Source organism: Pseudomonas sp. LjRoot277, assembly GCF_964253845.1.
GTDB lineage: Bacteria > Pseudomonadota > Gammaproteobacteria > Pseudomonadales > Pseudomonadaceae > Aquipseudomonas.
In genome coordinates this window covers 3,858,437-3,915,031 of the sequence record NZ_CAXURI020000001.1, presented here as the reverse complement: position 1 = coordinate 3,915,031, position 56,595 = coordinate 3,858,437, and the positions used below count along the sequence as shown (strand labels likewise).

The following is a 56,595-nucleotide window of genomic DNA, read 5'->3' as shown; positions in this document are numbered from 1 at the left end:
GCTCTGGTTGAGGAAACGCCCGGTGCTGTTGCTGTCAGTGATCGCCAGTTCGGCGCCACGCAACCCGGCATCGACCGGCTCGGGAATGACGTTCGACAGCAACGGGCCCGGATCAGGGCGATAGCCCAGGTAACCGATCTGCACCTGCAACGGCGCGTCCGCAGCCTGGCTCTGGGTCGCCAGCCCGGCGGCGCAGGCAATCGCCAACAGGTAGATCAGGGCGTAAGGGGCAAGCTGGCGCATAAGGCACTCCATTACAGGTAGCGCCAGCATAGGAACGCTGTGAGGCAGAAGGAAATATGCAGAAAGTACCAGTGAGCCAGTACCAAGGTAGTAAATCGCCCCGCGCCGTTGCTGGTTTTGCCCGCGACACCGGGGCGATGATCGTTCCCACGCACTTCCCTTACGGCACCTGATTCAGGTGTGCGCCACAAGCCCTACTACCAAGGAACTAGGCGGCGGCCACCAAAGCAGCATGGGGCTTGTGCGAAGCCCTTCCTAAGATGGGTGCCATAGCCTCTTCAAAGAGGTTTTGCGTGCAATCAAGAGGGCATAACAATGACAACAAAACGCAACGCCTTACTCGTTGCTGGTCTGCTGGCCGGCTTTATCAGCGCAGGTTCCGTCTGGGCTCACGGCAACGTGGTCCCCCAGGCTGTCGCCACCCCGGGCCTGACTCCGATCAAGGACGCTGGCGTACCGGTCGATGCCGATGGTTGGGCATCGGTGAACCCTTACCGCACTTCGCCGGAACATGATAAGGCCCTGGAAATCGGCTCCTCGGCGTACAACCAGAACTGTGCGGCCTGCCATGGCCTGGAAGCCAAATCCGGCGGTATCGCCCCCGATTTGCGCATGCTCGATGTCGCTGATGCCGGTGATGAGTGGTTCGTCGAACGCGTGCGCCACGGCGCCGTGCGTGACGGCCGGGTCTACATGCCGAAGATGGCCGACTACCTGAGCCAGGAAGCTTTGTGGGCGGTACGCACTTACCTGGACAGTGTTCACGTCGAGGAATAACCCATGCGCCTGCTCGCTGTGTTGATCAGTGCTGTGTTGCTGTGCTGCCAGGCAGTGCAGGCGCAGGTCCGTACCTATGACGAAATGATCGCCGCCAGGGAACTGAAAGTGGCGGTCTACAAGGACTTCGCCCCCTACAGTTTTGAAGACGCCGGCCAGGCCCGTGGCGTTGATGTCGAACTCGCCGAAGCGTTGGCCAAGGCTCTCGGCGTGCGCCTGACGTTGATTTGGGCACCCGCCGGCGAGAAGCTCGATGACGACCTGCGCGATTACATCTGGCGCGCCAGTCAGTTGCACGATCTGCAACTGGCCGACCTGATGATGCGCGTGCCGTACGACCGCGATTACGCGCAAAAACGCAATGAACTGGGTGAGCTGGAAAACGGCCATGTGGTGATGTTCGGGCCGTACCAGAACGAACAATGGCAGGTCGCCTATGATCGCCGTCGCCTGGACAAGGTCGGTAGCGTCGCGGTGTTCGAGCACCACCCGATCGGCGTCGAAGTCGACAGCGTGCCGTCGTTCTACCTGACCTCGGTGTTCAGCGGCATGCTCGCCGCCAAAACCCATCACTACCCCGGGGTGCCCCAGGCATTTGCCGCCATGAAGGCCGGTGAAGTCGACGCGGTCATGGCCATGCGCGGCGAGATCGATTGGCAAGTGCATGAAGCGGCGGACCCCCAAGTGGCGCTGGCGGAAAACGCCTACCCGAACATGGGCAAGCAGCTGTGGGAGATCGGCATGGCGGTGCATGAAAGCAACCGTCAACTGGCCTATGCCGTGGAAGAGGCGCTGGAAGCCTTGATCCGTGAGGGCGCTGTCAAAACCATTTATGGCCATTACGGCCTGCGCTATGACGTGCCCGAGATGTATCAATAGTGAACTGGCGAGCGAGTTGTCTGTTGGCCTGTTGGTTACCCATCGCCGCGCACGCCGTGGACATCGATCCGGGCAAAGACCCGGTGCCCTCGGTAATGTGGGCCTTCTATCACAAGCAGATGCTCGGCGATGCGCCGTTCGTGTTCGACGATCGGGTCAAGCTGCTGGCGCCGCCGTTCGCCGAAGACGCCCGGCAAGTGCCGCTGGAAATCGACGCGCGAGCGTTCAAGGGCGAGGTGGTGAAAATCCTCGCCTGGGCTGAACTCAACCCTTTGCCGAAAATTGTCGATTTCCAGCCGCTGGACCGCGTGCTGCCCTGGCTGTCGATCCGCATCCGTATCGAACAGGCCACGCCGTTGCGCGCGGCAGTGCTGACCCGTGATGGGCTGTGGCATGTCGGCTCGACGTTGATCGATGCAGCGGGCGGCGGTTGCACGGCGCCGAGTGTGGTGCGCACTCAGCCGGGCTGGGAAGACCACATCGGCGAAGTGCTGGGCGGTCGTTATCCCCGTGGCGAATTCAGTCGCGTGCGCTTGCAGGTGGCGCACCCGATGGACAACGGCATGGTCAGCGGCATTCCGGAATTCTTCATCAACCATGCCGAACTGCGGGATCAGAACGATCAGCTGTTGGCCCGTCTTGAGTTGTTTCCCGCCGTTAGCGAAAACCCCAACCTGGCCTTTGATATAGAAGGGGCAGGGCAGACGCGCCTGATGCTGCGCGACAACAGCGGCAATCAATTCGATGCGGCCATACCCTGACCCAAAGGAGCGCGTGATGCGCTGGATGCTGCTGTTGTTCATGAGTTTGAGCCTGCCAGTTCTGGCCGAGCTCGACTACTCACTCAAGCCCCGGCAGATCGCCGAAGACACCTGGCTGCTGGAAGGCAGCACCGACAATTTTGCCAAGACCAATGGCGGCAACATCGTCAACACCGCGTTCATCGTCACCGAACAGGGTGTGGTGGTGATCGACACCGGGCCGTCGAAACGCTACGGCGAAGCGATGCGCAAGGCGATTGCCTCGATCACCGATAAACCGGTGATCGAGGTGCTGCTGACTCATCATCATCCTGATCATGTACTCGGCAACCAGGCCTTCAGTGATGTGCCGATCGGTGCGCTGGCCGGCACTACTGAGCTGCTGCATCAGCAGGGCGATGCCATGGCCGAGAATATGTATCGCCTGGTGGGCGACTGGATGCGCGGCACCGAAGTGGTGTTGCCGACCCGCACGCTGACGCCTGGCGTGCAAAGTTTTGGGAATCACGATCTACGTCTGCTGGGCCTGGGTGGGCACACGGGTGCGGATCTGGTTATTCTCGACCAGAAAACCGGTGTGCTGTTTGCCGGGGATCTGGTGTTTTACCAACGGGCGCTGACCACGCCCAACAGTCCGGGGTTGGCGGTGTGGCTGGCGGACATCGCCACCCTTCAAGGCCTGCCGTGGACGCTGATCGTCCCCGGCCATGGACCGGTGGCCAGCGATCAGCAGCCGTTCGAGCAAATGCGCGACTACCTCGGCTGGCTCGACCAGTTGATGCGCGATGGCGCCGCCAACGGTAGTGATATGGCCGAAATGATCCGCAGCCCCATTCCCGAACGGTTTGCCGGGATCACTCTGAGCCGCTACGAGTTGATCCGCAGCGTCAGCCATTTGTACCCGCATTACGAGCGCGCACAAATGCCCCGTGTCGATTCCGCCGCGAGCAAATGATCAACACAAATCCCCTGTGGGAGCGGGCTTGCTCGCGAAGGCGGTGTATCAGCCGACATCATTGTTGAATGTGAAGGCCCCTTCGCGAGCAATCCCGCTCCCACATTAGATCACTGTCGATCACGAATTTCGGTGTCCATCTCCTCCGACCCGGTACTAAGGAACTAGCAATCTCAGCACTGCGGGCAATTGTTCCAAGGGCGGCGGCGCCCAAGAATCTGCACCAGACCGGGAAAATTTCCCGGGTATAACAAAAACTGCAGAGGTAGCCGTCATGACCCAACCCGCACGTCGCCAACCCTTCGTCTTGAGCGTGCTGCTCAGTGCCATGCTGTTGTCTGGCTCGGCATTGGCCGGCGTCACTGATAAAGACATCCTCCAGGACCCCAAGAACCCGGAGCAGATCGTCACCAACGGTCTGGGCGTCCAGGGTCAACGCTACAGTCCGCTGGATACGCTCAACGTCAACAACGTGAAGGACTTGCGGCCGGTCTGGGCGTTCTCCTTCGGCGGTGAAAAACAACGCGGTCAGCAAGCACAGCCGATGATCAAGGACGGCGTGATGTACATGACCGGTTCCTACTCGCGGGTGTTTGCGGTGGACGCACGCACCGGCAAGAAGCTCTGGCAATACGATGCGCGCCTGCCCGATGACATCCGCCCTTGCTGTGACGTGATCAACCGTGGTGTCGCGCTGTACGGCGACCTGGTGATCTTCGGCACCCTCGACGCCAAGCTCGTGGCCCTGAACAAAGACACCGGCAAAGTCGTCTGGAGCAAGAAAGTTGCCGACCACAAGGAAGGCTATTCGATCAGTGCCGCGCCGTTGGTAATCAACGGCAAACTGATCACCGGTGTCGCCGGCGGCGAGTTCGGGGTGGTTGGCAAAATCGAAGCCTACGACCCGAAAAACGGCGACCTGCTGTGGACCCGGCCAACCGTCGAAGGCCACATGGGCTACACCTACAAGGACGGCAAAGCGGTAGAGAACGGCATCTCCGGCGGCGAAGCCGGCAAGACCTGGCCCGGCGATCTCTGGAAAACCGGCGGCGCCGCCCCTTGGCTTGGCGGTTACTACGACCCGGAAACCAATCTGCTGCTGTTCGGCACCGGCAACCCGGCGCCGTGGAACTCGCATTTGCGTCCTGGCGATAACCTCTACTCGTCGTCGCGTCTGGCGCTCAACCCGGACGACGGCACTATCAAGTGGCACTTCCAGAGCACGCCTCATGACGGCTGGGACTATGACGGCGTAAACGAGCTGGTCTCGTTCAACTACACCGAAGGCGGCAAAGAGATCAAAGCCGCCGCGACCGCTGACCGTAACGGCTTCTTCTACGTGCTGGACCGCACCAATGGCAAATTCATTCGCGGCTTCCCGTTCGTGGACAAAATCACCTGGGCTACCGGCCTGGATAAAGAGGGCCGGCCGATCTACAACGAAGCCAGCCGCCCAGGCGCGCCCGGCACCGAAGCCAAAGGCAGTTCGGTATTCGTAGCACCGGCATTCCTCGGCGCGAAAAACTGGATGCCGATGGCCTACAACAAGGACACCGGGCTGTTCTACGTGCCGTCCAACGAATGGGGCATGGACATCTGGAACGAAGGCATCGCCTACAAGAAAGGCGCGGCGTTCCTCGGTGCCGGTTTCACCATCAAGCCATTGAATGAAGACTACATCGGCGTGCTGCGCGCCATTGACCCGAAAACCGGCAAGGAAGTCTGGCGCCACAAGAACTTCGCGCCGCTGTGGGGCGGAGTGCTGACCACCAAGGGCAATCTGGTGTTCACCGGCACGCCGGAAGGTTTCCTCCAAGCGTTCAATGCCAAGACTGGCGAGAAAGTCTGGGAATTCCAGACCGGCTCCGGCGTACTCGGCTCGCCTGTGACCTGGGAAATGGACGGCGAACAATACGTCTCGGTGCTGTCCGGTTGGGGCGGTGCTGTTCCTTTGTGGGGCGGCGAAGTGGCCAAGCGCATCAAGGACTTCAACCAGGGCGGCATGCTCTGGACGTTCAAGCTGCCGAAAGACCTGGTCGCCAAGCACTAACCCCAGTCCACCACATAACCCTGTGGGAGCGAGCCTTTGTGGCGAGGGGGCTTGCCCCCGTTGGACTGCGCAGCAGTCCCATTTTTTGGGGCCGCTCCGCGACCCGACGGGGGCAAGCCCCCTCGCCACACAAGCTCGCTCCTTCAAGGGGATTTGCCACATAGATGTGGGCAAATCTACTACCAAATAACGAGAGTCCTCCTGCCAACGGCGCATTCGTCTGACGCGCAGGGCTCTCTACTATCGGTTCATCGCCTGTTTGCCCGACAGGCATCGACCCAGACAGAGGCCCACCATGATCTACGCACAACCCGGCACACCTGGCGCCGTCGTTACCTTCAAACCGCGCTACGGCAATTTCATCGGCGGCGAGTTCGTCGCCCCGGTCAATGGTGAGTACTTCACCAATTCTTCGCCGGTCACCGGTGAAGTGATCGCCGAATTCCCTCGCTCCAGCGCCGCCGACATCGAAAAAGCCCTCGACGCAGCGCATGCCGCCGCCGATGCATGGGGCAAAACCTCGGCGCAGGACCGCTCCCTGGTGCTGCTGAAAATCGCCGACCGCATCGAACAGAATCTGGAAATCCTCGCCGTCACCGAAACCTGGGACAACGGCAAAGCCGTGCGCGAAACCCTCAACGCTGACGTGCCGCTGGCCGCCGATCACTTCCGTTACTTTGCCGGTTGCATCCGCGCTCAAGAGGGCGGTGCCGCCGAGATCAACGAGCTGACCACCGCCTATCACTTCCACGAGCCCTTGGGCGTGGTTGGGCAGATCATTCCGTGGAACTTCCCGCTGCTGATGGCTGCCTGGAAACTCGCCCCGGCCCTGGCCGCCGGTAACTGCGTGGTACTCAAACCCGCCGAGCAGACGCCGCTGTCGATCATGGTTTTCGCTGAGCTGATCGCCGACTTGCTGCCGGCCGGTGTGCTGAACATCGTTCAGGGTTTTGGTCGCGAAGCGGGTGAGGCGTTGGCCACCAGCAAGCGCATCGCCAAGATCGCCTTCACCGGTTCCACCCCGATTGGCGCGCACATCATGAAATGCGCGGCCGAGAACATCATTCCGAGCACTGTCGAATTGGGCGGCAAGTCGCCGAACATTTTCTTCGAAGACATCATGCAAGCCGAGCCGCAGTTCATCGAGAAGGCCGCCGAAGGTTTGGTGCTGGCGTTCTTCAACCAGGGCGAAGTCTGCACCTGTCCATCGCGAGCGCTGGTGCAGGAGTCGATCTACGACGACTTCATGAAAGTGGTGATGAAGAAGATCGTCAACATCAAGCGCGGCAACCCGCTGGACACCGACACCATGGTCGGCGCCCAGGCGTCCGAGCAGCAATACGACAAGATCCTTTCGTACCTGAAAATAGCCCAGGAAGAGGGCGCCGAGCTGCTCACCGGCGGCGCGGCCGAGCGTCTTGAGGGCGACTTGTCGACGGGTTATTACATCCAGCCGACCCTGCTCAAGGGCCACAACAAAATGCGCGTGTTCCAGGAAGAAATCTTCGGCCCGGTGGTGGGTATCACCACCTTCAAGGACGAAGCCGAAGCCCTGGCGATTGCCAACGACAGCGAGTTCGGCCTCGGCGCCGGTCTGTGGACCCGCGACATCAACCGTGCCTACCGCATGGGCCGGGCGATCAAGGCCGGGCGTGTCTGGACCAACTGCTACCACCTGTACCCGGCCCACGCCGCGTTTGGTGGCTACAAGAAGTCCGGCGTCGGCCGTGAAAACCACAAGATGATGCTCGACCATTATCAGCAGACCAAAAACCTGCTGGTGAGCTACGACATCAATCCGATGGGGTTCTTCTAACCTCGCAAGCACACTGAAGAACCTGTGGGAGCGAGCTTTTGTGGCGAGGGGGCTTGCCCCCGTTGGACTGCGCAGCAGTCCCATTTTTTGGGGCCGCTTCGCGACCCAACGGGGGCAAGCCCCCTCGCCACACAAGCCCGCTCCCACATTGGTTTTGTGTGTACCGGAAAACCCCGCGCACCCCCTACCAATGCACGCCGCCACCTCGTTCGAAAGTAGCATTCGGGTGCATGGCGCCCCGTGCATTAATGGCTTTACCGGAATCGTCCGGCATAAGAAGAGGATTGACCCATGTGGACTAAACCCGCGTTTACCGATCTGCGCATTGGCTTCGAAGTGACGATGTATTTCGCCAACCGCTGATTGTTCACCCGGCCAGCTGTTGCGTTGGCCGGGCCTGCCTTTTGGAGCATTGCCCATGCACATTCGCGTTCTCGGATCCGCCGCTGGCGGTGGTTTTCCGCAATGGAATTGCAACTGCCGCCAGTGCGCCGCGATGCGCAATGGCAGCCTGCGGGCCCAACGCCGGACCCAGTCCTCGATTGCCCTGAGCGACAACGGTGTGGATTGGGTGCTTTGCAATGCTTCACCGGACATTCGCGCGCAACTCGAGAGTTTCGCGCCGCTGCAACCGGCGCGCCGGGTTCGTGACACGGCGATTGCCGGCGTCGTCCTGCTGGACAGCCAGATCGACCATTGCACCGGCCTGTTGAGTCTGCGCGAAGGCTGCCCGCATTCGGTCTGGTGCACCGAACGCGTCCATGAAGACCTGAGCAGCGGCTTCCCGTTGTTCACCATGCTCAAGCATTGGAACGGCGGGTTGCAGTGGCAACCGGTCGGGCTCGACCGCGAGCCGTTCAGCATCACCGCTTGCGCACACCTGCGATTTCGCGCGATCCCCTTGGTCAGCAACGCACCGCCGTACTCCCCCAATCGCGGCAATCCGCAGCCGGGCGACACCATCGGCTTGTTTATCGAAGACCGACGCAGCGGTGCTTCGCTGTTCTATGCGCCGGGCCTGGGACAGGTCGACGACGAGGTGCTGAGCTGGATGCAACGCGCCGATTGTCTGTTGCTGGACGGCACCTTGTGGCGCGACGACGAGATGCGAGTCTGCGAAGTCGGCCAGAACCTGGGCAGTGAAATGGGTCACCTGTCGCAAAGCGGCCCTGGCGGCATGCTCGAAATCCTTGAAGGCTTCACCCGCCAGCGCAAGGTGCTGATCCACATCAACAACACCAACCCGATCCTTGATGAAGACTCGGCCGAGCGGGCGCTGCTGGAGCGGCGCGGGATCGAAGTGGCGTTTGACGGCATGAGTATTGAGCTGTAGCGGATGGCCCCTTCGCGAGCAAGCCCGCTCCCACAAGGGTGCCGCGTTCCACTGTGGGAGCGGGCTTGGTCCGGGCGGCGTTCCGACGAAGGCGCCAGAGCAAACACCGCAGAGCTACCAGGAGAACCGCAATGACTGACAAAGCAATGACCCCCACCGAATTCGAAGCGGCCCTGCGCGCCAAAGGCGCCTTCTACCACATCCATCATCCGTTCCACCAAGCCATGTACGCCGGGCGCTCCAGTCGCGAGCAGATTCAAGGCTGGGTTGCCAATCGCTTCTACTACCAGGTGAACATCCCCCTGAAGGACGCCGCGATTCTTGCCAACTGCCCGGACCGCGACGTACGCCGGGAATGGCTGCAACGAATCCTCGATCACGACGGCGTGCCCGGCAGCGAAGGCGGCATCGAAGCCTGGCTGCGGCTGGGCGAAGCGGTGGGGCTGGATCGCGAGCAAATCCTTTCACAGGAATTGGTGCTGCCCGGTGTCCGTTTCGCCGTGGATGCCTACGTCAATTTCGCCCGTCGCGCCTGTTGGCAGGAAGCCGCCAGCAGTTCGCTGACCGAGCTGTTTGCGCCACAGATCCACCAATCCCGGCTCGATGCCTGGCCGGCCCATTACCCGTGGATCGACGTCGGCGGGTACGACTATTTCCGTAATCGCCTGAGTCAGGCGCGACGGGATGTCGAGCATGGTTTGCGCATCACCCTGGCGCACTACGTCACAGTCGAAGGCCAGCAACGCATGCTGGAAATCCTGCAATTCAAGCTCGATGTGCTGTGGAGCATGCTCGACGCCATGAGCATGGCCTACGAGCTGGAGCGCCCGCCGTATCACACCGTCACCACGGACCAAGTCTGGCACCGGGGGATTGCCCTGTGAGCCTGATTAACCGCGAGCAATCACCGTCGCTGCGCCAGGGTTTTCGCCTGCAATGGGAACCTCGTCAGGACTGTCACGTGCTGCTGTACCCCGAAGGCATGATCAAACTCAACACCAGTGCCGGGCAGATCCTCGATCTGGTGGACGGCCAGCGCAGCGTTGCGGCGATCATTGATCGACTGTCTGAGAGTTTCCCCGGCGTACCGGGGATCGACGAAGATGTGCTGGCGTTTCTGGAGGTGGCCCATGCTCAATTCTGGATCGAGTGACTCGCGTCCGGGTCCGCCGCTGTGGCTGTTGGCGGAGTTGACCTATCGTTGCCCGCTGCAATGCCCGTATTGCTCCAACCCGCTGGACTTTGCCCAATCAGGCGAAGAGTTGAGCACCGAAGAATGGATCCGGGTGTTCCGCGAAGCCCGGGAGATGGGCGCCGCGCAACTGGGTTTTTCCGGCGGCGAGCCGTTGGTTCGTCAAGACCTGGCCGAACTGATCAAGGCTGCCCGGGACATGGGTTACTACACCAACCTGATCACCTCGGGCATCGGCCTGACCGAGCAGAAAGTGCGCGATTTCAAGGTCGCGGGGCTGGACCACATCCAGATCAGCTTCCAGGCCGCCGACGAAGCGGTGAACAACATGCTCGCCGGCTCGCGCAAGGCCTTCGCGCAGAAACTGGCGATGGCCCGGGCGGTAAAGGCCCAGGGCTACCCGATGGTGCTGAACTTCGTCACCCATCGGCACAACATCGACCAGATCGCACAGATCATCGATTTGTGCCTGGAACTGGAAGCGGATTTCGTCGAATTGGCGACCTGCCAGTTCTACGGCTGGGCCGAGCTCAACCGGGTTGGCCTGTTGCCCACGCGCGAACAATTGCAGCGTGCCGAGCGCATCACCCACTCATATCGCGAGCGTCTTGAGGCGCAGGGCCACCCGTGCAAGCTGATCTTCGTCACCCCGGATTACTACGAAGAACGCCCCAAGACCTGCATGAACGGCTGGGCCAATCTGTTTCTCGACATCACCCCCGACGGCACAGCGTTGCCTTGCCACAGCGCCCGACAGTTGCCGGTGCAGTTTCCCAACGTGCGCGAGTACAGCATCGAGCACATCTGGACTGATTCTTTCGGTTTCAATCGCTTTCGTGGCGACGACTGGATGAAGGAACCGTGCCGCTCCTGCGATGAAAAGCACAAGGATCTGGGTGGTTGCCGCTGCCAGGCATTCATGTTGACCGGTGACGCGGCCAATGCGGACCCGGTGTGCAGCAAGTCATCGCATCACGGTGTGATTCTCAAGGCCCGCGAGGAAGCCGACGCACCGGGGCTGGGCATGGAACACCTGACGTTGCGTAACGAGAAGGCTTCGCGACTGATCTACCGAGGATGAATCCAGACGTTGCGTCCAACGCGAATCCCTGTGGGAGCGGGCTTGCTCGCGAAGGCTGCATTACATGCAACATTGATGTCGACTGACCCACCGCTTTCGCGAGCAAGCCCGCTCCCACAGGGGATCTGCGGTGGGTACAAGATTTGAGTACACCCCAGCCTGCTACCCATTGGTCTGATTGCATTCACAGCCGGATGCTTTAGTGTGGACGTTACCTTCCAAAACAATAAAAACAGGCTTTCCAATGAGCCAGAGTCTTAGTCAGCTGCGTAAATTCGTTTCGCCTGAAATCATCTTTGGTGCCGGCTGCCGGCACAACGTCGGCAATTGCGCCAAAACCTTTGGTGCCCGCAAGGTCCTGCTGGTCAGCGACCCCGGTGTGATTGCCGCCGGTTGGGTCGCCGATGTCGAGGCCAGCCTGCAAGCCCAGGGCATCGAGTACGTCCTGTACAGCGCGGTTTCGCCCAACCCAAGGGTCGAAGAAGTGATGCTCGGCGCCGATCTGTACCGGGAAAACCATTGCGATGTGATCGTGGCCGTCGGTGGCGGCAGCCCGATGGATTGCGGCAAAGGCATCGGCATTGTCGTCGCCCATGGGCGCAGCATCCTTGAATTCGAAGGCGTGGACACCATCCGCGTCCCGAGCCCACCGCTGATCCTGATCCCGACCACCGCTGGCACCTCGGCCGATGTCTCGCAATTCGTGATCATCTCCAACCAGCAAGAACGCATGAAGTTCTCCATCGTCAGTAAGGCGGTGGTCCCGGACGTGTCGCTGATCGACCCGGAAACCACCCTGAGCATGGACCCGTTCCTGTCGGCCTGTACCGGCATCGATGCGTTGGTGCATGCCATCGAAGCGTTTGTTTCCACCGGTCACGGGCCATTGACCGACCCCCATGCGCTGGAGGCGATGCGCCTGATCAACGGCAACCTGGTGCAGATGATCGCCAACCCCAACGATATCGCCCTGCGCGAGAAAATCATGCTCGGCAGCATGCAGGCCGGGCTGGCGTTCTCCAACGCGATCCTCGGTGCGGTGCATGCCATGTCCCACAGCCTCGGTGGCTTTCTCGACTTGCCTCATGGCTTGTGCAACGCGGTGCTGGTGGAACACGTGGTGGCGTTCAACTACAGCTCCGCACCGGAGCGCTTCAAGGTGATCGCCGAGACCTTTGGCATCGATTGCCGTGGCCTCAATCACCGGCAGATTTGCGGGCGTCTGGTCGAACACCTGATCGCTCTGAAGCACGCCATCGGCTTCCACGAAACCCTCGGACTGCACGGGGTCAGCACCGCGGACATTCCGTTCCTGTCGCAACACGCCATGCACGATCCGTGCATCCTCACCAACCCGCGCGAGTCCAGTCAGCGTGATGTCGAGGTCGTCTATGGCGAAGCCCTCTGACGAACAGCAACGGGCGCTGGCGGGGTTACTGGGATTAGGCAGCCACTCGGCGCGCAAAAGTCATTACCCGGAATTGGCTGCGCGCCTCGACGAGCTGGAGGCCGAACGCAATCGCTACAAATGGCTGTTCGAGAACGCGGTCCACGGGATCTTTCAGGCCAGCCTCCTGGAAGGCATGCGTGCCGCCAACCCGGCCCTGGCGCGGATGCTCGGCTACGACAATCCCCAGGAAGTGCTGTTTTCCCTGGCGGATCTGGCAAGTAACCTGTTTGTCGGTGGTGCACAGGAACTGGAAAATATCGGCGAAATCCTCAGGCACCAGGGCAGCCTGCATGGCTATGAAACCCAATTGCGGCGCAAGGATGGCAGCAGCCTCGACGTGCTGATGAACCTGTTGCTCAAGCCCGATCAGGAAGGGCTGGTGGAAGGGTTTGTCGCCGACATCACCGAGCGCAAACTCGCCCAGCAGCGCCTGCAGCAACTCAACGACGAACTGGAGCAGCGCGTCACCGCGCGCACCGACGAGTTGCTGGAAGCCAACCGTAACCTGCAACAGCAGATCACCCAGCGTAAACAGATCGCCGAAGCCTTGCGCGATGCCCGGGACGCCGCCGAGGCCGCCAATCGCAGCAAGGACAAATACCTCGCCGCCGCCAGTCATGACCTGCTGCAACCGCTCAATGCCGCGCGTTTGCTGATCTCGACCCTGCGCGAACGCAAGCTACCCGATGTCGAGCAGGTGCTGGTGGAGCGTACGCATCAGGCGCTGGAAGGGGCGGAAGATTTGCTCACCGATTTGCTGGATATTTCCCGGCTCGATCAGGCGGCGGTCAAGCCGGACATTGCGCTGTACCGCCTCGATGAATTGCTCGCGCCGCTGGTGTCGGAGTTCCAGTCAGTGGCGCAAGCCGCAGGATTGAACCTGCGGGTGCACATGGGCGATTACGCCATCAGCACTGACTTGCGCCTGATGACGCGGATTCTGCGCAATTTCCTCAGCAACGCCTGCCGCTACACCGACGAGGGCAGCATCCTGCTGGGTGCCAGACGCCGCGGTGAAATGCTGCGCCTGGAAGTCTGGGACACCGGGCGCGGGATCGCGGCGGACCGACTGGATTCGATCTTCCTCGAGTTCAACCAACTGGACGTCGGCCGTGCCGCCGACCGCAAGGGAGTGGGCCTGGGGCTGGCCATCGTTGAACGCATCGCCAAGATCCTCGGCTATAAAGTCGGGGTTCATTCGTTGCCGGGGCGCGGTTCGATGTTCAGCATCGACGTGCCGATTTCCCATGAAATTCCGCTGCCGATCAGCCTGGTGGCACCACAGCCAGGAACGGGGAATCCGTTGCCGGGCCGGCGTTTGCTGGTGCTGGACAACGAAGTGAGCATCCTCGAAAGCATGAGCGCGCTGCTCGGGCAGTGGGGCTGCGAGGTGGTGACGGCCACCGATGAATTCTCTGCACTGGCCGCCTTGCAGGGGCGACCGCCGGAACTGATTCTGGCGGACTACCACCTCGATCACGGGGTGGTGGGCTGTGATGTGGTCAGGCATTTGCGTGAGCATTACCACCAGGCGATTCCAGCGGTCATCATCACTGCCGACCGCACGGATCAGTGTCGGCGCTCATTGCAGCGACTCGACGCACCGCTGCTGAACAAACCGGTGAAACCCGGCAAGTTGCGTGCGGTGCTGAGTCAGTTGCTGGGGTAGCGATAGTGCAGGCTGAAACCGAGCTCGGCTGACTCGCCTTGCTCCAGCAATCGCAACCCCGGTCGACCGGGCAGGTGATGCGCGTTGACCGGGTGGCTTACCGGTTCGATACAGAAAAAATCCAGGCCCACTGGGCAGTAGAGCAGGAAGTAATCGCTGCCGGTGGCGTGGCATTCCAGTTCATAACCCAACGCTGGCTGGCGAATCAGACAGCGGCCGTCCCATTCGCAGAAGCCGTTGTCGACCAATGTCTCGGGCAACCCCTTGAGTGACTGGAAATCCCATTCGGCTGGCAATGCACTGAGGTGTGTCGGCAGTTTGGTCCCGTCACACAACCAGACGTGCCGGGCTTGCGCCTGCAACTGGGTGCCCGTGGTACGCGGAAAGTAAGGATGCAAACCGAGCCCATGCCAGGCCGGGCTTTCGGCCAGATGGGTGACCTTAAGCTCAATGCTCAGCTTGCCATCGCTCAGATGGAATCGTTGCCGGGCGCGATAGGCGAAGGGCGTGGTGCTGTCGAGTTGCAGGACGACTTCATCGCGCGTCTGCGAAACCACCTGCCACGGCTGTTGCCAGGCGCTGCCGTGAATCGGCATGGGATCGGTGAGGCTGTTGGGTGTCAGTGCCAGCCAGCCCTCGGGGCATTCAAAGCCGCCTTCTGAAATTCGGTTCGACCACGGCGCCAAGGGAAAACAGCCGAGTTTGCCGGGCAGACCGGTGTTCAGCGCGTGGGCATCGCTGTGGCGCAACAGCGGCAGACCCGTGCCGCGCACGCTCCAGTTGACGATGCTGCCACCGAGTTCCGGGGCGAGGGTGAGGTGGGTGAATTCGTCTTTGAGTTCCAGAATTATTGGTGTCATGTTGATTTTTACTGGCTCATTGAAAGGCTTTTGTGGCGAGGGGGCTTGCCCCCGTTGGGTTGCGAAGCGACCCCCTACATTTTCAGTACTACCGAGTTGGCTGAATTACGACTGCTGCGCAGCCGAACGGGGGCAAGCCCCCTCGCCACAAGTGATCAGCAATCCTTGAACAACGGCTCCGGCAAGCCTTTTACCCCGGGATTGAGGGCGAACACACCGCCGGCCAGTGACTGTTCGTCATGGTCGTCGCCGGGACGGATCGAGGTCACGAACAATGTGTCCAGGCGACTGCCGCCGAAGGCGCACATGCTCGGTTTTTTCACCGGTACGGCGAGGGAACGGTCCAGTCGGCCATCGGGCGTGAAACGGTGAATCAGCCCGGCGTCATTGGCGCAAATCCAGTAGCCGCCTTCGGCATCGACCGCCGCCCCGTCGGGACGACCGGGGAATTGATGCATGTCGACAAACAGCCGGCGGTTGGACGGAGTGCCGCTGTCGATGTCGTAATCAAAGGCCCAGATTTGCTGGACCAAGGGATGAGAGTCAGACAGGTACATCGTTCGCCCGTCCGGGCTGAAACCCAGGCCGTTGGGCACGATAAACCCGCTGAGTTGCGCCTCGAGTGGCCCGCGTTGCCCGGCGCTGTAGCGATAAAGCGTGCCGTCGGCAGCGTTGGCGCCCATGTTCAGCACCATGCTGCCGGCCCAGAAGCGCCCCTGACGATCGCAGCGACCATCGTTCAGGCGCATATCTGTGCGGGCGTGTTCGACCGGAGCCAGGAGGTTGCTGTCGAGGCTGCCATCGTTATGCGGGTGCAGATGAAAGAACCCGCTTTCCATCCCGGCAACCCAGCCGCCGTCGCGGTGACGTGCAATGCAGGCGAGCATTTCTGGTGCTGTCCATGCGTGAACATGGCCGGTTTCGGCGCTCCAGCGTTGCAGGCCTCCGACGGGAATATCAACCCAATACAGGGCGTTTTCCTCGGGCACCCAGACCGGGCATTCACCGACCGCGTTGCGGGCATCGACAATCAATTCGGCTTGCATGACAGCTCATCCCCTCAGGTTTTTGTTGTCGGGATCAAGTGATGTGCGCGGGTTCAGTCGCCGAACGGGCCGGACGCGACAAACGCTCCACCCTGGTAAACCCGTGCCGGGTCATCAGCGGCCGGCATCGGTTGGGCTTCGACTTTTTCGCGGAACACTTCGGAGCTGTCCTGAGGTTCATAACCCAGGCAGGTGGCGAATCGGTTGTCCCACCAGACGTTCTTGTTATCGGACATGCCGTAGACCACGGTGTGACCGACATTGGGGGCGTACAGCGCGCATTCGAGCAATTGAGTCAGGTCGCCGAAGCTCAACCAGGTGCTCATCATTCTGCGGTTCTGCGGTTCCGCGAACGAGGAGCCAATGCGCACGCTGACAGTCTCGATGCCGTAGCGATCGAAGTAGAAACTGGCCATGTCTTCGCCGTAGGACTTGGACAAGCCGTAGTAGCTGTCCGGGCGGCGAGGGGAGTGGGCGTCGATGACTTCATCCTGCTTATAGAAGCCGATCACGTGGTTGGAACTGGCGAAAATCACCCGCTTCACACCATGGCGGCGAGCGGCTTCATAGATGTGGAACACGCCGCAGATGTTGGCGCCGAGGATCTCTTCGAACGAGTGCTCCGTTGATACGCCACCAAAGTGCAGGATCGCGTCCACGCCTTCAACCAGCTGATGGACTGCTTGCTTGTCTGCCAGGTCGCAGGGCACGACTTCTTCACGGTCATCGATGGCCGGGGCAATGTCGGCGATGTCCGACAGGCGAATCACATTGGCATAGGGCCGCAGGCGTTCGCGCAGGACTTTGCCGAGGCCACCGGCGGCACCGGTCAGGAGGAGACGATTGAAAGGAACGCGGGCGTTAGGTGTGATGGTCATGGAAGTCCCTGAACAAGCAGTCATTGTTGTTGAAATTGTTGTAGGTTGTCGTACGACTAGTTCGAAGTATCGTTAGCCTTTCTGGTGGTTGTCAACGACACATCAATTGAAATTGACGAAGGGTCTGGCCGCCCCGCGCTCGATGTAGCAGCTGGCGAAGCCTGCGTTCGGCTGCGCAGCAGTCGTAAACCCTACACAGGTGATTTTCCTGATGCACCGCGTCGGCTGATTTTACGACTGCTGCGCAGCCGAACGCAGGCTTCGCCAGCTGCTACAAAGATCCGGCTTACAGCAACGAGATCGGGTAGTTGATGATAATGCGGTTTTCGTCGAATTCGTTGGTGCTGAAGTCCTTGCGGATCGACGCGTTACGCCATTTGACGTTGAGGTTCTTCAGCGCGCCGCTCTGTACGGTGTAAGCCAGTTCTGACTCGCGGCCCCATTCCTTGCCGTCGGTGATGGTGCCTGTGTGCACGTTATCGCCGCTGATGTAGCGGTTCATCATCGTCAGGCCGGGAATGCCGAGCGCCACAAAATTGTAGTCGTGGCGCAGTTGCCAGGATCTTTCCTTGGCGTTGTCGTAGCTGGAGTTGTAGCTGTCGTTGGCCAGGGTGCCGCCGCTGGTGCCGTTGACCCGCATCCAGACATCGTCGCCGGTGAGTTTTTGCAGGCCGACGAAGAAGGTGTTGCCGCCGTATTTGGCCGAGAGCATGGCGAACGCGGTTTTGTTGTCGAGGTCGCCAGCCAGGGCGCTGCCGTCTTCCTTGCCGATGAAGTAGCCAAGGTTGGCGCCGAGGGTCCAGTCGCCGATGGGCTGGCTGTGGCTCAGGTTGAAATACTGCTGCTGATAAATGTCGCTGAGTTGCGCGTACCAGACACCGACCTGGGTGCGCTTCTCGTTGAACGCATATTCGCCGCCGCCAAAGTTGAAACGGTCCGAGGTGAAGGCCGCGGATTTGCCGTTCATGAACATGTCTTCCATGCTCGCATCGTTGCGCGGGCTGTTGGCGCGGAACTGGCCGCCGTAGAGCGTCAGGCCACTGATCTCGGTGGACGTCACTTGACCACCGCGGAAGGTTTGCGGCAGCGAGCGACCGTCGTCGGAGCGCAGGATCGGCAACACCGGCATCCATTCGCCGACCTTCAATTCGGTTTTCGAGATTTTCCCTTTCAGCGCCACACCCAGGCGCCCGAAGTTGTCGGCCGGGCGGCCGTCGTCATGAATCGGCAGCAACGAGGTGCCGCCCGTGCCTTTGCCGCCGTCGAGTTTTTCCGAGTACAGGCCCAGCACATCCATGCCGAAACCAACGGGGCCTTGGGTGAATCCGGATTTGGCGTCGAGGATGAAGCTTTGCGTCCACTCTTCAGCCTTGCCCTGCGGGTAGGCCGGGTTCGTGAAGTTGCGGTTGATGTAGAAGTTGCGCAGGTTCAGCGTGGCTTTGGCGTCATCGACGAAACCTTCGGCATGACTGGTCATGGGCAAGGCGAGGGCCAGGCTGCTGCAACCGATCAGGCTCAGGGTGTGACGGCGTGCGAAGGTTGGGCGAGGGGTGCAGACGGAGGAATTGCGGACGAGCTTGCTCACAGTGACGCTCCCGTGTTTCTTGTTGTTTTTATTTTTTGTTATACGTCGTCGTACAACATTGGGGCGGATTATTTGCAAGTGTTACGGGGAATGTCAATCAGAAGTTGTACGATGACTTGGCTCGGTTTTATGGTTTGTCGCAGAAACCCTGTGGGAGCGGGCTTGCTCGCGAAGGCGGTCTGCCAGTCAGCCAATGTGTTGAATGTGACGCCGCTTTCGCGAGCAAGCCCGCTCCCACAGGGATTGGCGTTTTAGCCAGTGATCATCGGCGGCATCGTGCCGAGTAAAGAAACGGCAGCCACCGCTCCCATTCCCAGCAACCATTCAAGAATTACACTACTTGTCAGAGCTGTCGGACGCTGCTCGCAGTCGTTGATCCGCAGCCGATTGAACAACGCCAGCCCCAGCATCGCGGCGACCAACACAACCTTGATCAACAGAATCAGCGCAAACCCGGACAGCAACGGCGTCGGCCAGAACTGCCCGGTGAGGACCCGAACATTGATCAGCCCGGTCATCACCAACCCCGCCACCAAGACGTAACCAACGCCGCTGAAGCGTTGCAAGGTCGCTTTGATTGAATGCTCTGTCGGCTGCCGCAGGATCATCACCAACAGCATCAAGCCGCCGAGCCAGGCGCCGACGCAGGTCAGGTGAATGATTTGATTGAGGATCAGCAATTGGCCGTTGAGGCCGTCGAGCATGGCTCCGTGGCCGACCGGGGCGAGGGTGGCCAGCAGCAGGCTGGCGAGGCCGATTCGCAGGGGCAGGTTTGAACGCAGGGGCGTCATCAGCAGCGCGACCAACAACGCATTGAGCAGCAGGTGCCAGCGCCAGACCTGGCCGAAAAATGTATTGCCCAGCACCAATCGCAGGGTCGATGGATCGAATGCCGCGTCCCACGAACCGGCCATGCTGGCGGTGATCAGCAGCAACCAGCTAACGCCAGTGACCAACGCCACCGCCGCCATCCAGCGGCTTGTCTTCGTCAGTCGCTGATCCAGATTTCCAGCGTCGCCATTAACCAGCAGAGGCCTGAACACCCAGACCCCGAACAGCATCAGCACGACGGTGAAATGCAGGAAGCGGCACAGCACCATCGCGCTCGTCATGAATTACTGGCCAACCTTGAAGTTATAGGCGCCTTCGCTTTTGTGGGTATCGACCGACACCGCGTGCCATTCGACTTTGTAAGCACCCGCTGCCAATGGTGCGGCCGGGGTGACGATCAGGGTTTTCTTGTCGCTGCCTTCGGTGGCGAGGCTTTTCACCGCCACGTCGGCACCGTCCTTGCTGATCGTGACTTTGGAAAAGGTCGCTTCAACGCCTTCGGAAAACACCAGGCGCAGTTCCGACGGCGCGGTCACCGTGCTGTCGGCGGCCGGGGTCTGGCTTTTCAGATGGGCGTGGGCAAACACCGACGAAGCGACGAACAGCGAGCCGAGCAGGGCGACGGTGGTCAGGGTTTTCTTGAGCAGCATCGTGGAATACCTCTGAGGCGGGTTCGAAAAGGCGGTCAGTTTACCTGCGCGAAGCTGTGTGTACGAAGTTTCGTTTTCCCTTGTCGCCGCGAGCTAGAGCGGATGCTAGTCTTGAGCAACGCTGTTGTCAGGGAGCCCTCATGGGCAATCACAAGATCGAGATTCGTCGCAGTAACGTCGAGAAAATTCTGTTGGGGGCCGAAAAGGTGTTCGCCGAAAAAGGTTTCGGCGGCACCGCCATGGCCGACATCGCCGCCGAAGTGCAACTGCCGCGCTCCAACCTGCATTACTACTTCAGCACCAAGAGTGAGCTGTACAGCGCGGTGCTGTTGGGTTTGCTGGAAGTGTGGAAACAGGACGCGCTGTGCTTCGAGATGTTCGACGACCCGCGCGTGGTGCTCAGCAGCTACATCCGCGCCAAGATGAACCACTCCCGCAGCCGGCCTTATGGCTCCAAAGTCTGGGCCAACGAAATCATCCATGGTGCACCGACTCTGGGTGAGAAGCTGGACGTGAGTCTGTACGACTGGGCCAAGATGAAAGAAGCGAAAATTCGCCAGTGGGTGGACGACAAACGCATCCTGCCGGTGGAGCCTTCGAGCCTGCTGTACATGATCTGGGCGTCGACCCAGCATTACGCCGACTTTGATCATCAGGTGAATATTCTGAATGATCATCAGCCGTTGTCGGACATGCAGTTCGAGCGGGCGGTGCAGACGGTGACGAGTGTGATCTTGCGCGGGATTGGGTTGGAACCTTGAGCTTTGCGGTGTTGCTGCTGGCCTCATCGCGAGCAGGCTCGCTCCCACATTTGAAATGCATTCCAATGTGGGAGCGAGCCTGCTCGCGATGGCGTCGGTTCAGGCGCCGCTGAGCTCAAGGGCTGACATGGTAGGGATTGCGCGGATCATGATTCCAATCCAGAAACGGCTTCCCGTTCTCCATCGGCACCATCTCGATACAGTCCTGCACCGGGCATGTGATCTGACACAGATTGCACCCCACGCACTCATCATCAATCACTTCATATTTATGCGTCCCGTCCGCCTGCTTCAGGCTCGCAATCGCCTGGTGCGAAGTGTCTTCGCAAGCAATGTGGCAACGACCGCAACCAATGCAGGCCTCCTGGTCGATCTTGGCAATCACTTGATAGTTGATGTCCAGGTACTTCCAGTCCGTGGTGTTGCCCACCGCACGCCCGGAAAACTCTGACACGCTGGCGTAGCCCTGACTGTCCATCCAGCGTGACAACCCGTCCTTCATCTCCTCGACAATCCGGAAGCCATGCAGCATCGCCGCCGTGCACACCTGCACCGAGCCGCTGCCTAGCGCAATAAACTCCGCCGCGTCGCGCCAGCTGCTAATGCCGCCAATGCCGGAGATCGGCAGGCCTTGCGTCTGTGGATCGCGGGCGATTTCGGCGACCATGTTCAGCGCAATCGGCTTCACCGCCGAACCGCAATAACCACCATGAGTGCTTTGGCTGCCCACGGCGGGATTGGCGACCATGCGCTCCAGGTTGACGCTGGTGATCGAGTTGATCGTGTTGATCAACGACACCGCATCGGCACCGCCGCGATGGGCCGCGCGGGCGGCGACGCGAATGTCGGTGATATTCGGCGTGAGCTTGACGATCACCGGCAGCGAGCAGAACGTCTTGCACCAACGGGTGACCTGCTCGACGTACTCCGGCACTTGGCCGACCGCCGCGCCCATGCCGCGCTCCGGCATCCCGTGCGGGCAGCCGAAGTTCAGTTCGATGCCGTCGGCGCCGGTGGCTTCCACCAGCGGCAAGATGAATTTCCAGGATTCTTCAACGCAGGGCACCATCAGCGACACAATCAGCGCGCGGTCCGGCCAGTCCTTTTTGACTTGGGTGATTTCCCGCAGGTTGATCTCCAGCGAGCGATCGGTGATCAGCTCGATGTTGTTGAAGCCCACCACTTCGCGGTTGGCACCGAAGTGCGCCGAGTAACGTGACGACACGTTGACCGCCGCCGGGTCTTCACCCAGGGTTTTCCAGACCACGCCACCCCAACCGGCCTCGAAGGCGCGGACCACGTTGTAGGCCTTGTCGGTCGGTGGTGCGGAGGCAAGCCAGAACGGATTGGGGGCTTTGATGCCGGCGAAGACAATCGAGAGATCGGCCATTTACGCAGCCTCCACGTTGAGCATGAGTTGGGCGTTGATGGCCTCGGCGGCCCGTTTGCCGTGCTGCACGGCCTGCACGGTGAGGTCCTGATCGAGACTGGTGCAGTCGCCGCCGGCATACACGCCGGGGATGCTGGTGCGCAGGTTTTCGTCCACTTGAATCCGCTCGCCCTGACGTTTGAGTTCACGGGCCAGCGGATCAGCGAGGGCGCTGCCATCAAAGGCCTGGCCGATGGCTTTGAAGATCGCATCGGCGGCCAGTTCGAAGGTTTCGCCAGTGGTTTGCAGGCGACCTTCGACTAACCAGGTCCGGGCGAAGCGCATGCCGCGTACTTGGCCTTGAGCATCGAGCAGGACTTCTTCGGGTTGTGCCCACGTCAGCAAACGCACTTGATTGGCTTTGGCGATGTCCTGTTCGTGGCCGGTGGCGCCCATTTCCTCGACACCGCGGCGATACACCAGGTTGACATCGCGTGCTCCGAGACGAGCCATTTGCACGGCCATGTCGATGGCGGTGTTGCCGGCGCCCAAAACGATGCAACGGTCAGCGAGGGGGAGTTGGGTCAGGTCATCGGCCTGACGCAGTTCGCGGATGTAATCGGTGGCGGCCAGCAGACCGGGTGCATCTTCATGAGCAAGCCCCAGCTGTTTGCTGGCGGCCAGACCGAGGCCAAGGAACACTGCGTCGAACTGCTGATGCAGGTCGCTAAGTGTCAGGTTTTCACCGAGTTTCTGCCCGTGTCGGATTTCGATCCCGCCGATTTCCAATAGGAATTCAAGCTCCTTCTGCGCGTAGTCATCCACCAGTTTGTACTTGGCGATCCCGTATTCGTTGAGGCCACCAGCCTTTTCCCGCGCCTCGAAAATCACCACGTCATGACCGTGCATGGCACTGCGGTGAGCGCAGGACAAACCGGCCGGACCGGCGCCGACCACGGCGATGCGCTTGCCGGTTGATGCCGCACGGGTGAAGGGGTGTTCGCTGAAGTGTGCGTTGTCGACGGCGTAACGTTGCAACAGGCCGATCAGCACCGGTGCGCATTCATGGTCGTTGTTGCGCACGCAGGCTTGCTGGCAAAGCACTTCCGTCGGACACACCCGAGCGCAACTGCCGCCGAGGATGTTCGCCGAGAGGATTTTCTGCGCGGCGCCCTGAACGTTTTCCTGATGGATATTGCGGATGAACGACGGAATGTCGATCTCGCTCGGACAGGCATTCACGCACGGCGCGTCGTAGCAGTACAGGCAACGCGAGGCTTCCAGATGGGCCTGACGGTCGTTGAGTGGCGGCGCCAGATCGGTGAAATGGCCGGCGAGGGCGGCCGCATTCTCGTGCGGATGCGGGAGGTGGTTCAGGGTCTTGATCACGGTGTTGGCCTCACGGTTATTGAGGTACTGCCTCTGGTGGGCAGTGGTTTTTTCGCATCATCCTGTGGCGAGGGAGCTTGCTCCCGCTGGGTGGCGAAGCCGCCCCATATCCTGTCAACCAGGCTGTCCTGACTCCCCTAGTCGACTGGCTTTGGGCCTGCTGCGCAGTCCAGCGGGAGCAAGCTCCCTCGCCACAGAGGGCAGGTCAGCGTTTCACAGCGACTGGCTTATGTTGCTCAGCCCGCTTGCTCAGCAAATCAAACACCGCCGGATACGCCGGCCGTTCGACATACCGCCCGGCACCACGCTCGGCCCGCAAATCACCATCGGCCCACACCACCCGGCCCTGGCTGACGGTGTGGCTCGGTACGCCGCGCACGGTCTTGCCTTCGAAGATGTTGAAGTCCACTTGCTGATGGTGAGTCTTCGCCGAAATCGTCCGCGTACCTTCCGGATCCCACAGCACCAGATCCGCGTCCGCACCGACGCGAATCGCGCCTTTGCGCGGGTAGAGGTTGAAGATTTTCGCGGTGTTGGTGGAGGTGAGCGCCACGAAGTGCTGCATCGACAAACGCCCGGTGTTCACCCCTTCATCCCAGAGCACCGCCATGCGGTCTTCGATACCGGCCGTGCCATTGGGGATCTTGCTGAAATCGTCACGGCCGGCGGCTTTTTGTTCGGCGCAGAAACAGCAGTGGTCGGTGGCGGTGGTGTGCAGGTTGCCCGATTGCAGGCCGTGCCAAAGTGCTTCTTGATGGCCGCGCGGACGGAAGGGCGGGCTCATCACGTAACCGGCGGCGGTCTGCCAGTCCGGGTGTTGATAGACGCTATCGTCCAGCAGCAAATGCCCGGCCAGCACCTCGCCGTAGACTTGTTGGCCCTTGCTGCGGGCGTAGGTGATTTCGTCGAGGGCTTCCTTGGTCGAAACATGCACCAGGTACAACGGCGTGCCCAGGGTTTCGGCGATGCGGATCGCCCGACTGGCCGCTTCACCTTCCACCTGCGAAGGGCGCGACAACGGATGCGCTTCCGGGCCGGTCATGCCCTGGGCCATCAACTTGCGTTGCAGGTGATAGACCAGCTCACCGTTTTCCGCATGCACGGTCGGCACCGCGCCCAATTCCAGGCAGCGCTCGAAACTCGCCACCAGCGTGTCATCGGCGGCCATGATCGCGTTCTTGTAGGCCATGAAATGCTTGAAGCTGTTGACCCCGTGCTGGCTGACCAGCTCGGCCATTTCCTCGCGGACCTGTTCGCTCCACCAGGTGATCGCGACATGGAAACCGTAATCCGACGCCGACTTCTCGGCCCAGCCGCGCCACTGATGAAAGGCTTCCATCAAGGATTGCTGCGGATTGGGAATCACAAAGTCGATGATCGACGTCGTGCCACCGGCAAGTCCCGCCGCAGTACCGCTGAAGAAGTCTTCACTGGCCACCGTGCCCATGAAGGGCAGTTGCATGTGCGTGTGTGGATCGATGCCGCCGGGCATCAGGTACTGGCCGCTGCCGTCGAGCACTTCGGCATCGGCGGGTACATCAAGGTTTTCACCGATGGCTTTGATCACGCCGTCGGCGCAATAGACGTCGGCGCGATAACTTTCATCATGGGTAATAACGGTGGCGCCACGGATCAACAGAGACATTCCGAGTTCCTCGCAGGCAATGACCGACTTGTGCCGGTTCTAAATGTTTTATATGAAGCCGACGCAAACAGGTGTATTCCTGTCAGCGCTGTCAGGAATAAACGCTAGTCTGAGTTTGAGGATTGAGCAAGAATATTTTTTATAAGCTTATATCTGTTTTAACGTATTGATAAATAACGATTAAATACGTAAATCACCAAAATGGTGAGGCCTCTCACCATTTTGACGCACTTGACAGGTTCTAAAAATAGACGAGATTTCTTATGTGAAATCAGCTGCTTGAGGATGGTCTATGGTTGATGCGCAACGTTGAAAAAAAGTGGTATGCACCAGATTGAGTCCTGACGGTTCGGACAACTTGCCTGGCATTTGGCCTGAGTGAACAAGCAAGTAACCGGTGACTCATCGGCTATATAAATAAAACTGATAAACATCAGTTGGTTACAAAGTTTTTATGGAACTGCCCGATGCGCAACCGGGGTAACCGGCACGTTAATTGATGCCGCCAGCCCCTGATGAGCAACAATAATCAAAAGAACAGTGGAGCGGCCATGCAACAGATCAGATCGCAAGTGACCGAGCGCGACGGCTTGTTTGAGCTCGAAGCCGGCAGTGACGTCCTCGACAGCCCCCGTTACAACCACGACATGGCACCGACCAAGGTGCGTGAACGAACCTGGAACAAATGGCACATCACCGCATTGTGGGTCGGCATGGCGATCTGCGTGCCGACCTACACCCTCGGCGGTGTGCTCACCGCGTATTTCGGCCTGAGCGTCGGCGAAGCGCTGCTGGCGATTCTGTTCGCCAACATCATCGTCCTGATCCCGTTGACCCTGAACGCCTTTCCCGGCACCAAGTACGGCATTCCGTTTCCCGTGTTGTTGCGTTCGTCCTTCGGCATCCTCGGCTCCAACATTCCGTGCCTGATCCGGGCACTGGTGGCGTGCGGCTGGTTCGGCATTCAGACGATGTTCGGCGGACTGGCCATTCACCTGTTTCTCGGCTCGGTGTTCGACGGTTGGAAATCCCTCGGCGGTACCGGTGAAGTGATCGGGTTCATGGTGTTCTGGGCCTTGAACCTGTGGGTGGTGATTCGCGGCGCGGACTCGATCAAATGGCTGGAAACCCTCTCGGCGCCATTGTTGGTGCTGGTGGGCGTGGGGCTGTTGGTATGGGCGATGCCGAACGTGTCGATGACCGAGTTGCTGGCGATCCCGGCCAAGCGTCCGGAAGGCGCGAGCGTTGTCAGTTACTTTGCCGCCGGGCTGACCGCCATGGTCGGGTTCTGGGCCACCTTGTCCCTGAACATTCCTGATTTCAGCCGCTATGCGAAAAGCCAGAAGGATCAGATCGTCGGGCAGATTATCGGCTTGCCCCTGACCATGTTCCTGTTCGCCTCCCTCGGTGTGGTGATGACCGCCGCCTCGGTCAAACTGGTGGGCGTCACCGTCTCCGATCCGGTCACCCTGATCGGCCATATCCAGAGCCCGGTCTGGGTCGCACTGGCCATGGCGCTGATCATCATCGCCACGCTGTCGACCAACACCGCGGCCAACATCGTTTCGCCGACCAACGATTTCCAGAACGTTGCCCCCAAGTTCATCAACCGCACCAAAGCGGTGATGCTCACCGGTCTGGTCGGCTTGGCGCTGATGGCCCATGAACTGTTGAAGAAGCTTGGGTTGATCGTCTCGGATTTGAGTCTGGAGACGGTGTATTCCAACTGGTTGCTGGGCTATTCGAGCCTGCTGGGCCCGATCGCCGGAATCATGGTGGTGGACTATTTCCTGATCAAGAAACAGCAATTGGACCTGGCCGGCCTCTATCGCGATGACGTTTACCCGGCGTGGAACTGGTTCGGGTTTATCGCGTTCGGCGTGCCGGTGGCGCTAACGCTGCTGTCGCTCGGCAGCGATGCATTCAGCTGGTTCTACGACTATGGCTGGTTCACCGGCTCGGCACTGGGCGGGCTGATTTATTACGGGTTGTGCTCGATGCGACCCAGCCCGTCAATCGCGAAATCCACGGTGTGAGGGACGGCCCCTTCGCGAGCAAGTCGAATCGTCGCACCGCCGCTCCCACAGGGGAATGCATTTCAACTGTGGGAGCGGGCTTGCTCGCGAAGGCGGCCTCAAGTGCACCAAAAAAATTTCCTGAAGAAATCCATAAGAACTGCCTGAGGAGATCATCATGAACGCTGCCGTAGACGTTCTGCAGTCCACCCATCAGCACATCAACCGCGACCGCTTGTGGCAGTCGCTCATGGACCTGGCCAAGCTCGGCGCCACGGTCAAGGGCGGCGTCTGTCGCCTGGCCCTGACCGACCTCGACCGCCAGGCCCGGGACATTTTCGTCAACTGGTGCGAGGAGGCCGGTTGCACCGTCAGCATCGACGCCGTCGGCAACATCTTCGCCCGTCGTCCGGGTCGCAACCCGAACCTGCCACCGGTGATGACCGGCAGCCACATCGATACCCAACCCACCGGCGGCAAGTTCGACGGCTGCTTCGGCGTACTGGCCGGCGTCGAAGTGCTGCGCACCCTCAATGACCTGGGCGTGGAAACCGAAGCGCCGCTGGAAGTGGTGGTCTGGACCAACGAAGAAGGTTCACGCTTCGCTCCGTGCATGATGGGCTCCGGTGTGTTTGCGGAAAAATTCACCCTCGAAGAAACCCTGGCCAAGGTCGATGCCGAGGGCGTCAGCGTCGGTGAAGCGTTGAACGCCATTGGCTATGCCGGCGAGCGCAAGGTCAGTGGTCATGCGGTCGGCGCCTATTTCGAGGCCCATATCGAACAAGGCCCGATCCTTGAAGACGAACACAAAACCATCGGCGTGGTGATGGGCGCCCTCGGGCAGAAATGGTTTGACCTGAAACTGCGCGGCGTCGAAGCCCACGCCGGCCCGACGCCGATGCACCTGCGCAAGGACGCGCTGGTCGGCGCCTCGGTGATCGTCGGTGCGGTCAACCGCGCCGCCCTCGGCCACCAACCTCACGCCTGCGGCACCGTTGGCTGCCTGCAAGCCTATCCCGGCTCACGCAACGTCATCCCCGGCGAAGTGCGCATGACCCTGGACTTCCGTCATCTGGAACCGGCACGGCTGGACTCAATGATTGCCGAAGTCCGTGAAGTCATCGAAACCACCTGCGAGGAACACGGCCTGACCTTCGAACTGACCCCCACTGCGGATTTTCCACCGCTGTACTTCGACAAAGGCTGTGTGGAAGCGGTACGCGGCGCTGCTCAAGGGCTGGGCCTGTCGCACATGGACATCGTCAGCGGAGCAGGGCACGACGCAATCTTTCTCGCCGAACTTGGCCCGGCCGGGATGATCTTCGTACCGTGCGAAGGCGGCATCAGCCACAACGAAATCGAAAACGCCGCGCCGGATGATCTGGCGGCCGGGTGTGCGGTGTTGTTGCGGGCGATGCTGGCGGCGTCGGCGGCGATTGCCAGTGGTGAATTGGTGGCTTGAAATGCATGACGTGCGCTGAAAAAAAACAGCGCACGTCACAAACCCGAATCCTCAATCGTCATCCTGTTGAATCCCTCAAACAGTGGAGCAACACGATGTCGTCCAACACCCAACCGGTCAACCTGCTGCAATCGATTCCTCAGGTGTTCGAGAGCCTGACCCAGGTCCACGTCACCCTCGACAGCCACGACCTGGCTCCGACCCTCAAACACCTGCTGCACCTGCGTGCGTCGCAGATCAACCAATGCGGCTTCTGCGTGAAGATGCACACCCGCGAGGCCCGTGAAGCCAATGAAACCAACGAGCGGCTGGATCGCCTGATCGTCTGGCGTCACGTCAGCGATTTCAGCGCCTCCGAACGCGCCGCACTGGCCTGGACCGAAGCCCTCACCATACTCGATGAAAAGACCGACTACGCCAGCCTGCGCGGTGACTTGCGCGAGCACTTCAACGACGCACAAATCGGTGCCTTGACGGCCGAGATCGGCATGATCAACCTGTGGAACCGTTTGCAGGTGTCGAGGCACTGATTGATGAACTCCGCTGAGAATGCCGCCGCTGAGTTCGAGCAGCGCCGGCCCTTTTTGCTTGGTCTGGCGTATCGCATCCTCGGCTCCCGCGCCGAAGCCGAGGATGTCGTGCAAGAGCTGTTCATCAAATGGCTGGAGGCCGACCGCGCCGCCATTGCCACGCCGGCCGCCTGGCTGACCACAGCGTGCACTCGGCACTGCATCGATCTGCTGCGCTCGGCTCACAAGTCGCGGGTTGATTACGTCGGCACCTGGTTGCCGGAACCGATTCACACCACCCACCAGGACTCACCCGAACACAGGCATGAACTGGCCTCGTCGCTGTCCACCGCGTTTCTGTTGTTGCTGGAACGGCTAACCCCCAAAGAGCGTGCGGCGTACCTGCTCTACGAAATATTCGACATGGATTACGCACAAGTGGCTGACGCGGTCGGGGTTCAAGAGGCTGCGTGCCGCAAACTGGTGTCCCGAGCCAAGGCTAGCCTGGGCAACGGACAAACGCGCTTTCAACCGGAAACGGCGCGTCAGGACCAATTGCTGAGTGCTTTCCATAGCGCCATCGCCAGTGGCTCGACCGCTTCCTTGACCGCGATGCTGAGCGAAGACGTCGAACTCTGCGCCGACAGCGGCGGCAAGGCCTCGGCCATCCGCGAAACGTTGTCCGGCATTACCCGCGTGCTGGATTTCATTGGCCAGTCGTTGCACGTCTATTGGCAGACTTGCGAATGGCTGCCCAGCGAAATCAATGGGGCACAAGGCGTGATCATCAAGGCAGACGGGGTCATCACTGCGTCGATGACGTTTGGTTTTGACGAAGCGGGGCGGGTGAGCCAGATTTTTATCATGCGTAACCCGGAGAAGTTGGCGGGGTTGCAGGGTTCGTTGGATGTGCAGTGACTCAGTGCAGAGCGTGGGAACGATCGAACGAGTGAAGACCTGTAGGAGCTGAGCTTGCTCGCGAAGGCGGCGGATCAGTCAATAGAGATGTTGAAGGTGATGGCCTCTTCGCGAGCAAGCTCAGCTCCTACAGGGATGGACGAGATGTCCGGGGATGTTTGCTGCACTATCCCAACCCCTCGCGGTCGTAATCTTCACAGGGCGGCGCATGTATGCGCCGCCGCACGCGTGGAGATCCAATGAGCCAGGACGTCCTGACCACCGAAACCAATCGCCGTCAGTTGCAGCAGATTATCGCCGGCCTGTCCGATGGGGTGATTCTGCTGGAGCTCGACCAGACCCTCCTTTGGGCCAATGACGCCGCGTTGGCCATGCACGGCGTCAGGCAACTCAGCGAACTGGGGGCGAATGCCAAGGAGTACGCCAAGCGCTTCGCCTTGCGTTATCGCAATAATCACCCGGTTCAGGCCGACAATTATCCGATCAGTCGCGTCGCCCGAGGCGAGTCCTTCAGCGATGTGTTGGTTGAAGTGACGCCTGCCGACGACGAAGAGCGCACCTGGGTCCACAGCGTGCGCAGCATGGTACTGGCCGACAGTACTGGCGCGCCGGAGTCGCTGGTGCTGATCATGAACGATGTCACGGAGTGGGCCAGCGCCGAACAGCGTTTCGAAAAAACCTTCAGCGCCAATCCGGCCCCGGCGGTGATCTGTCGCCTCAGTGATTTGCGCTACATCAAAGTCAACCCGGGCTTCCTGGAGATGACCGGCTATACCCGTGATCAGGTGATCGGCCGTTCGACCTATGAACTGGACGTGCTGGAGGGGGCCGAAAACAAAGACCTGGCCAAGCAACGGTTGCGCGAAGGGGCGACGATTCCGCAAATGCAGGCTCAGCTGCAGTTACCCGAAGGTGGCAGCAAACAGGTGATCGTCGCCGGCCAGCCCCTTGAACTGAACGACGAAGCCTGCATGCTGTTTTCCTTCGTCGACATCGAGCCTCGGCATAAGGCCGAAGTCGCCCTGCGCCAAAGCGAGGAACGTTTTGCCAAGGCTTTTCGGCTGACCCCGGTGCCGATCCTGGTGTGCAGCGCCGGCGATCAGGTGGTGATGGACGTCAATGAAGCCTTCCTCGATACGCTCGCGTATTCCAGTGACGAAGTGCTTGGAAAATCGGTGACGCAGATCGATTTTATCGATGACACAGGCGCGCGCTCGCGACTGTTTGCGGCGCTGGAGAAAACCGGAAGCGTGGATCGTGTCGATGTTCGGGTGCGCAAGAAAGGCGCCGGGCTGATTGATTGCGCGGTCTCGGCCGACACCGTGAACATTCAGGACAGTCCCTGCTACCTGCTGGTGTTTATGGACATCACCGAGCGTAAACGCACGGAGCTGGAGCTGGTGTCGGCGATCGAAGAGGTGATGAAAGACGCCTCCTGGTTCAGTCGCACGCTCATCGAGAAGCTCGCTAACGTGAAAAACGTCAACTCGCCGCAGTTGCCTAGTGTGTCTTTCACTGACCTGACTGCCCGCGAGCGCGATGTGCTCGGCCTGATCTGCGAAGGCCTGGCCGACAAGGAAATCGCCGCGCGGCTCAAGCTCGCACCCAATACGGTGCGCAACCATGTGTCGACGGTGTATTCCAAGCTCGACGTTCACAGTCGTAGCGAGGCGATTGTCTGGGCTCGCGAGCGCGGTTTGTTCTCCAACGAGTGGCGGCCCAAGGCCCTGCGTTAGGTGCAAATGCACTACTCGAGGGGGTGCAAATTCATGTTCTGACCGAGTGCGGCAGTTCTTAGGCTGTAAGGGTGCGATACAGGTCTTCGGGTATCGCGTCCCTTTTAAAACAGCGACAGGAACCGCGGGATGATTTATATGGCGCAATTGCGTATGCAACTGGAGCGGAGCTTTTCGCCGTTGGCCTGTGACTGCAGTGTTACGGGGGATCATTCACTGACGGTGAAGCTCTATCATCCGGTGTCGGGGGAGGTGGATCTGGTGGTCAGCGGGTTGAGCGTAACCAACCTCAGAACGCCGGAGGCGGTGGCAGCGTTGATCGAAGAGCTGCGTTATGAACTTGAGAGCAACACGTTGCATCGTCCCGAAACGTCCTAGGAACTGTCGGGTTTTGTCGGCGGTCGTATAAAGAATACGAGAGTATTTTTTCTGTGACCGGTCCGCGGGTACGCGGTGAGAGTGTTGGGTCGCGGAAATTTGTCGATCACTTACCGCGGGTCAACCTATGAAAAGTCTCTGGAAACGCATTTTTACAACACTGTCGTTCGCGCTCTGGATAGCGATTCTGGGTGGTTGTGCCAGTCCTCCACCGCCACCTCCCGCTGCACCGCCTCCAACCCCTGTGCGCACCTGCCAAACCACTGAAAGCACCGATGTGCAAGGCGATGTGAGGGCTGAGGGGCAGGTGACCCGGGAAACGACGGTCACGCGTTGCATCACTCAGTAAGCGTCCATCTGCTCACGTTGAACCGCCAGCGGCGCTGTGCTGCTGGCGGGTATCCGTGCGTTTCGCTCAGACTTCCTCGATCCTGACCCACCGCGATTCCTGCGCTGCCAGTCGAATGGCCGTCGCCAGCCGTTCGACTTCCCACGCCTGTTCGAAATCTGTTCCGTCCTGAGATAAGCCTGCCAGCGCCATCACCAAATCATGGACTTCCAGTGTCTTGAGTTCGTTGTAGCCGAGCTGATGCCCTGCCGCCGGACTGAACGCCGCATAGCCCGGCAGATTCGGCCCTGCCAGCAAGCGCTGGAAACCGTCCTGACCGGCACGAAATAGTCGCAGCTCATTCAGGCGTTCCTGATCGAAAACCAAAGTCCCTCGGGTGCCGCTGATTTCAAAACTCAGGTGATTCTTGTAGCCGTGCTTGAGCCAGCTGCTGCTGAACGTGCCCCGGGCGCCATTCGCAAACCGCAACAAGGCGTGGACCTGATCGTCGACCGCGATACTGCGTTGTTCCAGGCTGCCAGCCGTGGCGGGGCGTTGCCGGTGCACGGTCTGGGTGTCGGCGCTCACTGACTCGACATCGCCCACCAGATAACGGGCCATGGCCAACAAGTGGCTGCCCAGATCGGCCAGTGCGCCACCGGCATGATCGGCATCGCAACGCCACGACCAAGGTGACGCTGGATCGGCCATGAAGTCTTCGCTGAATTCACCCTGGAAACTGATGATCTGACCCAAGTTGCCGTTCTCAATCAGCTGCCGGGCGAGCCCGATCATCGGGTTGTGCTGATAGTTGTAACCCACCCGCGTCACCACGCCCGCCGCTTTGGCCGCCAGCCGCATGGCGTCGGCCTGTTGCAGATTCACCGCCAACGGCTTTTCGCAATACACCGGTTTGCCGGCGGCGAGGGCGGCCATGGCCATGGGGTAGTGCAGGTGATTGGGCGTGGTGATTGCGATCAGATTGACCTTGGGGTCATCGATCAGTTGCTGCCAGTCGCTATGAGCAGTGTCGAAACCCCAGGCATCGGCGCAGTGGCGGGCACGCTGCGGATCGGCGTCGGCCAGAGCGGCGAGTTTGAGCTTGAGGGGCAGTTCGAAAACCGCACTGACGTTACGAAACGCCAAGGCATGGGCGCGGCCCATGAAACCTGTGCCGATGAGTCCGATACCGAGTTCGCGCATAGCCGGGGTCCTTTTTGGATTTTGTTTTCAGGAGGGCTATTTATGGAATAAATATTCTCTTTGTGCAACGTGTTGGAATAATAATTCTTTTTGCTGTGCGGTTTCAGAAAGCACGGAGATCGGCTACACCGCCTTGCTCCATTGCCTACAATTACGCCGGAATCCGCCGGCTTGTGCGTCTCACTATCGACCTCTATCGTTTCCAAGTGCTCAGATCAACGACAAATCGCGGGCTTTGATGACGGGACTCAGACTATATTGGCCACTAATTAATCAAATTTGAGCGATGCAACGAAGCTCGAATAGAGGTGGCTATGTCGAAGGATCTCGAAAAAACAACCTGTGTTTTCGTTGACGGTGATCGTCACGAAGCTAAGGCTGTGCGTGATTCTGTCGGATTCCAGCACGGCGGCATCATCCGCCTGGCGAATGGAAAAATCGTTAGCGGTCGTGCCAGTACTGTCAAAACCAATTCCGAGAAGGCATACGGATTTATCGCAGCTGCGGTTGCAAAAAGTGGCTCAGGAGTGAGGATCGATATGGATAGCGAAGGATACAAAACAGCGGCTGAGAGTGGCTGGGTCATGGTCGGTTCTAACGGCACCAAGTTATCAGCCGCCACGTGCACTTCTGTGCGGATCGATGAATACGCTGCTGAAATGCTCAAGGACCCGAACAAGGTTCGAGCGTTTTTCGAACGTGTGAATGGGGATGCCAAGGCTCGCTGATGTATTGCATTTCTCCTTCTTTTGTTCTTGGTTTCCATGGGTGCGAACGAGAAATTGGCGAGCGCGTACTGGCTGGCGAAGCAACGCTACTTGATAGCACTAATGACTATGATTGGCTTGGTCGCGGCGCCTATTTTTGGGAAAACAACCCGCAGCGCGCACTGAGCTTTGCGACGAATGCGCAAAAGCGGAGCTCTATCAAAAATCCCTTTGTGATTGGCGCAGTGATTGACTTGGGTCGTTGCCTGGATTTCACAGCCGAGAGTGCGTTGCGTGAAATCCGTCAGACCTACCTCTGGCTTGAAGCCGCCTCTAAAGAAGAGGGCGGTCAACCACTTAAGAAAAATAATCCCTACCTACGTCGTTTGGATTGTCAGGTCATTGATGCCTTACATACCTTCCGGGAGGTTACGGAGGCACCTGCGTACGATTCTGTCCGTTCACCATTCTGGGAGGGTGAACGTCTTTACCCAGGCACAGATTTTATGCATGAAACGCATGTTCAGCTGGCGATCCGTAATGTAAAGAGCATCAAGGGCTATTTTAGAGTTCTGGATCTGACTGGTAAGCCGGTTGAGTTTGTTCGCGCTGAGTAGTGTCCTTGCTTTATCCAGCTGGCGATCACCATCAGAACAATAAAAAGGCAGCCCGAAGGCTGCCTTTTGGTCATCCGGTAAATCGGATCAGGACAAGAACCCACCATCCACATTCAACGAAACCCCAGTGGTGTAGCTCGAAGCATCACTGGCCAGATACAGGACCGCTCCCGCCATTTCACTAGGATCCGCCACACGCTTGAGCGGAATCTGTTGCAATGCGGTGTTCAAAATAGCCTCGTTCTTCACCAGCGCCGAAGCGAATTTGGTGTCGGTCAGACCTGGCAGCAGGGCGTTGCAGCGGATGCCGAACTGCGCGCATTCCTTGGCGAACACTTTGGTCATGTTGATGACCGCCGCTTTGGTTACCGAGTAGATGCCCTGGAAGATCCCCGGCGAGATGCCGTTGATCGAGGCGACGTTGATGATGCTGCCGCCGCCGTTTTCGCGCATCAGCTTGCCGGCTTCCACCGACATGAAGAAGTAGCCGCGGATGTTCACGTCGACGGTTTTCTGGAAAGCGCCGAGGTCGGTGTCCAGTACGTTGCAGAACTGCGGGTTGGTCGCCGCGTTGTTGACCAGGATGTCCAAGCGCCCGAACTGCTCGCGGATGCCGGCGAAGACCTGGCTGATCTGTTCCATTTCACCGATGTGGCATGCCACGGCAGTGGCTTTGCCGCCGGCGGCGATGATCGCGTCAGCCACGTGCTGGCAGCCGTCGAGTTTGCGGCTCGAGACGATCACGTGGGCGCCTTGCTGGGCCAGCAGTTTGGCGATGGCTTCACCAATGCCGCGGCTGGCGCCAGATACGAATGCGATTTTGCCGTCGAGGTCGAACAACTGAGTCTTGGACATGGTTTTTCCTTGTTGTTGGGGCCAGTGGCGTGATCAGAGGCTGGATTTCGAAATGACTTGCAGGCTCATCTGCTCCAGCAGTTTGTTCATGTGAATGAACTGCGCGAAGCGTTTGTCCTGGGTCTGACCATGGAAGAAGCGGTAGTAGATCTGTTGCACGATGCCGGCCAGGCGGAACAGGCCGTAGGTGTAGTAGAAGTCGAAGTTGTCGATCTGGATACCTGAACGCTCGGCGTAGTAATCGACGAACTCGCGGCGGGTCAGCATGCCCGGCGCGTGGCTCGGCTGGCGGCGCATCAATTGCACCGGTGCCGGGTCGTCGGCTTCGATCCAGTAGGCGAGGGTGTTGCCCAGGTCCATCAGTGGGTCGCCGAGGGTGGTCAGTTCCCAGTCGAGCACGCCGATGATGTCCATCGGGTTGTTCGGGTCGAGGATCACGTTGTCGAAGCGGTAGTCGTTGTGGACGATGCTGGAGGCCGGGTGATCGGCCGGCATCTTGTCGTTGAGCCAGGCTTTGACCGCTTCCCACTTCGGCGCGTCCGGGGTCAGTGCTTTCTCGTAGCGATCGCTCCAGCCTTTGATCTGCCGCGCGACATAACCTTCGGGTTTGCCGAGGTCGCCCAATCCATAGGCGTTGTAGTCGACCCGGTGCAGTTCAACGAACTTGTCGATGAAACTCTTGCACAGCGTTTCGGTTTTCGTCGAATCCAGACCCAGTTCCGGCGGCAGTTCGGAGCGCAGGATGATCCCCTTGACCCGTTCCATCACATAGAATTCGGCGCCGATCACCGATTCATCGGTGCAGTGAACGTAGGCTTTTGGGCAGTACGGAAACCCATCACGAAGCTGATTGAGGATGCGAAATTCGCGGCCCATGTCGTGGGCGGACTTGGCCTTGTGGCCAAAGGGCGGGCGACGCAGGACGAACTCCTGCTCGGGGTATTCCAGCAAGTAGGTGAGGTTCGACGCACCGCCCGGAAACTGGCTGATCTGTGGCAAACCACTCAGGCTCGGAATGTGGGCCTTGAGGTACGGATCGATCAGGCTGGCATCGAGTTCTTCGCCGGTGCGGATACGTGTGGACTGGTCAGTAAGCGCCATGCTTATCCCTTCTGCTTATTCTGGAGGCCTGAGACTATTGGCTAATCTAATGCGCACACCCGACACCCACAACCACGAAACGCCCTTATAGGTGAGCGTGTTGCCGGGCAATCATTGTTTTTGATACATCTGTTTGAATGGTGGTCAGATCATGCTCGTCGACGATGGCAGGGCAATCGGGGTCAATACCGGATTACCTGAGAAGAACGCCACCAGATTGCGACCTGCCAGCTCCACGGTGCCTTGAGTGGCTTCCGGGGACAAACCGGCGACATGCGGGGTGAGGATCACATTGGCCAACGTCTTGAAGGCATTGGGTACTTGGGGTTCTGTGTCGAAGACATCCAGCGCAGCGCCGGCAATCCTGCGCTGCTCAAGCGCGCTGATCAGGTCAGCAGTGACGATCACACTGGCTCGGGCGATGTTGACGATGAACCCCTGAGGGCCCAAGGCGTCGAGTACTTGTCGGCTGATCAGGTGTTTGGTGCCCAGCCCGCCGGGGGTGGCGACGACCAAAAAGTCTGATTCCCGTGCCAACTCGGTGGGCGTCGAGCGGAAGCTGTACGGCACATCGCTGCGATGCTGGCGGTTGTGGTAACTGACCGTCATGTCGAAGCCGTGGGCGGCGCGTTTGGCGATGGCCATCCCGACTGCGCCGAGCCCCAGGATGCCCAGGTGCTTGCCCGCCAGGGAAGGGCGCATGATTTTCGGCCACTCACCCCGGCGCACGGCGGCGTCGCAACGGGGAATGTCACGTACCAGCGACAGCAGCATCGCCATGGCATGGTCGGCGACTGAAGAGGCATTGACTCCGGCGCCATTGGTGACCGTAATGCCCCGGTTGGCGGCGGCTTGCAGGTCGACGTGTTCGTAGCCGGCGCCGATCACGCAGATGATCTTGAGATTGGGCAGGGCAGCGATTTCGTCGGCATACAGGCCTAATGGGCCGCGGGTCAGCACCGCATCGATCTGGGCTCCATGCCGTGTAATGGCATCGGCGCGCTCGGCCGGCGTGGGCGCCAGAATCAGGTGAAAACCCTGATGTTCGAGAATCGGCAGGTAATCATTGATGGTTTCAACAAGTACCAGAACGGTTGCGGGCATGCTGGGCTCCTGTGGGCATCGGAAAATCGGGACTCGAAAGTGGCTTCAAAACGTTGCTTCAAATTGCTGATCCGCAACGGTTTGGTATTTACCAAAGATAGCAGGCTTGTGGCCTGCGACCTCAGTGTAGGAGCGTTCCGTAGCGCTTACATATCCACGGTGTTAAACACCGTTGCGAAGGCACCGTTCAACGTCGCGTTATGGTGTTCGATGATCGACGGGGCCGGCAGCGCCGGTGTGTCCATGCAGGTATGCGCATCGGCCACGAGTATGGGCTTGAACCCCAGTTCGGCCGCCGCCCGGCAGGTGCTGTCGATGCAATATTGGGTTTTCATGCCGGCGATGAACACCTCATTGATGCCGCTAGCCTGCAGTTGCTCCGCCAGCGCGGTGGCGTAAAAGGCGTTGGGTCTGGTTTTGTCGAACAGGATGTCGGTGCTGGCATCCAGATCCAGTGCGGGCAATAGCTGCCAGAAGGGGCTACCGACTTCGATGGGCGAACCTTGAGGGCCGGTATGGCGCACCGCGAAGATCGGCATGTTGCGCTCCCTGGCCCGACGAATGAGTTGCTGGATGTTCGCCAATACCCGTTCACCGTCGTAGGGTTTTTCCGGGCCGTGGAACAGACCGACCTGCATATCGATGATCAACAACGCTGATGGCATGGGTGTTTCTCCTTGGGTGTCGTACGAAAGACGCCGAACGGACGGGAGAAACAACAAGGCCCCGTCCATTGCTGGCGGGGCCTTGGGTTCACTGCGCTGTGTTTATCTCAGCCAGCCACCGCACGACCCGCCGTTAGCGGTCGTGGTGGTGCGGGTGAGGTTCAGCGCAGGAATATTCATGAGGCTGATCATGCCGTCGGCGTCGCGGGTGTGTCAACGGCCGTGTCCGCGGTGAGAAACGTCCGGGCTGCGTCGAGAATTTCATCGGACAACGCATTGCCACGGGTTGCGCGGGCCAGGGTCAGGGCGCCGACCATCAGCGAATAGTCCACCAACGCTTTTTGCCGATTGGTGTCGGGCTGATCCGCGCCCATCAGTGGTGCCAGCATCTGCAACAATGCCTCCAGCCCTTGGGTGTAGGTCTGGTGCAATCCGCTTTCAGCGGTTTCATGACACATGTCGCCGGCAAACGCGGTCACCGGGCAGCTTTCGCCCGGATTATCGCGATTGGCCGCGGACAGGTAGGGCGCGATGATGCTCTCGCGAGCCGAGAGGTTGTCGTCGTTATCCTCTATTTTCTGCTTCCAGCGTTCCATTGATTGGGTGAACGCCCGGCTGCACGCCTCTTTTGCCAAGGCTTCCCTGGATTCGAAATGACCATAGAACCCGCCATGGGTGAGGCCGGCTGCGCCCATCACATCGACGACACTGATCCCGTGCAGGCCACGTTCGCGAAACAGACGCGTGGCGGCCTCGACGATGATCTCGCGGTTGAGTTCGGCTTGTTTGCGGGAGACTCGGGGCATTGGCGGCTCACAGGTATATAAAAGGCAGAAATCAGCTGGCGTACTGGGCTATGCCGTTGCCAAACGACCAGTTCTCTTTCTTTACCTCCACCAGATTGATGAATACATCTTCCAGGCGCACCGCCAGTTCCGCGTTAAGGCTCTCGGCGATGGTTTTGTAGAGGAGTTTTTTCTGCTCGATGGTGCGGCCTTCGCTCAGAGTGATCTGAATCACCACCAGATTGTCGGTGCGATTGATGCCCAGGTAGCCGGGATCAAAGATGAAATGCTGTTCATCGTGCTCGGCAAGAATCTGGAAGTTATCGTTCTCTGGCACACCAATGGCGCTGTGCATGGCGGCGTAGATCAATTGCCCGACACGTTTGGCGTGAGTAGGGTCTTGACGCTTTTTGATGTCGACGCGAACGAGTGGCATGAGAGGTCTCCGAAATGAGGGTTACCGACCAGCAGTCGGTATCGAAATTACATGACGGCAATCCTTTATTGAATAGATTTTTTAAAACATCTATTTAATAAAGGGTGCCAATGGATCTGATCCGCACAACCACTCCTCAGCTAAGTCTTTGCTTCTGCTCATTAATCCCGGACAATCGCGCCCCTGTTTCGGCCAGGGCGCTGCCTGTCGGATTTTTCCGACTCGTCCTGACCGGGTAGCAACTGACCGGAATGCGGAGATCCCACCGGATGAATGATCAGGCCAATAGCGTCGACGAACGCTATGTATCGGCGGCACCAGCGACGCTTGAGAGCTGGAATCGCCATGACACCACCTGGATGCTGGGCCTGTTTGGCACGGCCATCGGGGCTGGAACGCTGTTTTTGCCGATCAACGCGGGTCTGGGCGGCTTCTGGCCGTTGCTGGTCCTGGCGGTGTTGGCGTTCCCTATGACGTTTTACGCACACCGTGGCCTGACACGTTTTGTGTTGTCCGGACGCGAAGGCGCGGACATCACTGAAGTCGTGGAAGAGCACTTCGGGATCAAGGCTGGCGCGCTGATCACCTTGCTGTACTTCTTCGCGATCTTCCCGATCCTGTTGATCTATAGCGTGGCCCTGACCAACACCGTGGGCAGTTTCCTCGAGCATCAACTGCACATCATGCCGCCACCGCGCGCCGTGCTGTCGCTCGTGCTGATCCTCGGCCTGTTGGCGGTGGTACGTTGCGGCGAGCAGGCGATCGTCAAGGCCATGAGCCTGATGGTTTATCCGTTCATTGTTGCGCTGCTGTTCCTCGCGGTGTTCCTGATTCCTCACTGGAACGGTGGCATCCTCGCCACTGCGTCGACGCTGCCAGAACCGTCGGCACTGCTGCACACGCTGTGGCTGGCGATTCCGGTGATGGTGTTCTCGTTCAACCATTCGCCGATCATCTCGGCGTTCGCGGTGGACCAGAAGCGTCGTTATGGCGATCACGCCGAAGAGCGCAGCTCGCAGATCCTGTCCCGCGCCCACGCCTTGATGGTGGTGATGGTGCTGTTCTTCGTGTTCAGTTGCGTGCTGACCCTGTCGCCTGCACAACTGGCGGAAGCCAAGGCGCAGAACCTGTCGATCCTGTCGTACCTGGCCAACCACTTCAGCAACCCGACCATCGCTTTCGCGGCACCGTTGATTGCGTTCGTGGCCATTTCCAAGTCGTTCCTGGGCCACTACATCGGCGCCAGCGAAGGTCTTAAAGGTCTGATCGTGAAGAGTGGCAAGCGCCCGGCACCGAAGACCCTGGATCGCATGACTGCCGCCTTCATGTTGGTGGTCTGCTGGATCGTCGCCACGCTGAACCCGAGCATTCTCGGGATGATCGAAACCCTCGGTGGCCCGATCATCGCTGCAATCCTGTTCCTGATGCCGATGTACGCAATCCGCAAGGTTCCGGCGATGGCGCGCTTTCGTGGTCAAGCCTCTAACGTCTTCGTGACGGCGGTGGGGCTTGTGGCGATTACTGCTTTGATTTATTCGCTGACGGCCTGATAGCAAAGATCAAAAGATCGCAGCCTGCGGCAGCTCCTACAGGGATCGGGGGCAACCGCGGATGTACTCGGTCAGTGTAGGCGCTGCCGCAGGCTGCGATCTTTTGATTCAAAGGCATAAAAAAACGCCGCTCATCTCACGATGGGCGGCGTTTTTTATTGCGTTGCAGCGTTAGGCTTGAACGACCGGAATGTTGGCGTTCGCAGCAGCTTCACGGAACTCGGCGATCTGGTCGAAGGACAGGTAGCGGTAAACATCGGCCGCCATGCTGTCGATCTTGCCAGCGTATTCCATGTACTCCTCGACGGTCGGCAGGCGACCCAGGATGGAAGCAACAGACGCCAGCTCGGCCGAAGCCAGGTAGACGTTCGCGCCGTCACCCAGACGGTTCGGGAAGTTACGGGTCGACGTCGACACAACAGTCGAATTCGGCTCTACACGTGCCTGGTTACCCATGCACAGCGAGCAACCTGGCATTTCCATGCGAGCGCCGGCCTTGCCGTAGATGCCGTAGTAGCCTTCTTCGGTCAGCTGGTGAGCGTCCATTTTGGTCGGCGGCGACAGCCACAGACGGGTTGGAAGCTGACCTTTGACCTGTTCCAGCAACTTGCCGGCAGCGCGGAAGTGACCGATGTTGGTCATGCACGAACCGATGAACACTTCGTCGATCTTCTCGCCAGCAACGCTGGACAGCAGACGGGCGTCGTCCGGATCGTTTGGCGCGCAGAGCACAGGCTCTTTGATGTCGGCCAGGTCGATTTCGATGATTTCAGCGTATTCGGCGTCAGCATCGGCAACCATCAACTCAGGGTTGGCGATCCAGGCTTCCATCGCTTGAGCACGACGTTCCAGGGTACGCGCATCGCCGTAGCCTTCGCCGATCATCCAGCGCAGCAGGGTGACGTTGGAGCTCAGGTACTCGGTGATCGACTCTTTCGACAGCTTGATGGTGCAACCGGCAGCCGAACGTTCGGCCGAGGCGTCGGACAGCTCGAACGCTTGCTCGATGCTCAGGTTGTCGAGGCCTTCGATTTCCAGGATGCGGCCGGAGAAGGCGTTCTTCTTGCCTTTCTTCTCGACGGTCAGCAGGCCAGCCTGAATCGCGAAGTAAGGAATGGCATGAACCAGGTCACGCAGGGTGACGCCCGGTTGCATTTTGCCTTTGAAGCGCACCAGGATCGATTCCGGCATGTCCAGCGGCATAACGCCAGTGGCTGCGGCAAACGCTACCAGACCGGAACCGGCAGGGAACGAAATGCCCATCGGGAAACGGGTGTGCGAGTCACCACCGGTACCGACGGTGTCCGGCAGCAGCATACGGTTCAGCCAGCTGTGGATGATGCCGTCGCCCGGACGCAGGGAAACGCCGCCGCGGGTCATGATGAAGTCTGGCAGGGTGTGGTGGGTGGTCACGTCGATCGGCTTAGGGTAAGCCGCGGTGTGGCAGAAGGACTGCATTACCAGATCGGTCGAGAAGCCCAGGCACGCCAGGTCTTTCAGTTCGTCACGGGTCATAGGACCGGTGGTGTCCTGAGAACCGACGGTGGTCATTTTCGGTTCGCAGTAAGTACCTGGACGAACGCCTTTGCCTTCTGGCAGGCCGCAAGCCTTGCCGACCATTTTCTGTGCCAGGGTGAAGCCCTTGCCGGTGTCGACAGGAGCTTCAGGCAGTTTGAACAGGTCGGTAGGGCCCAGGCCCAATTCGGCACGGGCCTTGTCGGTCAGGCCGCGGCCGATGATCAGCGGGATACGGCCGCCAGCACGAACTTCGTCCAACAGCACCGGGGTCTTCATTTCGAAGGTGGTCAGGACTTCGTCAGTGCCGTGTTTGCAGACTTTGCCAGCATGCGGGTACAGGTCGATCACGTCGCCCATGTGCATGTTGGTGACGTCGAATTCGATTGGCAGTGCGCCAGCATCTTCCATGGTGTTGTAGAAGATCGGAGCGATTTTGCTACCAAAGCAGAAACCACCGGCACGCTTGTTCGGCACGTTAGGAACGTCGTCGCCGAAGAACCACAGCACCGAGTTGGTGGCGGATTTACGCGAAGAGCCGGTACCGACCACGTCACCGACGTAGGCGATCGGGAAGCCTTGACCGCGCATTTCTTCGATCTGCTTCATCGGACCGGTGACGCCCTGGGCGTCAGGCACGATGCCTTCACGGGCCATTTTCAGCATGGCGAGGGCGTGCAGCGGGATGTCCGGGCGGGACCAGGCGTCCGGAGCAGGGGACAGGTCGTCGGTGTTGGTTTCGCCGGTGACTTTGAACACGCGCAGGCTGATCTTGTCGGCCAGGACAGGGCGGTTTTTGAACCACTCGCCGTCAGCCCAGGATTGCAGCACGCCTTTAGCGTGAACGTTGCCGTTCTTGGCTTTTTCAGCGACGTCGTGGAAAGCGTCGAACATCAGCAGGGTGTGCTTGAGTTCTTCGGCAGCGACTGGCGCCAGTTCGGCGTCGTCCAGCAGATTGACCAGAGTCACGATGTTGTAGCCGCCCTGCATGGTGCCGAGCAGTTCAACAGCGCGTTTCTTGTCGATCAGAGGGGATTTTGCTTCGCCTTTGGCGAGGGCAGACAGGAAACCGGCCTTTACATAGGCTGCTTCGTCCACACCTGGCGGAATGCGATTGGTGATCAGGTCAACGAGGAAAGCTTCTTCGCCAGCCGGGGGATTCTTCAGCAGCTCGACCAGGCCTGCAGTTTGTTCGGCGTTTAGCGGCTGGGGAACGATACCCAGTGCTGCACGCTCTTCGATATGTTTGCGGTAGGCTTCAAGCACAGTTATTACCCTCATCAGTGGTCCCAAATGGGTGTCCGGGACGCTCATCCCGAAATTGCCGTACTCATGCGCTGCGTGGCGTTGTGGGCCACTTAGCCAGAATTACCGACAATTCCTTACAGAAGCTGCTTTCAAAGTTTTACGCCTGCAGAACGGGGAGCTGATGAGGGTTGGCGTCAGGTTTTTCACCGCTGAAAAACCCTTCGCCAACACCGCTCTGAAGGAACGACTGTGCTCGTGACGCTTTGAAAACAGCTTCTAACGGACATTGGCGCCTTAAAAGGCTGGCTGATTCTACGGCAAAAAAAAATTAAAGGTAAGTTGGGCCCTCAAGATTGAGGGGTGATGAATGTTAGACAAAGGGCTAACATGCCGACCTGTTCTGCTTTCCCGTGTTTTCCCTACCTATGCCCAATCAGACCATCAAGACCCCCTGCGTCGGCCTCTGCTCCACTGTTTACGGTGATTTGGTGTGCCGTGGCTGCAAGCGTTTCCACCATGAAGTGATCAACTGGAATGGTTACAACGAGGAGGAGAAACGCGCGGTGTGGCTGCGTCTTGAGCTGCTGCTGTCCCAGGTAATGGCCAGCAAGCTGGAGGTTTTCGATCCCCAGCGCCTGCGTCTGCAACTGGAGCAGCGCAAGATCCGTTTTGTGCCGCATCAATCGGAATATTGCTGGGCCTATCAGTTGATCGCCCGGGGGGCGCGAGTGATCAACAACCTGGAAGCCTACGGAATGGTGCTGATGCCGGAGTTTCGCGACTGGAACCTGCCGGAACTGCGGGATGCCATTGATCGGGAGTTCTTTTTGCTCTCCGAGGCGCATTACCAGCGCTACATTGCGCCTGGCTTTCTCCGGGATGCCTTCGGCGGCTAAATCTTAAAAGCTTCGCGAGCAAGCCCGCTCCCACATGGGATCTGTGTCGTTCACAGATTTCATGTCCAATGGAGATCCCATGTGGGAGCGGGCTTGCTCGCGAAGGCGATCTATCTGGCGCTGCAATTCTTAATGCTGCGTCACGATCTCCTCCAGATGATCCATGATCGTATCCGGCTTCAGCACCAGCACATCGCTCTCCACCGCATCCAGCACCACCTCCGCCGTATTCCCGATCAACGCCCCTGACAACCCGGACCGAGCCACGGTACCGATTACCGTCACCGCCGCCTGCAGCTTGTGGACCATGAACGGAATCAACACATCCGCCGGACCTTCCTCGATATGCAGGTGCTCGTCATCAATGTCGAACTCGGCCTGAAACGATTTGCACTGTTCGCGATAGCGCGCCTCAATGGTTTCACTGAGTTGAAATGTCGGGTCGGATGCTGACAGCATCGGCGACGGATGGGCACTGATCACATGCAAATGGGCCTTGGCCAGGCTGGAAATGTCATAGCCATGATCGATGATACTGGCGTGCAAGGTGCGGTGTTCGCCGTCGAGGTTGCCGACATCGATCGCTGCCAGAATGACCCCGCCGCTCCAGGGTTTGGCGGTTTTCACCAACAGCACCGGCGTCGGGCAGTAACGCAGCAGTTTCCAGTCCGCCGGGGTCAGCAGGGCTTTTTTCAGCGGACTGTCGGGGTAATGCTGCTTGACCACCAGTCCGCAGCCTTCAGCCTGCTGCACATCGACGATGGTTTCGTGCAGGCTTTCGTTCCAGGCCTGCTCGGTGGTGACGCTGTAGCCGTCCTCGATCAGTGAGGCCTTGAGCACGCCCAACATGCCGCTGTGGTCATGCTTGCGGTCGCAGACCAGCAGATGCAGATGAGCCTGGGTCACGCCAGCAATCAGCTTGGCGCGTTTGAGCGCCAGGCTTTCCGAGTGTTCAGGTTCGAGGACCACCAGAATGCTGCGAATGGCTTGCATGATCGGGATCTCCATGAAGTAAAAAATGCTGCGTTGGACAACTATAGTTGCTGGCTGGTGATTCGGGACTTGATGTATATCAACGGTCGCGACTGGTGGTCTGCCGGCAGGCCGGTATAATCGGCGCCCTTCGATTTTGAACCTCTTATCCGTGAGCCCCATGATCCTTCCCGAAATTCACGAGTTCCTCGGCTGCCGCACCCCCGATGGCTGGGTTCAAGCCGCGCTGGCCGATCAGGAAACCTTGCTGATCGATCACAAGAACTGCGAATTCAAGGCCGCCAGTACCGCGTTGAGCCTGATCGCCAAGTATCACTCCCACGTCGATCTGATCAACCTGATGTCGCGTCTGGCCCGGGAAGAGCTGGTGCACCACGAACAGGTCATGCGCCTGATGAAAAAGCGCAAGATCGCGCTGCGTCAGCTGTCCGCCGGACGCTACGCCTCGGGCCTGCGCAAAGTCGTGCGTAGTCACGAGCCGGTCAAACTGGTGGACACCCTGGTGGTCGGCGCCTTTATCGAAGCCCGCAGCTGCGAGCGTTTCGAGGCGCTGGTGCCGCATCTGGACGAAGAGCTGGGCAAGTTCTACTTCGGCCTGCTGAAAAGTGAGGCCCGACATTTCCAGGGTTACCTGAAACTGGCCTACCAGTACGGTGACGCCAAGGACATCGCCCAGGTGATCGACAAGGTCCGCGCCGCCGAGCAGGAACTGATCGAGTCGCCAGACGTGGAGTTCCGTTTCCACAGTGGTGTGCCAGCCGCGGCCTGACGTTTTCTACCGAAAATGTAAAAAACTCTTAAAAGAATGAAACATCTCCGAAAACCGGCCCCCGAGGCCGGTTTTTGCTGCCTGTGATAACCGTCCGGTCACCGATTGGCGCCATAATGCCGGCCACTTCACGCAAGGGCTGGCAGACGGTCGTTATGGATAACCTGGGTTTTGGCAAAGTACTGCTGGTGGAAGACGACGAAAAGCTCTCTGGGCTGATCGCGCATTTCCTGTCCCAACACGGTTTTGAGGTGTGGCAGGTGCACCGCGGCGACCTCGCATTGGCCGCGTTCCTCGAGTTCAAACCGAAAGTCGTCGTGCTCGACCTGATGCTGCCGGGCCAGAGTGGTCTGCACGTGTGCCGCGAGATTCGCAGCGTGTCCGACACGCCGATCGTCATTCTTACCGCCAAGGAAGACGACCTTGATCACATCCTCGGGCTGGAGTCCGGCGCCGATGACTACGTGATCAAACCGATCAAACCGCCAGTTCTGCTGGCCCGGTTGCGTGCCTTGCAACGTCGCCAGACGCCGGACAGCGGCGTGTGCACCGCTCTGGAATTCGGCCATCTGAGCATCGACCGCAGTTGCCGGGAAGTGTGGCTGGCGGGTGAGGGCATCGAACTCACCACCATGGAGTTCGAACTGCTGTGGTTGCTGGCCAGCGCCGCCGGCAAGACGCTGTCCCGTGACGATATTCTCAACCGCATGCGTGGCATCGCGTTCGACGGTCTTAACCGCAGCGTTGACGTCTACATCAGCAAACTACGGGGCAAGCTCAAGGACAACCCTCGAGAACCGGTGTGCATCAAGACCGTCTGGGGCAAGGGTTACCTGTTCAATCCGTTTGCGTGGGAGCTGTAGATGCTGCGGTTATTTTTAGGGTTGTACCTGGTGCTGGCGGTGGGGCTGGTGCTGGCATTGCAGACGGTTGAGCACACCTTCAACGCGCTTCTCGATGGGCAGATGCAGGCCTATAACCGGGAAGCGGTGCGAGGGCAGGCCTGGTCGCTGGTAGAGCAATTACGCGGGCTCGAAGGCCCCGCGCGTGCGCAACAACTGGAAGCGCTGCGCCCGCATTACGGCTTGGGGCTGAGCCTGCCAGAAGCCGATCAGTTGGCCCTCGATAATCGTGAAAAAGCCCTGTTGGCTGAAGGGAAACTGGTAATCAGGGATGAGTACACCCAGTTCATTTCGTCGATCGACGGCGGTTCTCAACTGCTGAGTATCAAGCTGCCGGCCGAGCCGAGCCTGATGTCGTTCTACATCTCCGCCGCGTACCTGATGCTGGCCGGGCTGATCGGCATCGTGCTGTTTTTCTGGGTACGGCCGCACTGGCGCGATCTGGAAAAGTTGCGCCTGGCGGCCGAGCGTTTTGGTGATAACGACCTGTCGTCGCGGATCCTGCTGTCCAAACGCTCGAACATCCGTGACCTGGCCGAACACTTCAACCTGATGGCCGCGCGCATCGAAGGCCTGATCGCCAATCAGCGCGAGCTGACCAACGCCGTGTCCCATGAGCTGCGCACGCCGATTGCCCGGCTGTCGTTCGAGCTCGATCAGCTCAAGCAACAGCCCAATCCGGCCCAGAACCGTGAACTGATTGCCGACATGTACGCTGACCTCGGCGAGCTGGAAGAGATGGTGTCCGAACTGCTCACCTATGCCAGCCTCGAGCGCGGCGCCACGGTGATCACTCGGGAAAACATTCAGGCCAGCAGTTGGCTCGACAGCGTGGTGGGCAGCGTCGCGCTGGAAGCCGAAGCCGCCGGCGTGCAATTGCTGATTGTCGAGTGTCAGGTCGATGAGGTCCGCATCGAACCTCGCTTCATGGCCCGGGCGGTGATCAACCTGCTGCGCAATGCCATTCGCTATGCCGATGATCGGGTGGAAGTGTCGTTGGTGCGCACCGGTGATCACTACGAAGTGCGGGTCAACGACGACGGGCCCGGCGTGCCGATGGACGGGCGGGAGAAAATCTTCGAACCGTTCTCGCGCCTGGACGCCAGCCGCGACCGCCGCACCGGCGGCTTCGGCTTGGGCCTGGCGCTGGTGCGGCGGGTGTCGCAATCCCATGGCGGGCAAGTGGAAGTTATGGACTCGCCGTGGGGCGGGGCGTCGTTTCGCATGACCTGGGCGCATCAGGATTAAGTTTGTATTGTTCTTACTCGCCCCTTCGTCGGAACGCCGCCCGGAGCCGGTTCGCTCCCACATTTTGGAATGCATTCCCCTGTGGGAGCGACGGTGCGACGATTCGACCTGCTCGCGAAGGGGCCATCAGCATCACCACCCGATCAAAAGGTGTAAACCACCTGCGAAGCCAACGACGTCTGCATCCGCCGCTCAACAATCGGGCTGTCCGCCGCATCATTCGCCAGATATTGCATCGCCAGCACCGTGCTGACACTCCATGCATCATTGATCGGCAACGACCAAGTCAAATCCGCCCCGCGACTCACCAGCCCGCCATGCGTGTCATAAGCCCTGAACCGACTGCGCGACGCTTGGGCATCGCTGACGCCGTACCAGGTGCGCACGTAATTGCTGTCACCAAACTGGCTATTGAGGCTGCCCACGACCTTGCCATGGTCACCTTCATAAAACGGTGCGCTGATGCTCAGTTTCAACCGGTTCCACGCCGAGCCGGTGTCATCATCGTCATCGTCCTTTTCCAAGGCATGCTCAAAACTCGCACCGAGAATAATCGGCCCCATGTGGTAAGTCCCATCGAGCCCCAGCGCCGGGCGCGACTTGATCGAGCCCATGCCGTTCAGCTCATCCGAACCTTTGAACCCGGTCTTGCGATCCTTGCGCACATCACTGGCGCCGATGTACACGCTGAGGCCGAAGTCGTCCTCGTCAAACGCCCAGCCCAGCCCCTTTTCTGTGTCCAGAAAGAATCCGTAAGGGCTGACGATTTCACCGCCCAGCAGCGGCGGCGCCGCGCGTTCGTCACTGCCGCTGTAACGGGGCACGCTGGCTGCACCGGCCCGCAAAGTGTAGCGCCAGTCTTCAGCACGCAAAGAGTCAGTGGGAATAAGCAGGCAAAGCGAAGTCAACGACAGAGATAGCGAGCGAAACATGGGAGCACCCGAGAGAATTTGGATGCGCCCATGCTAGGCGGCTGCCGGCCAGCAATCTTTGACAGCTTTGTCGGGAAACTGTCAAAGACTGTGAACCGGCTTAGCGGCTCAAACCCAAGCGCTTATGCCACTCGGCGATGGATTCTTCGGGATAGACGTCGAACTGCTGATCCCCAGGATGCGCCTCGACTTCCACCCACGGCGCCTTGGAACCGAGCATCAAATGCGTGTGCTCCGGTGGCACCGGCAGCGGGGTGTCGATGGCAGAGGCAAACGGGTGAATCAGCGCCGGCCATTCGGGGCTGAACAGCCACAATCCCGAGCCACAGACAGAACAGAAATGCCGCTCGGCGGTGCTGCTGTGGGCGCGTTTATCGCCTTCGTCCTTGAGTCGTGCGTGATAAATCGCGACGTGCTTGCGACCGCGCACCTTCAGGCTGTCGGCATCGCCGCCGAGGTTAATCGCATAACCGCCACCGCCCTGAGTCTTGCGGCAGATCGAGCAGTAGCAACGTTGATACGGGTAGGGGTGGGCGCTGGTCAAACTGAACGACACTGCGCCGCAATGGCAGGAACCTTCGAGCTGCATGGGAACCTCCGACAGGTCTGGAAACTACCCAAGACAGCCTAGACCTTCAGCGCCCCTCGACCGGTGCGACGATTCGACTTGCTCGCGAAGAACGATAACGCGGCCCCACTGGACGCCCACCCACAGCCGGGGCAGCATGGGCGCCTCTAAATCGGGGCCTTGATCATGCGACGACTGCCTTCTTTAGCAGCACTCAGAACCTTCGAATGCGCCGCCCGTCACGCCCATTTCGGTCGGGCGGCGGCGGAGTTGTGCGTCACTGACAGCGCGGTCAGCCATCAGATTCGCCAGCTCGAAGAGCAATTGGGCGTGACGTTGTTCATCCGTGAAGGCCGGCAGATTCGCCCGACGATGGCCGCCGGGCGCCTGATGCAAAGCTTGCAGCAGGCCTTCGAACTGATCGGTGATGCCTGCGATGAGCTGCGTGACCCGTCATCGCTGGCGGTGTTGCGCCTGGCGGTGACTGCCGAGCTGGCGCAAAAGTGGTTGATGAGTCGCCTGACGGATTTCTACGCGCGCTATCCGCACATCACCTTGCACCTCTACGAACAACCGATCGACGCCACGGCGCCAGGGGAAGACATCGACCTGGCGATCACTTACGGCACCGGCCCGGTGGATAGCAGCGCGTACTTTGTCCGGCCCTTGCCGGCGTTGCAGTTCTTCCCGGTGTGCAGCCCCGGCCTGTTCAACCAGGGCACGTTGAAAACCCCGAAGGATCTGGCGCGTCACTGCCTGCTGCACGACGATCAGGACGGCAAGACCTGGACCGCCTGGCTCACCAGCCATGCCGGCGATCAGCGCCCCGAACGGCAGCTGTATTTCGCCCACGCCGGTTTGGCGCTGGAAGCGGCGGCTCAAGGCCAGGGTGTGGCCATGGGCGACAACTTGACCGCGCAGGAGGATTTGCTCAGCGGTCGTCTGGTCCGGCCGTTCACTTCAAGCATGACTGCACTCGGCCAATATGCGCTGGTGTGCGAACGGGTGAGATTGGAGCGCCCGGCAGTGGCGCAGATGCTGGAATGGTTCAACGATCAGCTGATCGATTGATGAATTTAATTCAAGTATTCCGAAATATTCATCGTTGGCGAGGAGGGCGCTGGCGACCGTAGCCTGTGGTCATTCCAATCCCCGCTGATGAGGTTTGACCATGGCACGTTTGCTCGACTCCACCCCCAAACTCGATGGTTTCCGTTTACCCGGCGAGTTCGAAACCAAGTCCGGTTGCTGGCTCGGCTGGCCGGAGCGCACCGACGTCTGGCGCAATGGCGCCAAGCCTGCGCAGAAAGTCTGGGTGCAGATCGTCACCGCCATCTCCCGCAGCGAACCGGTCACCGTGTGCGCCTCCGCCGCGCAGTTCGCCACCGCTCGCCGCCAATTGCCGCCTCAAGTGCGGGTGGTGGAAATGACCTGCAACGACACCTGGTTCCGTGACAGTGGCCCGTGCTTTGTGGTCAACGACGACAGCGGCGAGGTGCGCGGCGTGGATTTTGAGTTCAACGCCTACGGCGGCCTTGATGGCGGCCTCTATTACCCGTGGGACAAGGACGATCAAATCGCCAGCAAAATCCTCGAAATCGAACGGTTCGACCGCTACCGCGCGCCGCTGATTGCCGAACTGGGCGGTATCCAGAGCGACGGCCAGGGCAGCATTCTCACCACCGAGCAATGCCTGCTCAACCGCAATCGCAACCAGCATTTGGGCAAGGAAGAAGTCACCCGCCGACTGACCGACTACCTCGGTGCCGAGCAAATCATCTGGCTGCCACGGGGCTGCAAATTCGACGAAACCGACGGTCATGTCGATGATCTCGCGTGCTTCGTGCGCCCCGGTGAAGTGGTGCTGCAATGGACCGACAATCGCGATGACCCGCAATGGGAAATCTACCAGGAGGCCTACGACATCCTGCGCAGCACCCGCGACAGCCGTGGTCGCGAGCTGAACGTGCACAAGCTGCCGCAACCGGACGTGCTGGAATGGACCGCGGAAGAAGCCGAAGGCCTGGATCAGCAAGACAGCACGCACACCCGTCAGGCCGGGACGAAAATCTGCGCGTCGTACATCAACTACTACGCCGGCAATTCCTCGATCGTGGTGCCTTTGTTTGGTGATCGTAATGATCAGGCGGCACAAGCCACCCTCGCCGAACTGTTCCCGCAACACAAAATTGTCGGTATCGAAAACTCCCGGGAAATCCTCCTCGGTGGCGGCAACGTCGCGTGCATCACCATGCCGCAGTACGCAGGCAGTGCCTGCAACAAAAAGGGAGTCTGAAAAATGGGCCTGCACAAACTGACTCAAGCATTACTGCTGGTGCTCGCACCCCTGTGTGTGCAGGCCGCCGACACCGCGAAACCGGTGGTCAATCTGTACATCTGGGGCGAGTACCTGGCCCCGGACACTCTGACCAATTTCGAGAAGAAAACCGGCATCCACGTGGTGGCCGACCATTTCGACTCCCTGGAAACCGTCGAGACCAAACTGCTCACCGGCCGTAGCGGCTATGACCTGGTGCTGACCGCGGGCCAGCATTTGTCCAGGGCGATCCAGAGCGGTGCGATTCAAACCCTGAACCCGCAACAGCTGCCGCATTTTGCCGGCGTGGGTGACGAGTTCCGCCAGCACATGGCGGTGTTCGATCCGGGCAATCGGTACGCCGGGATCTACGCCTGGGGCACCACTGGCGTCGGCTATCAGGAAGAGGCAATCAAGAAGCGCCTGCCCGACGCACCACGGGACAGTTGGGCGATGCTGTTCGACCCGGCGGTGGTGTCGAAATTTGCCGATTGCGGGGTGAGTTTGCTCAACGATCCCAACGAGGTTTTCGCCGCGGTCATGAAGTACATGGGCCTGGACATCAACCGTCAGAACCTCGATGACTTGAAGCGGGCCGAGCAGCAACTGGCGAAGATCCGGCCCTACATCCGCTACTTCGACAATGACCTGAACATCAGCGACCTCGCCAATGGCAACACCTGCGTCGCGATGTCGTGGAACGGCAACGTGGCCATTGCTGCCGGGCAGGCCGAGGCCGCGAACAAGCCGTTTACGCTGAGTTATCGGATACCGAAGGAGGGCACGTTGATCTGGTTCGACGCGATGGTCATTCCCAAGGATGCGCCTCATCCTCAGGCGGGACTGGCGTTGATGGATTATCTGATGACGCCGGAGGTGATCGCGCCGATCACTGACACCATCCACTACGCCAACGCGATTACAGCGGCGGACGGGATGATTGATCCGGCGATTCGCAATGACCCGGGGACGTATCCGTCGGCCGAGGTGAGGGCTTCGTTGTATAGCAAGAATGACAATGGCAAGGCGTTTAACCGGGCGTTGATTCGGGCGTTCAGTCGGTTGAAGTCGGGGTTGTGATCGGCTTTGAGTGATGGGGTGAATGTGAAGTCGCCTTCGCGAGCAAGCCCGCTCCCACATTAGACCGCATTCATCCGGTAGAGCTCGGTTAAATGTGGGAGCGGGCTTGCTCGCGAAGAACGATAACGCGGTCTACTTGCCTGTCATCCGCCACAAATACCAGGAAGCCACCGTCCGATACGGACTCCACGCCAATCCAATCTCCACCATCTGCTTGCGCGTCGGCTGAACCTCCAACCCCTTCATCCGCCGATACCCCTCACGCACCCCGAAATCATCGGCCGGCAAGATATCCGGCCGTTCCAGGCTGTAGATCAGCAACATCTCGACCGTCCAGCGCCCAACCCCGCGCAGCGTAATCAACCGCTCGATCAGCGCCTCATCCTCCATGGCCAGTGCCGTGGCGTAATCCGGCACCACACCGTCCAGCGTCGCTTGGGCAATGCCCTGAATGGTCGCGATCTTGGTTGCGGAAAACCCGCAACTGCGCAGTTGATCGAACTCAGTCGCGACAATCTGTTCAGGCCTCGGGAACGCACCCGTCCCAAACAACGCGATCAACCGACCGACAATCGCATCCCCGGCCTTCGCATGCAGTTGCTGGTAGGCAATCGCCCGCACCAGCGACTCATAAGGATCGCGAGCCGCATGGGGCTGATGCAGGCAAGGGCCGATTGCGGCGATATGACGACGCCAGTCCTCATCGATGGACGATAGAAACTCGGTGGCCGGCAGATAGGCGTCGGGCATGGGGTCAAGCTTTCCCGGACGGCGCCAGCAGGGCGTTCACTTCGCCATAGGTGAAGGCCTTCAGATCACGGCTGTCGAGTGTTCCTGTTTCCAGAAAGCTCTTGGCCAGTGCGCTCATGGCGCCATACAGAAACTCGGCGATGCGAGAACCCGCGCTCAAACGGCGTACGCCGAGCGCTTTCAGCTCTTCAGGCGATGGCAAACCGGGGAGCCCGAGGACGTTCAACGGCAACGGAGTGCCCTGGCACAGCGCAGCGATTTCGTACTCAGCCGTGACGCCAGCCGCGAACAGACCATCGGCACCGGCCGCCTGATACAACGCGGCGCGCATGAGCGTCTCTGCCACGCGATCTTCGGCGGGCACCAGGCTCTTGAGGTACACATCGGTGCGGGCGTTGATGAACAGCTTCACATTTCGGCGACTGGCAACCTGCCGAGCGATTTCGATCTTGCGCACCAGCAGCTCGGGCGGGGACGCACCGTCCTCGATGTTGATCCCGACGGCCCCGGCGGCAATCACCGCATCGATGAGCTCGGCCACCCGCGTCAGGTCATCGGAATAACCGGCCTCGATGTCCACGCTCAACGGCACCGAAATCACCCGGGCGATGGACTCGACCGTTGATATCAGACGCTCAAGGGGCAGGGCGTTGCCATCCGGATAACCGTGAGCCCAGGCGACTGCCGCGCTGCTGGTAGCGACGGCTTTACAGCCCAGCTGTTCCACGATGCGCGCCCCGGCGGCATCGGCGACGTTGGTGAGGATCAGCAAGCCGTCGTGGTGCAACTGGTGAAATAGGTTGTCCATCGAATGTCCTTCCTTATGACTGATTGAGAGAGCCGGAAAGTAATCAGAATGCGAGTTGTTGCGTGATCTGCACCGCGGCTTTTTCCAGCCTGAGCAAGAACGCCTTGCGCGGTTGTCCTCCACCATAGCCGGTCAGCGAGCCGTCGGCGCCGATCACCCGGTGACAGGGCACGACAATCGAGAGACGGTTATGCCCGTTGGCCAGGCCCACGGCGCGACTGGCGCCGGGTTTGCCCAACAACGCCGCGATGGCGCCGTAGGTGCTGGTCTGGCCGTACGGGATCTTCGCCAGTTCGGCCCAGACCTGTCGGGCGAAATCGCTGCCAGGCAAGTGTAGTGGAACGTTGAAGTCAGTGAGTTTGCCGGCGAAATACTGCGCCAGTTCGGCTTCAATCTGCTGCAAATGCGCGTTATGTCCTGGCGCGACCGCATAGTCGTATCGATTCTGCAATTCTTCGACTTCCTTGGTCAGCGCTGGTCGATCAAGAAACTCCAGCAGCACCAGGCCGCGTCGTTCGGCCATGGCGATCATCGGCCCCAACGGAGTGGTCAGGCGAGTGAACAGCAGCGGCTCGCTGTTGGCGGCGCGGCCGGGCGTGATGTTGAAGGACTTTTGAAACGCATCGCGAAACCCGCTCAGGGATTCGTAGCCCGAGTCGAATGCGGCGTTGTCGATGGAGTCGCCCTGTTTGATCCCGCCCAACGCCATGCCGAGGCGTCGGGTACGCAGCCAGGCGTGAAAGGTCATGCCGAAATGCTGCTTGAACCAGCGGCGCAGTTTCAGCGGCTCGATGCCTTCGGCCAGCAACTGGGCATCGGTCCAGCGCTGGTCGGGATCGGCGTCTACCGATTTGAGCAGCCGCTGCACCCAGTCCGGTGCGATGGCCGCCGCGTCCAGTGGTTTGCAGCGCAGGCAAGCGCGGTAGCCCGCGGACATGCATTCATCGGCATGGGCGAAGAACTCGACGTTCTCCGGCTTC

Annotated in this window: 54 protein-coding genes (2 of these 54 only partly in view); 30 read left to right on the top strand and 24 right to left on the bottom strand. The window is 59.8% G+C overall.

Features of this window, described 5'->3' with window-relative positions:
• On the bottom strand, positions 1-243 hold the start of the coding sequence (locus ACSQ87_RS18370; RefSeq protein WP_223430893.1) for an ABC transporter substrate-binding protein. The gene continues 942 nt to the left of window position 1, outside the view; 243 of the gene's 1,185 nt are visible here — the first part of the coding sequence; its start codon is at positions 241-243; its stop codon lies off the left edge, out of view.
• Positions 244-558: 315 nt separating this feature from the next.
• Between ACSQ87_RS18370 and pedF the strand changes: the two genes are divergently transcribed.
• The 13 genes from pedF (at position 559) to ACSQ87_RS18305 (ending at position 14,206) form a co-directional block, all read left to right on the top strand.
• Positions 559-1,020, top strand: a complete 462-nt coding sequence (gene pedF, locus ACSQ87_RS18365) for a cytochrome c-550 PedF (protein WP_223430892.1) — start codon at positions 559-561, stop codon at positions 1,018-1,020.
• Positions 1,021-1,023: 3 nt separating this feature from the next.
• A complete protein-coding gene (locus ACSQ87_RS18360; protein ID WP_223430891.1) occupies positions 1,024-1,899 on the top strand; it encodes a substrate-binding periplasmic protein in 876 nt (291 codons plus the stop codon).
• A complete protein-coding gene (locus ACSQ87_RS18355; RefSeq protein ID WP_436274015.1) occupies positions 1,899-2,660 on the top strand; it encodes a quinoprotein dehydrogenase-associated SoxYZ-like carrier in 762 nt (253 codons plus the stop codon). The genes ACSQ87_RS18360 and ACSQ87_RS18355 overlap by 1 nt, the downstream gene beginning before the upstream one ends.
• A gap of 16 nt (positions 2,661-2,676) precedes the next feature.
• Entirely contained in the window at positions 2,677-3,615 is a 939-nt protein-coding gene (locus ACSQ87_RS18350; protein WP_436274014.1) for a quinoprotein relay system zinc metallohydrolase 1, read from the top strand.
• Positions 3,616-3,889: 274 nt separating this feature from the next.
• The gene (locus ACSQ87_RS18345) at positions 3,890-5,665 is read left to right on the top strand and encodes a PQQ-dependent methanol/ethanol family dehydrogenase (RefSeq protein ID WP_415768735.1); all 1,776 of its coding nucleotides are present in this window, start codon (positions 3,890-3,892) and stop codon (positions 5,663-5,665) included.
• A 295-nt stretch (positions 5,666-5,960) separates the two neighbouring features.
• On the top strand, positions 5,961-7,481 hold the full coding sequence (gene exaC, locus ACSQ87_RS18340) for an acetaldehyde dehydrogenase ExaC (RefSeq protein WP_223430888.1): 1,521 nt from the start codon (positions 5,961-5,963) through the stop codon (positions 7,479-7,481).
• Between the two features lie 291 nt (positions 7,482-7,772).
• Positions 7,773-7,844, top strand: coding sequence for a pyrroloquinoline quinone precursor peptide PqqA (gene pqqA, locus ACSQ87_RS18335; RefSeq protein WP_003253598.1), 72 nt, complete (start codon positions 7,773-7,775; stop codon positions 7,842-7,844).
• A 55-nt stretch (positions 7,845-7,899) separates the two neighbouring features.
• On the top strand, positions 7,900-8,814 hold the full coding sequence (pqqB, locus tag ACSQ87_RS18330) for a pyrroloquinoline quinone biosynthesis protein PqqB (protein ID WP_436274013.1): 915 nt from the start codon (positions 7,900-7,902) through the stop codon (positions 8,812-8,814).
• 131 nt (positions 8,815-8,945) lie between these two features.
• Positions 8,946-9,698 (top strand): pyrroloquinoline-quinone synthase PqqC, encoded by a 753-nt coding sequence (pqqC, locus tag ACSQ87_RS18325; protein WP_436274012.1) that lies wholly within the window; start codon positions 8,946-8,948, stop codon positions 9,696-9,698.
• The gene (gene pqqD, locus ACSQ87_RS18320; protein ID WP_046048900.1) at positions 9,695-9,967 is read left to right on the top strand and encodes a pyrroloquinoline quinone biosynthesis peptide chaperone PqqD; all 273 of its coding nucleotides are present in this window, start codon (positions 9,695-9,697) and stop codon (positions 9,965-9,967) included. Before pqqC ends, pqqD begins: the two co-directional genes overlap by 4 nt.
• Positions 9,945-11,087, top strand: coding sequence for a pyrroloquinoline quinone biosynthesis protein PqqE (gene pqqE, locus ACSQ87_RS18315; protein WP_223430885.1), 1,143 nt, complete (start codon positions 9,945-9,947; stop codon positions 11,085-11,087). The genes pqqD and pqqE overlap by 23 nt, the downstream gene beginning before the upstream one ends.
• A gap of 244 nt (positions 11,088-11,331) precedes the next feature.
• Entirely contained in the window at positions 11,332-12,495 is a 1,164-nt protein-coding gene (ercA, locus tag ACSQ87_RS18310; RefSeq protein WP_008149766.1) for an alcohol dehydrogenase-like regulatory protein ErcA, read from the top strand.
• The gene (locus tag ACSQ87_RS18305; RefSeq protein WP_436274011.1) at positions 12,479-14,206 is read left to right on the top strand and encodes a hybrid sensor histidine kinase/response regulator; all 1,728 of its coding nucleotides are present in this window, start codon (positions 12,479-12,481) and stop codon (positions 14,204-14,206) included. Before ercA ends, ACSQ87_RS18305 begins: the two co-directional genes overlap by 17 nt.
• On the opposite strand, the gene ACSQ87_RS18300 is transcribed toward ACSQ87_RS18305, so the two are convergent.
• The 6 genes from ACSQ87_RS18300 to copC form a co-directional block, all read right to left on the bottom strand.
• A complete protein-coding gene (locus ACSQ87_RS18300) occupies positions 14,191-15,066 on the bottom strand; it encodes an aldose 1-epimerase (RefSeq protein ID WP_436274010.1) in 876 nt (291 codons plus the stop codon). The genes ACSQ87_RS18305 and ACSQ87_RS18300 overlap by 16 nt on opposite strands.
• A 155-nt stretch (positions 15,067-15,221) precedes the next feature.
• A complete protein-coding gene (locus ACSQ87_RS18295; RefSeq protein WP_436274009.1) occupies positions 15,222-16,112 on the bottom strand; it encodes an SMP-30/gluconolactonase/LRE family protein in 891 nt (296 codons plus the stop codon).
• Positions 16,113-16,165: 53 nt separating this feature from the next.
• Positions 16,166-16,990 carry an NAD-dependent epimerase/dehydratase family protein gene (locus ACSQ87_RS18290; protein WP_436274008.1) on the bottom strand — a complete coding sequence of 275 codons (825 nt, stop codon included), beginning with the start codon at positions 16,988-16,990 and terminating at the stop codon, positions 16,166-16,168.
• Positions 16,991-17,276: 286 nt separating this feature from the next.
• On the bottom strand, positions 17,277-18,575 hold the full coding sequence (locus ACSQ87_RS18285) for an OprD family porin (protein WP_436274007.1): 1,299 nt from the start codon (positions 18,573-18,575) through the stop codon (positions 17,277-17,279).
• A 251-nt stretch (positions 18,576-18,826) separates the two neighbouring features.
• On the bottom strand, positions 18,827-19,687 hold the full coding sequence (copD, locus tag ACSQ87_RS18280) for a copper homeostasis membrane protein CopD (protein ID WP_223430879.1): 861 nt from the start codon (positions 19,685-19,687) through the stop codon (positions 18,827-18,829).
• 3 nt (positions 19,688-19,690) lie between these two features.
• On the bottom strand, positions 19,691-20,056 hold the full coding sequence (gene copC / locus ACSQ87_RS18275; RefSeq protein ID WP_223430878.1) for a copper homeostasis periplasmic binding protein CopC: 366 nt from the start codon (positions 20,054-20,056) through the stop codon (positions 19,691-19,693).
• Between the two features lie 140 nt (positions 20,057-20,196).
• Between copC and ACSQ87_RS18270 the strand changes: the two genes are divergently transcribed.
• A complete protein-coding gene (locus tag ACSQ87_RS18270; RefSeq protein ID WP_008149783.1) occupies positions 20,197-20,817 on the top strand; it encodes a TetR/AcrR family transcriptional regulator in 621 nt (206 codons plus the stop codon).
• Between the two features lie 115 nt (positions 20,818-20,932).
• On the opposite strand, the gene preA is transcribed toward ACSQ87_RS18270, so the two are convergent.
• The 3 genes from preA to hydA form a co-directional block, all read right to left on the bottom strand.
• Complete coding sequence (preA, locus tag ACSQ87_RS18265; RefSeq protein WP_436274006.1) at positions 20,933-22,207, bottom strand: NAD-dependent dihydropyrimidine dehydrogenase subunit PreA; 1,275 nt, start codon at positions 22,205-22,207, stop codon at positions 20,933-20,935.
• Positions 22,208-23,575, bottom strand: coding sequence for an NAD(P)-dependent oxidoreductase (locus ACSQ87_RS18260; protein WP_046048983.1), 1,368 nt, complete (start codon positions 23,573-23,575; stop codon positions 22,208-22,210).
• Positions 23,576-23,780: 205 nt separating this feature from the next.
• Positions 23,781-25,220, bottom strand: a complete 1,440-nt coding sequence (gene hydA, locus ACSQ87_RS18255; RefSeq protein WP_436274005.1) for a dihydropyrimidinase — start codon at positions 25,218-25,220, stop codon at positions 23,781-23,783.
• 551 nt (positions 25,221-25,771) lie between these two features.
• On the opposite strand from hydA, the gene ACSQ87_RS18250 reads away from it, so the two are divergent.
• The 6 genes from ACSQ87_RS18250 (at position 25,772) to ACSQ87_RS18225 (ending at position 32,238) form a co-directional block, all read left to right on the top strand.
• The gene (locus tag ACSQ87_RS18250; RefSeq protein ID WP_223430875.1) at positions 25,772-27,256 is read left to right on the top strand and encodes an NCS1 family nucleobase:cation symporter-1; all 1,485 of its coding nucleotides are present in this window, start codon (positions 25,772-25,774) and stop codon (positions 27,254-27,256) included.
• Between the two features lie 157 nt (positions 27,257-27,413).
• Complete coding sequence (locus ACSQ87_RS18245; RefSeq protein ID WP_436274004.1) at positions 27,414-28,697, top strand: Zn-dependent hydrolase; 1,284 nt, start codon at positions 27,414-27,416, stop codon at positions 28,695-28,697.
• 95 nt (positions 28,698-28,792) lie between these two features.
• On the top strand, positions 28,793-29,227 hold the full coding sequence (locus tag ACSQ87_RS18240; protein ID WP_223430872.1) for a carboxymuconolactone decarboxylase family protein: 435 nt from the start codon (positions 28,793-28,795) through the stop codon (positions 29,225-29,227).
• 3 nt (positions 29,228-29,230) lie between these two features.
• Positions 29,231-30,124: an RNA polymerase sigma factor SigJ gene (sigJ, locus tag ACSQ87_RS18235; protein ID WP_436274003.1), complete on the top strand. Its 894-nt coding sequence runs from the start codon at positions 29,231-29,233 to the stop codon at positions 30,122-30,124.
• Positions 30,125-30,363: 239 nt separating this feature from the next.
• Positions 30,364-31,860, top strand: coding sequence for a PAS domain S-box protein (locus tag ACSQ87_RS18230; protein ID WP_436274002.1), 1,497 nt, complete (start codon positions 30,364-30,366; stop codon positions 31,858-31,860).
• 129 nt (positions 31,861-31,989) lie between these two features.
• Complete coding sequence (locus ACSQ87_RS18225) at positions 31,990-32,238, top strand: DUF1652 domain-containing protein (RefSeq protein WP_436274001.1); 249 nt, start codon at positions 31,990-31,992, stop codon at positions 32,236-32,238.
• Between the two features lie 415 nt (positions 32,239-32,653).
• On the opposite strand, the gene ACSQ87_RS18220 is transcribed toward ACSQ87_RS18225, so the two are convergent.
• Positions 32,654-33,769, bottom strand: a complete 1,116-nt coding sequence (locus ACSQ87_RS18220; RefSeq protein ID WP_436274000.1) for a Gfo/Idh/MocA family protein — start codon at positions 33,767-33,769, stop codon at positions 32,654-32,656.
• A 314-nt stretch (positions 33,770-34,083) separates the two neighbouring features.
• On the opposite strand from ACSQ87_RS18220, the gene ACSQ87_RS18215 reads away from it, so the two are divergent.
• Positions 34,084-34,497, top strand: coding sequence for a hypothetical protein (locus ACSQ87_RS18215; protein WP_223430866.1), 414 nt, complete (start codon positions 34,084-34,086; stop codon positions 34,495-34,497).
• Entirely contained in the window at positions 34,497-35,093 is a 597-nt protein-coding gene (locus tag ACSQ87_RS18210; protein WP_095128209.1) for a hypothetical protein, read from the top strand. Before ACSQ87_RS18215 ends, ACSQ87_RS18210 begins: the two co-directional genes overlap by 1 nt.
• 87 nt (positions 35,094-35,180) lie before the next feature.
• Here ACSQ87_RS18210 and ACSQ87_RS18205 read toward each other — a convergent pair whose 3' ends face one another.
• The 6 genes from ACSQ87_RS18205 to ACSQ87_RS18180 form a co-directional block, all read right to left on the bottom strand.
• A complete protein-coding gene (locus ACSQ87_RS18205; RefSeq protein WP_436273999.1) occupies positions 35,181-35,948 on the bottom strand; it encodes an SDR family oxidoreductase in 768 nt (255 codons plus the stop codon).
• Positions 35,949-35,981: 33 nt separating this feature from the next.
• Positions 35,982-37,049 (bottom strand): phosphotransferase family protein, encoded by a 1,068-nt coding sequence (locus ACSQ87_RS18200; RefSeq protein ID WP_436273998.1) that lies wholly within the window; start codon positions 37,047-37,049, stop codon positions 35,982-35,984.
• Between the two features lie 144 nt (positions 37,050-37,193).
• A complete protein-coding gene (locus ACSQ87_RS18195) occupies positions 37,194-38,153 on the bottom strand; it encodes a 2-hydroxyacid dehydrogenase (protein ID WP_223430864.1) in 960 nt (319 codons plus the stop codon).
• A 146-nt stretch (positions 38,154-38,299) separates the two neighbouring features.
• Positions 38,300-38,818 (bottom strand): cysteine hydrolase family protein, encoded by a 519-nt coding sequence (locus ACSQ87_RS18190; RefSeq protein ID WP_436273997.1) that lies wholly within the window; start codon positions 38,816-38,818, stop codon positions 38,300-38,302.
• A gap of 188 nt (positions 38,819-39,006) precedes the next feature.
• Positions 39,007-39,624, bottom strand: coding sequence for a TetR/AcrR family transcriptional regulator (locus ACSQ87_RS18185; RefSeq protein WP_436273996.1), 618 nt, complete (start codon positions 39,622-39,624; stop codon positions 39,007-39,009).
• Between the two features lie 31 nt (positions 39,625-39,655).
• Entirely contained in the window at positions 39,656-40,039 is a 384-nt protein-coding gene (locus tag ACSQ87_RS18180) for a tautomerase family protein (protein ID WP_223430861.1), read from the bottom strand.
• A 269-nt stretch (positions 40,040-40,308) separates the two neighbouring features.
• Between ACSQ87_RS18180 and ACSQ87_RS18175 the strand changes: the two genes are divergently transcribed.
• Positions 40,309-41,589 carry a serine/threonine transporter gene (locus ACSQ87_RS18175; RefSeq protein WP_223430859.1) on the top strand — a complete coding sequence of 427 codons (1,281 nt, stop codon included), beginning with the start codon at positions 40,309-40,311 and terminating at the stop codon, positions 41,587-41,589.
• Positions 41,590-41,760: 171 nt separating this feature from the next.
• Here ACSQ87_RS18175 and acnB read toward each other — a convergent pair whose 3' ends face one another.
• Positions 41,761-44,370, bottom strand: coding sequence for a bifunctional aconitate hydratase 2/2-methylisocitrate dehydratase (gene acnB, locus ACSQ87_RS18170; RefSeq protein ID WP_223430954.1), 2,610 nt, complete (start codon positions 44,368-44,370; stop codon positions 41,761-41,763).
• Between the two features lie 407 nt (positions 44,371-44,777).
• On the opposite strand from acnB, the gene ACSQ87_RS18165 reads away from it, so the two are divergent.
• On the top strand, positions 44,778-45,248 hold the full coding sequence (locus ACSQ87_RS18165) for a DUF1289 domain-containing protein (protein ID WP_033054572.1): 471 nt from the start codon (positions 44,778-44,780) through the stop codon (positions 45,246-45,248).
• A 129-nt stretch (positions 45,249-45,377) separates the two neighbouring features.
• On the opposite strand, the gene ACSQ87_RS18160 is transcribed toward ACSQ87_RS18165, so the two are convergent.
• Positions 45,378-46,241 (bottom strand): universal stress protein, encoded by an 864-nt coding sequence (locus tag ACSQ87_RS18160; RefSeq protein ID WP_223430857.1) that lies wholly within the window; start codon positions 46,239-46,241, stop codon positions 45,378-45,380.
• A gap of 160 nt (positions 46,242-46,401) precedes the next feature.
• On the opposite strand from ACSQ87_RS18160, the gene ACSQ87_RS18155 reads away from it, so the two are divergent.
• From ACSQ87_RS18155 to ACSQ87_RS18145, 3 genes are all read left to right on the top strand, one after another.
• Positions 46,402-47,010 (top strand): tRNA-(ms[2]io[6]A)-hydroxylase, encoded by a 609-nt coding sequence (locus ACSQ87_RS18155; RefSeq protein WP_095128217.1) that lies wholly within the window; start codon positions 46,402-46,404, stop codon positions 47,008-47,010.
• A 155-nt stretch (positions 47,011-47,165) separates the two neighbouring features.
• Positions 47,166-47,873 carry a winged helix-turn-helix domain-containing protein gene (locus tag ACSQ87_RS18150; RefSeq protein WP_436275102.1) on the top strand — a complete coding sequence of 236 codons (708 nt, stop codon included), beginning with the start codon at positions 47,166-47,168 and terminating at the stop codon, positions 47,871-47,873.
• The gene (locus ACSQ87_RS18145) at positions 47,874-49,160 is read left to right on the top strand and encodes an ATP-binding protein (RefSeq protein ID WP_223430856.1); all 1,287 of its coding nucleotides are present in this window, start codon (positions 47,874-47,876) and stop codon (positions 49,158-49,160) included.
• Positions 49,161-49,303: 143 nt separating this feature from the next.
• Here the strand turns inward: ACSQ87_RS18145 and ACSQ87_RS18140 are convergent, their stop codons facing one another.
• Positions 49,304-50,092 (bottom strand): MipA/OmpV family protein, encoded by a 789-nt coding sequence (locus ACSQ87_RS18140; protein ID WP_436273995.1) that lies wholly within the window; start codon positions 50,090-50,092, stop codon positions 49,304-49,306.
• Positions 50,093-50,192: 100 nt separating this feature from the next.
• Complete coding sequence (locus tag ACSQ87_RS18135; RefSeq protein WP_223430853.1) at positions 50,193-50,681, bottom strand: GFA family protein; 489 nt, start codon at positions 50,679-50,681, stop codon at positions 50,193-50,195.
• Between the two features lie 165 nt (positions 50,682-50,846).
• Between ACSQ87_RS18135 and ACSQ87_RS18130 the strand changes: the two genes are divergently transcribed.
• From ACSQ87_RS18130 to ACSQ87_RS18120, 3 genes are all read left to right on the top strand, one after another.
• On the top strand, positions 50,847-51,731 hold the full coding sequence (locus ACSQ87_RS18130; protein WP_033054579.1) for a LysR substrate-binding domain-containing protein: 885 nt from the start codon (positions 50,847-50,849) through the stop codon (positions 51,729-51,731).
• A 100-nt stretch (positions 51,732-51,831) separates the two neighbouring features.
• Positions 51,832-52,956, top strand: coding sequence for an agmatine deiminase (gene aguA / locus ACSQ87_RS18125; protein ID WP_436273994.1), 1,125 nt, complete (start codon positions 51,832-51,834; stop codon positions 52,954-52,956).
• Positions 52,957-52,959: 3 nt separating this feature from the next.
• Positions 52,960-54,057 (top strand): extracellular solute-binding protein, encoded by a 1,098-nt coding sequence (locus ACSQ87_RS18120; protein ID WP_436273993.1) that lies wholly within the window; start codon positions 52,960-52,962, stop codon positions 54,055-54,057.
• A gap of 132 nt (positions 54,058-54,189) precedes the next feature.
• Here ACSQ87_RS18120 and ACSQ87_RS18115 read toward each other — a convergent pair whose 3' ends face one another.
• The 3 genes in view from ACSQ87_RS18115 to ACSQ87_RS18105 are tightly spaced (at most 43 nt apart) and all read right to left on the bottom strand, a layout consistent with a single transcriptional unit that may run on beyond the window.
• Complete coding sequence (locus tag ACSQ87_RS18115) at positions 54,190-54,807, bottom strand: DNA-3-methyladenine glycosylase family protein (protein ID WP_436273992.1); 618 nt, start codon at positions 54,805-54,807, stop codon at positions 54,190-54,192.
• A 4-nt stretch (positions 54,808-54,811) separates the two neighbouring features.
• Positions 54,812-55,615 (bottom strand): isocitrate lyase/PEP mutase family protein, encoded by an 804-nt coding sequence (locus ACSQ87_RS18110; RefSeq protein ID WP_436273991.1) that lies wholly within the window; start codon positions 55,613-55,615, stop codon positions 54,812-54,814.
• A 43-nt stretch (positions 55,616-55,658) separates the two neighbouring features.
• Positions 55,659-56,595 carry the 3' portion of a bifunctional transcriptional activator/DNA repair enzyme AdaA gene (locus ACSQ87_RS18105; protein ID WP_436273990.1) on the bottom strand. It continues 146 nt past the right edge of the window, so 937 of the gene's 1,083 nt are visible here — the last part of the coding sequence; its start codon lies beyond the right edge, outside the window — the gene reads right to left on this strand; it ends in the stop codon at positions 55,659-55,661.

Bases quoted from the DNA above. Each gene is read 5' to 3' on its own strand.
- pedF (WP_223430892.1), top strand. From the start codon at position 559: ATGACAACAAAACGCAACGCCTTACTCGTTGCTGGTCTGCTGGCCGGC.
- ACSQ87_RS18360 (WP_223430891.1), top strand. From the start codon at position 1,024: ATGCGCCTGCTCGCTGTGTTGATCAGTGCTGTGTTGCTGTGCTGCCAG.
- ACSQ87_RS18350 (WP_436274014.1), top strand. From the start codon at position 2,677: ATGCGCTGGATGCTGCTGTTGTTCATGAGTTTGAGCCTGCCAGTTCTG.
- ACSQ87_RS18345 (WP_415768735.1), top strand. From the start codon at position 3,890: ATGACCCAACCCGCACGTCGCCAACCCTTCGTCTTGAGCGTGCTGCTC.
- exaC (WP_223430888.1), top strand. From the start codon at position 5,961: ATGATCTACGCACAACCCGGCACACCTGGCGCCGTCGTTACCTTCAAA.
- pqqB (WP_436274013.1), top strand. From the start codon at position 7,900: ATGCACATTCGCGTTCTCGGATCCGCCGCTGGCGGTGGTTTTCCGCAA.
- pqqC (WP_436274012.1), top strand. From the start codon at position 8,946: ATGACTGACAAAGCAATGACCCCCACCGAATTCGAAGCGGCCCTGCGC.
- pqqE (WP_223430885.1), top strand. From the start codon at position 9,945: ATGCTCAATTCTGGATCGAGTGACTCGCGTCCGGGTCCGCCGCTGTGG.
- ercA (WP_008149766.1), top strand. From the start codon at position 11,332: ATGAGCCAGAGTCTTAGTCAGCTGCGTAAATTCGTTTCGCCTGAAATC.
- ACSQ87_RS18305 (WP_436274011.1), top strand. From the start codon at position 12,479: ATGGCGAAGCCCTCTGACGAACAGCAACGGGCGCTGGCGGGGTTACTG.
- ACSQ87_RS18300 (WP_436274010.1), bottom strand. From the start codon at position 15,066: ATGACACCAATAATTCTGGAACTCAAAGACGAATTCACCCACCTCACC.
- ACSQ87_RS18295 (WP_436274009.1), bottom strand. From the start codon at position 16,112: ATGCAAGCCGAATTGATTGTCGATGCCCGCAACGCGGTCGGTGAATGC.
- ACSQ87_RS18290 (WP_436274008.1), bottom strand. From the start codon at position 16,990: ATGACCATCACACCTAACGCCCGCGTTCCTTTCAATCGTCTCCTCCTG.
- copD (WP_223430879.1), bottom strand. From the start codon at position 19,687: ATGACGAGCGCGATGGTGCTGTGCCGCTTCCTGCATTTCACCGTCGTG.
- copC (WP_223430878.1), bottom strand. From the start codon at position 20,056: ATGCTGCTCAAGAAAACCCTGACCACCGTCGCCCTGCTCGGCTCGCTG.
- ACSQ87_RS18270 (WP_008149783.1), top strand. From the start codon at position 20,197: ATGGGCAATCACAAGATCGAGATTCGTCGCAGTAACGTCGAGAAAATT.
- preA (WP_436274006.1), bottom strand. From the start codon at position 22,207: ATGGCCGATCTCTCGATTGTCTTCGCCGGCATCAAAGCCCCCAATCCG.
- hydA (WP_436274005.1), bottom strand. From the start codon at position 25,220: ATGTCTCTGTTGATCCGTGGCGCCACCGTTATTACCCATGATGAAAGT.
- ACSQ87_RS18250 (WP_223430875.1), top strand. From the start codon at position 25,772: ATGCAACAGATCAGATCGCAAGTGACCGAGCGCGACGGCTTGTTTGAG.
- ACSQ87_RS18245 (WP_436274004.1), top strand. From the start codon at position 27,414: ATGAACGCTGCCGTAGACGTTCTGCAGTCCACCCATCAGCACATCAAC.
- ACSQ87_RS18240 (WP_223430872.1), top strand. From the start codon at position 28,793: ATGTCGTCCAACACCCAACCGGTCAACCTGCTGCAATCGATTCCTCAG.
- sigJ (WP_436274003.1), top strand. From the start codon at position 29,231: ATGAACTCCGCTGAGAATGCCGCCGCTGAGTTCGAGCAGCGCCGGCCC.
- ACSQ87_RS18230 (WP_436274002.1), top strand. From the start codon at position 30,364: ATGAGCCAGGACGTCCTGACCACCGAAACCAATCGCCGTCAGTTGCAG.
- ACSQ87_RS18225 (WP_436274001.1), top strand. From the start codon at position 31,990: ATGATTTATATGGCGCAATTGCGTATGCAACTGGAGCGGAGCTTTTCG.
- ACSQ87_RS18220 (WP_436274000.1), bottom strand. From the start codon at position 33,769: ATGCGCGAACTCGGTATCGGACTCATCGGCACAGGTTTCATGGGCCGC.
- ACSQ87_RS18215 (WP_223430866.1), top strand. From the start codon at position 34,084: ATGTCGAAGGATCTCGAAAAAACAACCTGTGTTTTCGTTGACGGTGAT.
- ACSQ87_RS18210 (WP_095128209.1), top strand. From the start codon at position 34,497: ATGTATTGCATTTCTCCTTCTTTTGTTCTTGGTTTCCATGGGTGCGAA.
- ACSQ87_RS18205 (WP_436273999.1), bottom strand. From the start codon at position 35,948: ATGTCCAAGACTCAGTTGTTCGACCTCGACGGCAAAATCGCATTCGTA.
- ACSQ87_RS18200 (WP_436273998.1), bottom strand. From the start codon at position 37,049: ATGGCGCTTACTGACCAGTCCACACGTATCCGCACCGGCGAAGAACTC.
- ACSQ87_RS18195 (WP_223430864.1), bottom strand. From the start codon at position 38,153: ATGCCCGCAACCGTTCTGGTACTTGTTGAAACCATCAATGATTACCTG.
- ACSQ87_RS18190 (WP_436273997.1), bottom strand. From the start codon at position 38,818: ATGCCATCAGCGTTGTTGATCATCGATATGCAGGTCGGTCTGTTCCAC.
- ACSQ87_RS18185 (WP_436273996.1), bottom strand. From the start codon at position 39,624: ATGCCCCGAGTCTCCCGCAAACAAGCCGAACTCAACCGCGAGATCATC.
- ACSQ87_RS18180 (WP_223430861.1), bottom strand. From the start codon at position 40,039: ATGCCACTCGTTCGCGTCGACATCAAAAAGCGTCAAGACCCTACTCAC.
- ACSQ87_RS18175 (WP_223430859.1), top strand. From the start codon at position 40,309: ATGAATGATCAGGCCAATAGCGTCGACGAACGCTATGTATCGGCGGCA.
- ACSQ87_RS18165 (WP_033054572.1), top strand. From the start codon at position 44,778: ATGCCCAATCAGACCATCAAGACCCCCTGCGTCGGCCTCTGCTCCACT.
- ACSQ87_RS18160 (WP_223430857.1), bottom strand. From the start codon at position 46,241: ATGCAAGCCATTCGCAGCATTCTGGTGGTCCTCGAACCTGAACACTCG.
- ACSQ87_RS18155 (WP_095128217.1), top strand. From the start codon at position 46,402: ATGATCCTTCCCGAAATTCACGAGTTCCTCGGCTGCCGCACCCCCGAT.
- ACSQ87_RS18150 (WP_436275102.1), top strand. From the start codon at position 47,166: ATGGATAACCTGGGTTTTGGCAAAGTACTGCTGGTGGAAGACGACGAA.
- ACSQ87_RS18145 (WP_223430856.1), top strand. From the start codon at position 47,874: ATGCTGCGGTTATTTTTAGGGTTGTACCTGGTGCTGGCGGTGGGGCTG.
- ACSQ87_RS18140 (WP_436273995.1), bottom strand. From the start codon at position 50,092: ATGTTTCGCTCGCTATCTCTGTCGTTGACTTCGCTTTGCCTGCTTATT.
- ACSQ87_RS18135 (WP_223430853.1), bottom strand. From the start codon at position 50,681: ATGCAGCTCGAAGGTTCCTGCCATTGCGGCGCAGTGTCGTTCAGTTTG.
- ACSQ87_RS18130 (WP_033054579.1), top strand. From the start codon at position 50,847: ATGCGACGACTGCCTTCTTTAGCAGCACTCAGAACCTTCGAATGCGCC.
- aguA (WP_436273994.1), top strand. From the start codon at position 51,832: ATGGCACGTTTGCTCGACTCCACCCCCAAACTCGATGGTTTCCGTTTA.
- ACSQ87_RS18120 (WP_436273993.1), top strand. From the start codon at position 52,960: ATGGGCCTGCACAAACTGACTCAAGCATTACTGCTGGTGCTCGCACCC.
- ACSQ87_RS18115 (WP_436273992.1), bottom strand. From the start codon at position 54,807: ATGCCCGACGCCTATCTGCCGGCCACCGAGTTTCTATCGTCCATCGAT.
- ACSQ87_RS18110 (WP_436273991.1), bottom strand. From the start codon at position 55,615: ATGGACAACCTATTTCACCAGTTGCACCACGACGGCTTGCTGATCCTC.